The 55,728-nt window shown below is 72.0% G+C and carries 55 protein-coding genes and 2 tRNA genes (2 of these 57 running past the window's edge); 22 read left to right on the forward strand and 35 right to left on the reverse strand.

The genetic code is table 11. The annotated features are described in order from the left end of the window. The 3 genes in view from ACYVGN_RS04295 to ACYVGN_RS04305 are tightly spaced (at most 1 nt apart) and all read right to left on the reverse strand, a layout consistent with a single transcriptional unit that may run on beyond the window. Positions 1–986, reverse strand: partial view of an acetyl-CoA C-acetyltransferase gene (locus ACYVGN_RS04295; protein WP_460788980.1) — the 5' portion only. Its footprint begins 199 nt before the window's first position; the window shows 986 of its 1,185 coding nt (coding positions 1–986); the start codon lies at positions 984–986; its stop codon lies beyond the left edge, outside the window. Further along, positions 983–1,633, reverse strand: coding sequence for a CoA transferase subunit B (locus ACYVGN_RS04300; protein ID WP_200941090.1), 651 nt, complete (start codon positions 1,631–1,633; stop codon positions 983–985). The genes ACYVGN_RS04295 and ACYVGN_RS04300 overlap by 4 nt, the downstream gene beginning before the upstream one ends. A 1-nt stretch (position 1,634) precedes the next feature. Continuing rightward, positions 1,635–2,411, reverse strand: a complete 777-nt coding sequence (locus tag ACYVGN_RS04305) for a CoA transferase subunit A (RefSeq protein WP_460788982.1) — start codon at positions 2,409–2,411, stop codon at positions 1,635–1,637. Between the two features lie 115 nt (positions 2,412–2,526). On the opposite strand from ACYVGN_RS04305, the gene ACYVGN_RS04310 reads away from it, so the two are divergent. Continuing rightward, positions 2,527–3,336, forward strand: coding sequence for an IclR family transcriptional regulator (locus ACYVGN_RS04310; protein WP_460788984.1), 810 nt, complete (start codon positions 2,527–2,529; stop codon positions 3,334–3,336). A gap of 170 nt (positions 3,337–3,506) precedes the next feature. Continuing rightward, positions 3,507–3,926 (forward strand): hypothetical protein, encoded by a 420-nt coding sequence (locus tag ACYVGN_RS04315; RefSeq protein WP_460788986.1) that lies wholly within the window; start codon positions 3,507–3,509, stop codon positions 3,924–3,926. Positions 3,927–4,015: 89 nt separating this feature from the next. On the opposite strand, the gene ACYVGN_RS04320 is transcribed toward ACYVGN_RS04315, so the two are convergent. Then, entirely contained in the window at positions 4,016–4,342 is a 327-nt protein-coding gene (locus ACYVGN_RS04320) for a hypothetical protein (RefSeq protein WP_460788987.1), read from the reverse strand. 377 nt (positions 4,343–4,719) lie between these two features. On the opposite strand from ACYVGN_RS04320, the gene ACYVGN_RS04325 reads away from it, so the two are divergent. Further along, positions 4,720–5,862, forward strand: coding sequence for an endo-1,4-beta-xylanase (locus tag ACYVGN_RS04325; RefSeq protein WP_460788989.1), 1,143 nt, complete (start codon positions 4,720–4,722; stop codon positions 5,860–5,862). A 63-nt stretch (positions 5,863–5,925) separates the two neighbouring features. Here ACYVGN_RS04325 and ACYVGN_RS04330 read toward each other — a convergent pair. From ACYVGN_RS04330 to ACYVGN_RS04360, 7 genes are all read right to left on the reverse strand, one after another. Further along, positions 5,926–5,997 (reverse strand) — tRNA-Gln (locus ACYVGN_RS04330). Positions 5,998–6,086: 89 nt separating this feature from the next. Continuing rightward, positions 6,087–7,601, reverse strand: coding sequence for a glutamate--tRNA ligase (gene gltX, locus ACYVGN_RS04335; protein ID WP_460788990.1), 1,515 nt, complete (start codon positions 7,599–7,601; stop codon positions 6,087–6,089). Positions 7,602–7,656: 55 nt separating this feature from the next. After that, entirely contained in the window at positions 7,657–8,916 is a 1,260-nt protein-coding gene (locus ACYVGN_RS04340; protein WP_460788991.1) for an MFS transporter, read from the reverse strand. Positions 8,917–8,918: 2 nt separating this feature from the next. Then, positions 8,919–9,692 carry a fumarylacetoacetate hydrolase family protein gene (locus ACYVGN_RS04345; RefSeq protein WP_460788992.1) on the reverse strand — a complete coding sequence of 258 codons (774 nt, stop codon included), beginning with the start codon at positions 9,690–9,692 and terminating at the stop codon, positions 8,919–8,921. 22 nt (positions 9,693–9,714) lie between these two features. Further along, entirely contained in the window at positions 9,715–10,830 is a 1,116-nt protein-coding gene (locus tag ACYVGN_RS04350; protein WP_460788994.1) for a branched-chain amino acid aminotransferase, read from the reverse strand. Between the two features lie 32 nt (positions 10,831–10,862). Continuing rightward, complete coding sequence (locus ACYVGN_RS04355) at positions 10,863–11,915, reverse strand: 3-isopropylmalate dehydrogenase (protein WP_460788996.1); 1,053 nt, start codon at positions 11,913–11,915, stop codon at positions 10,863–10,865. Positions 11,916–11,949: 34 nt separating this feature from the next. Beyond that, positions 11,950–13,479, reverse strand: a complete 1,530-nt coding sequence (locus tag ACYVGN_RS04360; RefSeq protein WP_460788998.1) for an MFS transporter — start codon at positions 13,477–13,479, stop codon at positions 11,950–11,952. Between the two features lie 89 nt (positions 13,480–13,568). Between ACYVGN_RS04360 and ACYVGN_RS04365 the strand changes: the two genes are divergently transcribed. After that, positions 13,569–14,111: a TetR/AcrR family transcriptional regulator gene (locus ACYVGN_RS04365; RefSeq protein ID WP_055991945.1), complete on the forward strand. Its 543-nt coding sequence runs from the start codon at positions 13,569–13,571 to the stop codon at positions 14,109–14,111. A gap of 22 nt (positions 14,112–14,133) precedes the next feature. Here ACYVGN_RS04365 and serA read toward each other — a convergent pair whose 3' ends face one another. From serA to ACYVGN_RS04385, 4 genes are all read right to left on the reverse strand, one after another. Further along, positions 14,134–15,723 carry a phosphoglycerate dehydrogenase gene (gene serA, locus ACYVGN_RS04370; RefSeq protein ID WP_460789000.1) on the reverse strand — a complete coding sequence of 530 codons (1,590 nt, stop codon included), beginning with the start codon at positions 15,721–15,723 and terminating at the stop codon, positions 14,134–14,136. Between the two features lie 177 nt (positions 15,724–15,900). After that, positions 15,901–16,245, reverse strand: a complete 345-nt coding sequence (locus ACYVGN_RS04375; RefSeq protein WP_055991939.1) for a hypothetical protein — start codon at positions 16,243–16,245, stop codon at positions 15,901–15,903. Continuing rightward, entirely contained in the window at positions 16,242–16,712 is a 471-nt protein-coding gene (locus ACYVGN_RS04380; protein WP_460789002.1) for a DNA polymerase III subunit gamma/tau, read from the reverse strand. The genes ACYVGN_RS04375 and ACYVGN_RS04380 overlap by 4 nt, the downstream gene beginning before the upstream one ends. Before the next feature lie 9 nt (positions 16,713–16,721). After that, the gene (locus ACYVGN_RS04385; RefSeq protein WP_460789004.1) at positions 16,722–17,651 is read right to left on the reverse strand and encodes a LysR family transcriptional regulator; all 930 of its coding nucleotides are present in this window, start codon (positions 17,649–17,651) and stop codon (positions 16,722–16,724) included. A gap of 99 nt (positions 17,652–17,750) precedes the next feature. On the opposite strand from ACYVGN_RS04385, the gene ACYVGN_RS04390 reads away from it, so the two are divergent. After that, positions 17,751–21,218: a bifunctional proline dehydrogenase/L-glutamate gamma-semialdehyde dehydrogenase gene (locus tag ACYVGN_RS04390; protein WP_460789006.1), complete on the forward strand. Its 3,468-nt coding sequence runs from the start codon at positions 17,751–17,753 to the stop codon at positions 21,216–21,218. Positions 21,219–21,481: 263 nt separating this feature from the next. Here ACYVGN_RS04390 and prfB read toward each other — a convergent pair whose 3' ends face one another. Further along, positions 21,482–22,591, reverse strand: coding sequence for a peptide chain release factor 2 (gene prfB, locus ACYVGN_RS04395; protein WP_460789007.1), 1,110 nt, complete (start codon positions 22,589–22,591; stop codon positions 21,482–21,484). A gap of 90 nt (positions 22,592–22,681) precedes the next feature. Here prfB and ACYVGN_RS04400 point away from each other — a divergent pair, with 90 nt between their 5' ends. Further along, the gene (locus tag ACYVGN_RS04400; RefSeq protein ID WP_460789009.1) at positions 22,682–24,001 is read left to right on the forward strand and encodes an MFS transporter; all 1,320 of its coding nucleotides are present in this window, start codon (positions 22,682–22,684) and stop codon (positions 23,999–24,001) included. 53 nt (positions 24,002–24,054) lie between these two features. Here ACYVGN_RS04400 and ACYVGN_RS04405 read toward each other — a convergent pair whose 3' ends face one another. The 9 genes from ACYVGN_RS04405 to ACYVGN_RS04445 form a co-directional block, all read right to left on the reverse strand. Further along, a complete protein-coding gene (locus tag ACYVGN_RS04405) occupies positions 24,055–24,360 on the reverse strand; it encodes a hypothetical protein (RefSeq protein ID WP_460789010.1) in 306 nt (101 codons plus the stop codon). Further along, positions 24,357–25,529 carry a PHP domain-containing protein gene (locus tag ACYVGN_RS04410; protein WP_460789012.1) on the reverse strand — a complete coding sequence of 391 codons (1,173 nt, stop codon included), beginning with the start codon at positions 25,527–25,529 and terminating at the stop codon, positions 24,357–24,359. The genes ACYVGN_RS04405 and ACYVGN_RS04410 overlap by 4 nt, the downstream gene beginning before the upstream one ends. A gap of 155 nt (positions 25,530–25,684) precedes the next feature. Next, entirely contained in the window at positions 25,685–26,113 is a 429-nt protein-coding gene (locus tag ACYVGN_RS04415) for a pilus assembly protein TadG-related protein (protein WP_134745885.1), read from the reverse strand. Beyond that, positions 26,110–26,574 carry a TadE family protein gene (locus tag ACYVGN_RS04420; RefSeq protein ID WP_460789014.1) on the reverse strand — a complete coding sequence of 155 codons (465 nt, stop codon included), beginning with the start codon at positions 26,572–26,574 and terminating at the stop codon, positions 26,110–26,112. Before ACYVGN_RS04420 ends, ACYVGN_RS04415 begins: the two co-directional genes overlap by 4 nt. Beyond that, entirely contained in the window at positions 26,549–26,977 is a 429-nt protein-coding gene (locus ACYVGN_RS04425) for a TadE/TadG family type IV pilus assembly protein (protein ID WP_460789226.1), read from the reverse strand. Before ACYVGN_RS04425 ends, ACYVGN_RS04420 begins: the two co-directional genes overlap by 26 nt. Then, on the reverse strand, positions 26,977–27,165 hold the full coding sequence (locus ACYVGN_RS04430; protein ID WP_055992022.1) for a hypothetical protein: 189 nt from the start codon (positions 27,163–27,165) through the stop codon (positions 26,977–26,979). The genes ACYVGN_RS04425 and ACYVGN_RS04430 overlap by 1 nt, the downstream gene beginning before the upstream one ends. 45 nt (positions 27,166–27,210) lie before the next feature. After that, positions 27,211–28,149 carry a type II secretion system F family protein gene (locus ACYVGN_RS04435; protein ID WP_460789016.1) on the reverse strand — a complete coding sequence of 313 codons (939 nt, stop codon included), beginning with the start codon at positions 28,147–28,149 and terminating at the stop codon, positions 27,211–27,213. Then, the gene (locus tag ACYVGN_RS04440) at positions 28,146–29,006 is read right to left on the reverse strand and encodes a type II secretion system F family protein (RefSeq protein ID WP_134745888.1); all 861 of its coding nucleotides are present in this window, start codon (positions 29,004–29,006) and stop codon (positions 28,146–28,148) included. The genes ACYVGN_RS04435 and ACYVGN_RS04440 overlap by 4 nt, the downstream gene beginning before the upstream one ends. Beyond that, entirely contained in the window at positions 29,003–30,148 is a 1,146-nt protein-coding gene (locus ACYVGN_RS04445) for a CpaF family protein (RefSeq protein ID WP_230667749.1), read from the reverse strand. The genes ACYVGN_RS04440 and ACYVGN_RS04445 overlap by 4 nt, the downstream gene beginning before the upstream one ends. Positions 30,149–30,257: 109 nt before the next feature. Between ACYVGN_RS04445 and ACYVGN_RS04450 the strand changes: the two genes are divergently transcribed. Next, positions 30,258–30,339, forward strand: a tRNA-Leu gene (locus ACYVGN_RS04450). 40 nt (positions 30,340–30,379) lie between these two features. Continuing rightward, positions 30,380–31,126, forward strand: a complete 747-nt coding sequence (locus ACYVGN_RS04455) for a DedA family protein (protein ID WP_460789018.1) — start codon at positions 30,380–30,382, stop codon at positions 31,124–31,126. Between the two features lie 12 nt (positions 31,127–31,138). On the opposite strand, the gene ku is transcribed toward ACYVGN_RS04455, so the two are convergent. After that, positions 31,139–32,023, reverse strand: coding sequence for a non-homologous end joining protein Ku (ku, locus tag ACYVGN_RS04460; RefSeq protein WP_460789020.1), 885 nt, complete (start codon positions 32,021–32,023; stop codon positions 31,139–31,141). Between the two features lie 78 nt (positions 32,024–32,101). On the opposite strand from ku, the gene ACYVGN_RS04465 reads away from it, so the two are divergent. Then, the gene (locus tag ACYVGN_RS04465) at positions 32,102–34,495 is read left to right on the forward strand and encodes an ATP-dependent DNA ligase (RefSeq protein ID WP_460789022.1); all 2,394 of its coding nucleotides are present in this window, start codon (positions 32,102–32,104) and stop codon (positions 34,493–34,495) included. Between the two features lie 29 nt (positions 34,496–34,524). Here the strand turns inward: ACYVGN_RS04465 and ACYVGN_RS04470 are convergent, their stop codons facing one another. Then, entirely contained in the window at positions 34,525–35,436 is a 912-nt protein-coding gene (locus ACYVGN_RS04470; protein ID WP_460789023.1) for a cation diffusion facilitator family transporter, read from the reverse strand. 122 nt (positions 35,437–35,558) lie between these two features. On the opposite strand from ACYVGN_RS04470, the gene ACYVGN_RS04475 reads away from it, so the two are divergent. Beyond that, on the forward strand, positions 35,559–36,188 hold the full coding sequence (locus ACYVGN_RS04475; RefSeq protein ID WP_460789025.1) for a LysE family transporter: 630 nt from the start codon (positions 35,559–35,561) through the stop codon (positions 36,186–36,188). Positions 36,189–36,264: 76 nt separating this feature from the next. Continuing rightward, positions 36,265–37,164, forward strand: a complete 900-nt coding sequence (locus ACYVGN_RS04480) for an SGNH/GDSL hydrolase family protein (protein ID WP_460789027.1) — start codon at positions 36,265–36,267, stop codon at positions 37,162–37,164. Here the strand turns inward: ACYVGN_RS04480 and rdgB are convergent. Genes rdgB through murI form a run of 3 tightly spaced genes read right to left on the reverse strand, consistent with a single transcriptional unit; the run spans position 37,085 to position 39,265 of the window. Continuing rightward, the gene (rdgB, locus tag ACYVGN_RS04485; RefSeq protein ID WP_055991866.1) at positions 37,085–37,672 is read right to left on the reverse strand and encodes an RdgB/HAM1 family non-canonical purine NTP pyrophosphatase; all 588 of its coding nucleotides are present in this window, start codon (positions 37,670–37,672) and stop codon (positions 37,085–37,087) included. The genes ACYVGN_RS04480 and rdgB overlap by 80 nt on opposite strands. Before the next feature lie 2 nt (positions 37,673–37,674). Further along, positions 37,675–38,409, reverse strand: a complete 735-nt coding sequence (rph, locus tag ACYVGN_RS04490; RefSeq protein ID WP_460789030.1) for a ribonuclease PH — start codon at positions 38,407–38,409, stop codon at positions 37,675–37,677. A 34-nt stretch (positions 38,410–38,443) separates the two neighbouring features. Beyond that, complete coding sequence (gene murI / locus ACYVGN_RS04495) at positions 38,444–39,265, reverse strand: glutamate racemase (RefSeq protein WP_134745895.1); 822 nt, start codon at positions 39,263–39,265, stop codon at positions 38,444–38,446. Between the two features lie 60 nt (positions 39,266–39,325). Between murI and ACYVGN_RS04500 the strand changes: the two genes are divergently transcribed. Next, a complete protein-coding gene (locus tag ACYVGN_RS04500; protein WP_460789031.1) occupies positions 39,326–40,657 on the forward strand; it encodes a nicotinate phosphoribosyltransferase in 1,332 nt (443 codons plus the stop codon). A 4-nt stretch (positions 40,658–40,661) separates the two neighbouring features. On the opposite strand, the gene ACYVGN_RS04505 is transcribed toward ACYVGN_RS04500, so the two are convergent. The 3 genes from ACYVGN_RS04505 to ACYVGN_RS04515 form a co-directional block, all read right to left on the reverse strand. Continuing rightward, positions 40,662–40,928 carry a DUF3039 domain-containing protein gene (locus ACYVGN_RS04505; RefSeq protein ID WP_460789033.1) on the reverse strand — a complete coding sequence of 89 codons (267 nt, stop codon included), beginning with the start codon at positions 40,926–40,928 and terminating at the stop codon, positions 40,662–40,664. A gap of 74 nt (positions 40,929–41,002) precedes the next feature. Next, positions 41,003–42,538, reverse strand: a complete 1,536-nt coding sequence (locus tag ACYVGN_RS04510; protein ID WP_460789035.1) for a hypothetical protein — start codon at positions 42,536–42,538, stop codon at positions 41,003–41,005. An 11-nt stretch (positions 42,539–42,549) separates the two neighbouring features. Further along, complete coding sequence (locus ACYVGN_RS04515; protein WP_460789037.1) at positions 42,550–44,004, reverse strand: ABC transporter ATP-binding protein; 1,455 nt, start codon at positions 44,002–44,004, stop codon at positions 42,550–42,552. A gap of 193 nt (positions 44,005–44,197) precedes the next feature. On the opposite strand from ACYVGN_RS04515, the gene ACYVGN_RS04520 reads away from it, so the two are divergent. From ACYVGN_RS04520 to ACYVGN_RS04540, 5 genes are all read left to right on the forward strand, one after another. Next, the gene (locus tag ACYVGN_RS04520) at positions 44,198–44,890 is read left to right on the forward strand and encodes a phosphocholine cytidylyltransferase family protein (RefSeq protein ID WP_055991848.1); all 693 of its coding nucleotides are present in this window, start codon (positions 44,198–44,200) and stop codon (positions 44,888–44,890) included. 48 nt (positions 44,891–44,938) lie between these two features. Further along, a complete protein-coding gene (locus ACYVGN_RS04525; RefSeq protein ID WP_460789039.1) occupies positions 44,939–45,883 on the forward strand; it encodes a hypothetical protein in 945 nt (314 codons plus the stop codon). A 39-nt stretch (positions 45,884–45,922) separates the two neighbouring features. Continuing rightward, positions 45,923–46,228, forward strand: coding sequence for a hypothetical protein (locus ACYVGN_RS04530; protein WP_460789041.1), 306 nt, complete (start codon positions 45,923–45,925; stop codon positions 46,226–46,228). Positions 46,229–46,327: 99 nt separating this feature from the next. Beyond that, positions 46,328–46,837, forward strand: coding sequence for a VanZ family protein (locus ACYVGN_RS04535; RefSeq protein ID WP_460789043.1), 510 nt, complete (start codon positions 46,328–46,330; stop codon positions 46,835–46,837). Between the two features lie 62 nt (positions 46,838–46,899). After that, positions 46,900–48,279 (forward strand): HNH endonuclease signature motif containing protein, encoded by a 1,380-nt coding sequence (locus tag ACYVGN_RS04540; protein WP_460789044.1) that lies wholly within the window; start codon positions 46,900–46,902, stop codon positions 48,277–48,279. Here the strand turns inward: ACYVGN_RS04540 and ACYVGN_RS04545 are convergent. After that, the gene (locus tag ACYVGN_RS04545; protein ID WP_460789046.1) at positions 48,276–48,593 is read right to left on the reverse strand and encodes a helix-turn-helix domain-containing protein; all 318 of its coding nucleotides are present in this window, start codon (positions 48,591–48,593) and stop codon (positions 48,276–48,278) included. The genes ACYVGN_RS04540 and ACYVGN_RS04545 overlap by 4 nt on opposite strands. A 94-nt stretch (positions 48,594–48,687) precedes the next feature. Between ACYVGN_RS04545 and ACYVGN_RS04550 the strand changes: the two genes are divergently transcribed. The 3 genes from ACYVGN_RS04550 to ACYVGN_RS04560 are packed head-to-tail and all read left to right on the forward strand — an operon-like array spanning position 48,688 to position 54,742. Continuing rightward, on the forward strand, positions 48,688–50,433 hold the full coding sequence (locus ACYVGN_RS04550) for a type I restriction-modification system subunit M (protein WP_460789048.1): 1,746 nt from the start codon (positions 48,688–48,690) through the stop codon (positions 50,431–50,433). 20 nt (positions 50,434–50,453) lie between these two features. Beyond that, positions 50,454–51,593: a restriction endonuclease subunit S gene (locus tag ACYVGN_RS04555; protein WP_460789050.1), complete on the forward strand. Its 1,140-nt coding sequence runs from the start codon at positions 50,454–50,456 to the stop codon at positions 51,591–51,593. A gap of 8 nt (positions 51,594–51,601) precedes the next feature. Then, positions 51,602–54,742: a type I restriction endonuclease subunit R gene (locus tag ACYVGN_RS04560; RefSeq protein ID WP_460789051.1), complete on the forward strand. Its 3,141-nt coding sequence runs from the start codon at positions 51,602–51,604 to the stop codon at positions 54,740–54,742. A 4-nt stretch (positions 54,743–54,746) separates the two neighbouring features. Here the strand turns inward: ACYVGN_RS04560 and ACYVGN_RS04565 are convergent, their stop codons facing one another. After that, positions 54,747–55,100, reverse strand: a complete 354-nt coding sequence (locus tag ACYVGN_RS04565; RefSeq protein ID WP_460789053.1) for a helix-turn-helix domain-containing protein — start codon at positions 55,098–55,100, stop codon at positions 54,747–54,749. 74 nt (positions 55,101–55,174) lie between these two features. Here ACYVGN_RS04565 and ACYVGN_RS04570 point away from each other — a divergent pair, with 74 nt between their 5' ends. Together ACYVGN_RS04570 and ACYVGN_RS04575 are read left to right on the forward strand one after the other, a co-directional pair. Continuing rightward, complete coding sequence (locus ACYVGN_RS04570; protein WP_055991824.1) at positions 55,175–55,393, forward strand: SCO4848 family membrane protein; 219 nt, start codon at positions 55,175–55,177, stop codon at positions 55,391–55,393. A 114-nt stretch (positions 55,394–55,507) separates the two neighbouring features. Then, positions 55,508–55,728 carry the beginning of a hypothetical protein gene (locus ACYVGN_RS04575; RefSeq protein ID WP_460789055.1) on the forward strand. Its footprint extends 586 nt past the window's final position, so the window shows 221 of its 807 coding nt (coding positions 1–221); the start codon lies at positions 55,508–55,510; the stop codon falls past the right edge of the window.

Below are 55,728 nucleotides of genomic sequence, written 5' to 3' on the forward strand. Positions count from 1 at the left end.
GAGTGCGCCACCACCGCGCCGAACGCCTCGTTGATCTCGACGATGTCCAGGTCGGCGACCGCGATGCCCTGGCGATCGCAGGCGCGGCGGAGGGCCTGCGCCGGCTGCGCCTGCAGCGAGTTGTCCGGCCCGGCGGTCTGCGCCCACGCGCCCAGGGCGGCGAGCACCGGCCACCCGCGCTCGGCGGCATGCGCCCGCGTGGTGAGCACCACCGCCGCCGCGCCATCCGAGATCTGCGACGAGTTGCCCGCGGTGATCGCGCCATCCGGCGCGAAGGCGGGGCGCAGGGCGGCGAGCGACTCGACGGTCGTGTCGGGGCGGACGCCCTCGTCCCGCGTGAGCATGACCGGGTCGCCCTTGCGCTGCGGCACCTCGACCGGCACGATCTCGGCGTCGAACAGGCCCGCCTCCTGGGCCGCCGCGACGCGCTGGTGCGAGAGCGCCGCCACCTCGTCCTGCTGCGCGCGCGTCAGACCGAACCGCGCGTTGTGACGCTCGGTGGACGCGCCCATGCTCTCGCCGTCGTACGCGTCGGTGAGCCCGTCGTAGGCCATGTGGTCGAGCAGCTCGATCGATCCGTAGGCATGGCCGACCCGCGATCCGGGAAGCAGGTGCGGCGCCTGCGTCATGGACTCCATGCCGCCGGCGACCACGACCGTGGCGTCGCCCAGGGTGATCATGCGCGCGGCGTCGATCACGGCGGTCAGCCCGGACAGGCAGACCTTGTTGACCGCCTGGGCGGGCACATCCCATCCGATGCCGGCCCCGATCGCGGCCTGGCGGGCTGGGTTCTGCCCGGATCCGGCGGGCAGGACCTGACCGAGGATGACCGCGTCGATCTCCTCGGCCGCGATGCCCGCGCGCTCGAGCGCGCCGCGGAGCGCGAGGGCCCCCAGCTGGGGCGCCGAGAACGAGGCGAGCTGCCCGCGCAGGCGACCCTGCGGCGTGCGCGCCGCAGCGACGATGACGATGTCGGATCCGTTCATGCGACGTCCTCCTCGACGGCGACGATCAGCGCGGGCTCCGTCGCCGCGATGACCTCTTCCACGGTAACCCCGGGCGCCGTCTCGATCAGCACGAGCCCCTCCGCCGTGACGTCGATCACGGCGAGGTCGGTGACGATCCGGTCGACGACGCCGCGCCCGGTCAGCGGCAGCGAGCACTCGTTCACGATCTTCGGCGATCCGTCCCTCGCGACGTGCTCCATCAGGACGATCACGCGTCCCGCGCCGTGCACGAGGTCCATGGCGCCGCCCGGGCCCTTGACCATCTTGCCGGGGATCATCCAGTTCGCGAGGTCCCCGCGGGCGGAGACCTGCATGGCGCCGAGGATGGCGGCGTCGATCTTGCCGCCGCGGATCATGCCGAAGCTCGTCGCCGAGTCGAAGAACGCGGCCCCGGGAAGGACCGTGACCGTCTCCTTGCCCGCGTTGATCAGGTCCGGGTCGACCGCGTCCTCGGCCGGGTACGGCCCGACGCCGAGGATGCCGTTCTCCGACTGGAGCACCAGCGTCATGCCCTCGGGCACGAAGTTCGGCACGAGCGTCGGCAGGCCGATGCCCAGGTTCACGTACTGCCCGTCCGCGAGCTCGCGCGCCGCGCGGGCCGCCATCTGGTCGCGTGTCAGCGCCATGTCAGTTCTCCTCGCTCGCGCGCACGGTGCGCTTCTCGATGCGCTTCTCGATGTCGCCGCCGACCTCGACGATCCGGTGCACGAACACGCCCGGCAGGTGGATCTCGTCGGGGTCGAGCTCGCCCGGCTCCACGAGCCGCTCCACCTGGGCGACGCACACCCGCCCCGCCATGGCGGCGATCGGGTTGAAGTTGCGCGCGGCCTTGTTGAACACGAGGTTGCCGTGCCGGTCGCCCTTCAGTGCGTGCACGAGCGCGAAGTCGGTGACGATCGCCTCCTCGAGCGCGTACTCGCGCTCGACGCCGTTCACCGCGAACGTGCGGGTGTCCTTGCGCGGGCTCGCGATCGCCACCCCGCCCGAGCCGTCGTACTTCCGGGGCAGCCCGCCCTCGGCGACCTGCGTCCCGACGCCCGTCGGCGTGTAGAACGCGGCGATGCCGGACCCGCCCGCACGGAGCTTCTCGGCGAGCGTGCCCTGCGGGGTCAGCTCGACCTCGAGCTCGCCGGAGAGGAACTGTCGCTCGAACTCCTTGTTCTCGCCGACGTACGACGCGGTGATCCGGCGGATCCGGTGAGCGGCCAGCAGCACCCCGAGGCCCCAGTCGTCCACGCCGCAGTTGTTCGACACGATCTCGAGGTCCGTCGTCCCCTGCTCGAGCAGCGCCTGGATGAGCTGCGTCGGATTGCCCGAGAGGCCGAACCCGCCCACCGCGAGGCTCGCGCCGTCGGGGATGTCGGCGACCGCGTCGGCGGCGGACGCGATGGTCTTGTCGATCACCCATGACTCCTTCGTCGTGTCCCTGATCGGGTATCGATCCGACACTGCCCCGTCCTCCGGCGGGAGGCAACCGGCGTCTTGCGATGTGGGCCAACCCGGCGATAGCGTCCACATCGTGGACACCCGCCGCAGCGAACAGGCCGAGGCTCGCGGCGCCGTCATCCCCGGCACCCAGGCCGTGACCCGCGCGACCGATCTGCTGCGGCTCGTCACCGCGGCGGGCGTGGAGGGGCGCACCTCGCACGAGCTCGCTCGCGACGCCGGCCTGTCCCGCGCCACCGCGCACCGGCTGCTCGGCGCACTGCGCGCGGCCGGCATGGTCGACCGCGACGACGAGACCGGGCGCTGGCTGCCGGGCCCCGAGCTGTACGTCATGGGCACCGTCGCCGCCGCGCGGTACGACGTGACGGCAGTCGCGCGCGACATCGTGCGCTCGCTCGCCACCCGCACCGAGGAGAGCGCGTTCCTGTCGGTGCGACGCGGCGACGAGACGGTGTGCCTGCTGCGCGAGGAGGGTGCGTTCCCCATCCGCTCGTTCGTGCTGAGCGAGGGCGTGCGCTTCCCCCTGGGTGTGGCCTCCGCCGGAACCGCGATCCTCGCCTACCTGCCGGACGCCGAGGCGGAGGCGTACCTCGCACGCCACCCGGAGCTCGGCGATCAGTGGGGGCCCGCCCACGATGTGGAACACCTCCGGGAGCGACGCGCCGCCACCCGGGACCAGGGATACGCGGTCAACCCCGGCCTGATCGTCGAGGGCAGCTGGGGCATGGGTGCCGCCGTGTTCGACCGCCAGGGCCGGCCGGAGTACGCCCTCAGCCTGACGGGTGTCGAGTTCCGCTTCTCCCGCGAGCGCATCCCCGCCCTCGGCCGCATCCTGCTCGCGCACGCGCACGAGCTCTCCGGGCGGCTGGGCGCGACCCGCTGAGCCGCCCTCCTCGGGAACGTCGCTCGGCGGCCCGGCGATGTCCGCCGGATCCGGATGTATCTGTCCGCACGGAGGCCGCTCCTCCACCCCGGGCCGCCGTCGCGGCCCGGGCCCGACGGCGGCGACCGCCGCCCGTCGGCATCACCTTCGATGAAGCAGGAGCACCACCCATGATCCGCAAGTCCCTCGTCACGACCACGGCCACGGCCGCGCTGGCACTCGGTCTCGTCTTCGCCGGCACCGGGGCCGCCTCGGCCCACGAGTGCTACGTCGTCAAGCGCTCCGATCAGGGCAGCGTCGGCGCCGCGCACTCGGGCAACTGGTTCTACGTTCAGCTGTCGGAGCTCTTCCTCTCGGCGCCCGGCGAGATCGGCGTGCCGCCCCTGACGGACTCCCAGCTGGCCTGGGCGCTGGCCGAGGCCGACGCGCGCGGCGTGCCGGACAGCTTCGCGCTCTTCGGCCGCTTCACGATCCCGAAGGGAGACGTGCCGGAGTACCTGCTGTCCGACGCCAAGGGCATCGACCGGTTCTTCGACGCGCACATCGAGACGGTCATCGCGATCTACATGGAGGCGCTCACGATGCGGTGAGCATCGCAGGGACGCAGCGGAGCCCCCGGTCGGATCGAGGTCCGGCCGGGGGCTCCGCTCTGATCAGCCGAGTCGGCGCGTCCCGCGGATCACTCCGCGTGGCCGCCGCCGCGGCATGCCATGCCGGGGTTCACGCCCAGATCGATGCCGGCGCTCGCGTAGATGCCGAAGCTCTGCACGCCGTGGTACCGGTCCTTGCCGCCCGGGCTCTGGTTGCCCCGCATCGCCAGCATGTCGTCGTCGAAGCCGGGAGGGTTGCCTTCCACGGCGTCCGCCGTGTCCAGGCCGGAGTACACGCACTCCGACGCGGCGTGCCCGGGCCCTTCGTTCGGGTCGCCGTTGCCGTTCACCTCGCCCGCGTGCGCGGCACCCGCGCCCGCCAGCATCAGCATGAGCGCGACGGCACAGCCCGTCATCGTCCTCTTCATAGTCCCTGCTCTCTCCGTGGGGCCGAGGGGGACGGCCCGCGTCATCTGCACAGATGCGGGAGCCGCCGTGCTGATACGGCACGACCTATGCCGTCGACGATGACGACCGGCGGCCGCTGCTCTCGCGGCGGCTCCGCACGAGCTCAGCCAAGTCGCCTCACCGGCCGCGCGCCGGACGGACGCCGGATCTCACCCGCCCCATCACCCGATCCCGCGCACGACTCGCGCGCTCCCCCGCATCGGCGCCACCGCGGACCGAGTTGTGACGAATTTGTTGACATCGCCCACTTATCGGTGCCTACCATACGACAGTCGCCGGATCGGCAACGCGTCCCGGCGACCACCCCCGATGCAAAGGAGCATTCATGCGCACCACCCGCCCCCTGCTCGTCGGCGCCGCCCTGGCGCTGGCCTCAGTGGCACTGGCCCCGAGCGCGGCCCTCGCCGCACCGGCCCCGCCCGCCGACCCGAACGCCTCCGAGCACTCGGCGGCGATCGGCGAGAACACCCTGCGCGCACTCGCCGAGGCCGCCGGAATCGAGATCGGCGTGGCCGTGAACACCGACCTGCTCGCAAGCGACGTCAAGTACCGCAACATCGTGAACACCCAGTACTCGAGCGTGACGGCCGAGAACGTCATGAAGTGGGAGGCCCTGAACCCGCAGCCCGGCGTCTACGACTGGGAGGCCGCGGAGGCGCTCATCGCCAACGCCGAGGCCAACGGCCAGGTCGTGCGTGGGCACACGCTCGTGTGGCACAACCAGCTGCCGGCGTGGCTGACCACCGGCGACTACAGCGCCGAGGAGCTGCGCGCCATCCTCGAGGAGCACGTCAAGACGGTCGCGGCGCACTTCGCCGGCGACATCCAGCAGTGGGATGTCGTCAACGAGGTCATCGACGACAACGGCACCTTCCGCGAGACGATCTGGTACCAGGCGTACGAGGAGCTCGGCCTGCCCGGCGAGCAGTACGTCGCCGACGTGTTCCGCTGGGCCAAGGAGGCCGACCCCGAGGCGGTGCTGTTCTACAACGACTACAACCTCGAGTTCACCGGCCCCAAGAGCAACCTCGCCTACACGTTCGTGCAGGACATGCTGGCCGACGGAGTGCCCATCGAGGGCGTCGGCTTCCAGGGTCACCTGGACACGCAGTACGGCTACCCCGACCTGCGGAACAACCTGGAGCGGTTCGCCGCCCTGGGCCTCGAGGTCGCGATGACCGAGGTGGACGTGCGCACGTTCGTCACGCAGAAGCCGAACGGGACCTACACGAACACCCCGGCGGACCCGGCCGAGGAGGCCCAGCAGATCGACTGGTGGGCGCAGACCCTCGAGGACTGCCTCGCGGTCGAGGCGTGCAACTCGTACACGGTCTGGGGCGTCTCGGACGCCAACTCGTGGATCCCCGGCTGGTTCACCGGCCAGGGCGCGGGCCTGCTGTACGACATGCACGACAACCCCAAGGCGCAGTACGAGGCGCTGCGCGAGGTCCTGCGCGACGCTTCCTGAACCAGCGCGGGTAACGCGGAAACTCCCGGTCAGAGTTCCATCTGACCGGGAGTTTCTCTAAAGCTGGGGTACCTGGACTCGAACCAAGAACAACTGAACCAGAATCAGCCGTGTTGCCAATTACACCATACCCCAAGGGCGTCCGGCCGAAGCCGTACCGAGGGTCTAGCTTACCCGACAGCTCGGGAGCGGCCAAACCGGACGCCGCACCATGGCGTGTCGCGTCAGGAGAGCTCCTCCACGAGCGCCACGAGGCGGCGGATGGACTCGGCCTTGCCGAGCAGCTCCATCGACTCGAACAGGGGCGGCGAGACGCGGCGGCCGGAGATCGCGACGCGCGGCGGACCGTACGCGATACGCGGCTTGAGACCCAGACCGTCGATCAGGGCGGCGGACAGGGCCGCCTGGATCGCCTCGGCCCGGAAGCCGTCCTCGGGCACCTCCTCGAGCGCCGACGCACAGGCCTTCAGCACCTCGACGGCGTTCTCGGGCAGCCCGGCGCGCGCGTCCTCGTCATAGGTGACGTACTCGGCGAACAGGAACCCGAGCAGACCCGGGGCGTCGCCGAGGAGCGGCAGGCGCTCCTGGATCAGCGGGGCCGCCTTGGAGATCAGCTCGCGCTCCGCGTCGGTGGGCGTCTCCCCCACCACGCCCGCCTTCACGAGGTAGGGCGTGATGCGCTCGGCGAAGTCCGCCGGCTCGAGCATCCTGATGTGGTCGCCGTTGATCGACTCGGCCTTCTTCTGGTCGAAGCGGGCCGGGTTCGGGTTGACGTCGGCGATGTCGAACGCGGCGACGAACTCGTCGAGCGAGAACACGTCGCGGTCGGGGCCGATCGACCAGCCCAGCAGCGCCAGGTAGTTCAGCAGGCCCTCGTGGATGAAGCCCTTCTCGCGCTGCAGGAACAGGTCGGCGCGCGGGTCGCGCTTCGACAGCTTCTTGGTGCCGTCGCCGAGCACGAGCGGCATGTGCCCGAAGCGCGGGATGAAGCTGGTCACGCCCGCGTCGATCAGCGCGCGGTAGAGCACGAGCTGGCGGGCGGTCGAGGGCATCAGGTCCTCGCCGCGCAGCACGTGCGTGATGCCCATGAGCGCGTCGTCCACGGGGTTCACGAACGTGTACAGCGGCACGCCGTTGGGACGGACGATCACGAAGTCCGGGAACGACCCGGCCGGGAACGTGATCTCGCCGCGGATCAGGTCGACGAACGTGAGGTCCTCGTCGTCCGGCACGCGCAGGCGCAGCGCGGGCTGGCGGCCCTCCGCGCGGAAGGCGGCCTTCTGCTCCTCGGTGAGGTCGCGGTCGAAGTTGTCGTAGCCGAGCTGCTTCGCGCGGCCGTTGGCCTCGTTGCGCGCGTCGATCTCCTCGGCGGTCGAGAAGCTCTCGTACACGGCGCCGCTCGCGATCAGCTTGTCGAGCACCTCGCGGTAGACGTCGTGCCGCTGCGACTGGCGGTACGGCGCGTGCGGGCCGCCGACCTCGACGCCCTCGTCCCAGTCGATGTGCAGCCAGCGGAGCGCGTCGAGCAGCTGCTGGTAGCTCTCCTCGCTGTCGCGCGCGGCATCCGTGTCCTCGATGCGGAACACGAGCTTGCCGCCGTGGTGGCGCGCGTAGGCCCAGTTGAACAGGGCGGTGCGGATCAGGCCGACGTGCGGCAGTCCCGTGGGCGAGGGGCAGAAGCGCACGCGGACGTCGGCGCCGGTGGCCGTCGTGGTGCGGGGATCGGGTGCAGAAGACATCGCCCACCAGTCTAGTTCCGGCGCGCCGCCCCGCCCGCGCGGCCGCGGACCCGGGTCAGCGCCGCCCGAGCGGCGACAGCAGTGTGGTCGCGGCGACCACCCCGAGCGCGAACAGCGCCAGCGCGCCGTAGCCGAGCCAGCCGAGCACGAGCCCCGCGAGCACGGCGCCCACGGCGGCCGACGCGGTCATCGCGGTGTCGCTGACCCCCTGCCGCTTCGGGCGCAGGGCGACGGGCGTGCTCTCGGTGAGGAGGGACGATCCGGCGACGGTCGAGGCGCTCCATCCGAGCCCGAGCAGGACGAGCGCCACGACGACCGCCGCCTGCACGTCGGACCACACGGCGGCGGTGAGCAGCGACGCGGCGAACAGCCCCTGCCCGATCAGCACGGTCTGCACGCGGCCGAGTCGGTCGGCGAGCGCGCCGAACAGCGGCGAGGCCCCGTACATCCCGAGCACGTGCAGCGCGATCGTCGTGCCGACGAGCAACGTGACGTCCGTGGTCGCCGCGCCGTGGCCGATGTGCGCGAGGTGCGACAGGTGCACGGGGGTCATGGCCATGACCGAGGCCATGACGACGTGCGAGGCCGCGGTCGCGAACACCGCGTACCGCGCCGCGATCGGGCGGTCGACCTCGGCCGCCACCGGCCCGGCCGAGACGGCGGCCCGCGCGATGCGCTGCGCGACGCGCAGCGGATCGGGCCGCAGGGCCACCAGGTACAGGATGAGCGCCGCGAGCTGCGCGACGATCGAGAACAGGTACGCCCCGGTGAGCCGCGGCATGCCCACCACCTCGCCGAGCATCTCCCCCGGCGTCAGCATCAGCGGCCCGAGGACGCCGCCGACCGTCGTGGCCCACACGACCGTGCCGAGGTCCCGGCCGCGACGGGCCGGCGCGGCGAGGTCGGTGGCGGCGAACCGCGACTGGAGGTTGCCGGCGTTGCCCGCGCCGATCAGGACCACGCCGACCAGCAGCAGCGGGAAGATCCGCATCGCCGCGGCCGCGATCACGGTCGCGATGCCGATCAGGGCGAACACGTTGCCGAGCGTCAGGGCGAAGCGGCGACCGCGCGCGCCCGCGAGCCGGGCGAGCGGGATGGCGCACAGCGCCGCGCCGAGCGTGACCGACGCGGTCGCGAAGCCCGAGAACGACTCGTCGCCGGACAGGTCGGCCGCGAGCAGCGCGCCCAGCGAGATCGTGGCGCCGAACGCGACGCCGCCGAGCACCTGCCCGGCGGCGAGGACGCGCACGGTGCGCGCCTGGATCCCGGCGACCTCGTCGGTCGTCAGCTCCTCGGTGTCGGCGCGCTCGACCACCGTCAGGAGGCCAGGGCGTCGCGGGCGGTGTTGCGGAGCACGCCGAGGCCGGGGATCTCGACCTCGATCGTGTCGCCCGACTGGAACGGCCCGACGCCCGCCGGCGTGCCGGTCAGCAGCACGTCGCCGGGCAGCAGCGTGAACGCCGCCGACGCGTACTCGATCAGGAACGGGATGTCGAAGATCATGTCGGTGAACGGCGCGCGCTGCCTCTCCTCGCCGTTGAGGCGCGTGATGACCTCGCCCTGCGTGTAGTCGAAGTCGGTCTCGATCGCCGGCCCGAGCGGGCAGAACGTGTCGAAGCCCTTGGCGCGCGCCCACTGCCCGTCCGGCTTCTGCAGGTCGCGGGCCGTGACGTCGTTGGCGATCGTGTACCCGAACACATAGTCGAGCGCGTCCGCGGCCTTGACGTTCTTGGCGATCCGGCCGATCACGACGGCGAGCTCGCCCTCCCACTGCGTGTCCTGCGTCTGCACCGGGCGCACGATCGCGTCGCCCGGGCCGATCACCGAGGTGTTCGGCTTGAAGAACAGCATCGGCTGCTTCGGCACCTCGTTGCCGAGCTCGGCGGCGTGGTCGCGGTAGTTGCGGCCGACGCACACGACCTTCGAGCGCGGGATGACCGGCGCGAGCAGTGCGGCGTCGCCCAGCGGCACGCGCTCGCCGGTCGTCTCGTACCCCGCGAACATCGGATCGCCCGCCAGGACGACGAGCTCGGTGCCGTCCAGGATGCCGAAGCGGATGGTGTCGTTGTGGCTGAACCGCGCGATCTTCACCGCTTCAGCCTAGCCACGGGTCTCAGGCGTCGAGGCGGTAGAGCCAGCCCTTCGTGTCCTCGCGGCGGCCGTACTGGATGTCCGTGAGCTCCTGGCGCAGCGACAGCGCGAGCTCGCCGACCGGCTGCTCGTCCTCGAAGCCCTCGCCCTTCAGCAGGCCGATCGGGGTGATGACGGCCGCCGTGCCGCACGCGAACACCTCGGTGATGTCGCCCGAGGCCACGCCGTCGCGCCACTCGGCGAGCGACACGGGGCGCTGCTCGACCGTCAGGCCGCGGTCACGCGCCAGCTCGAGGATCGAATTGCGGGTGATGCCGTCGAGGATGCTGTCCGAGGCGGGCGTCACGAGCGTGCCGTCCTTCTTCACGAACAGGATGTTCATGCCGCCGAGCTCCTCGATGTTGCCGTCGGAGTCGAGGAACACCACCTGGTCGCAGCCCTGACCGTAGGCCTCGGCCTGCGGCAGCAGGCTGGCGGCGTAGTTGCCGCCCGTCTTGGCCGCGCCGGTGCCGCCCTTGGCGGCGCGCTGGTACTTCTCCGACAGCCAGATCTTCACGGGCTTCACGCCACCCGGGAAGTACGAGCCCGCCGGGCTGGCGATCACGTAGTACGCGACCTTGTGCGCCGGGCGCACGCCCAGGAACGCCTCCTTCGCGAACATGAAGGGCCGCAGGTACAGGCTCTGGTCCTCGCCCGACGGCACCCACGCGCCGTCGACCGCGATCAGCTCGCGAAGCGACTGCAGGAAGTGCTCGACCGGCAGCTCGGGCAGCGCCAGGCGGCGCGCGCTGCGCTGCAGCCGGAGCGCGTTCTGGTCGGGCCGGAAGGTGTAGATGCCGCCGTCGGCGTGGCGGTACGCCTTGATGCCCTCGAAGATCTCCTGCCCGTAGTGCAGGACGGCCGCGGCCGGATCCAGGCTGATGGGCCCGTACGGCTGCACGCGCGGGCGGTGCCACCCGCCCTTGGCCGACCAGCAGATGTCGACCATGTGATCCGTGAAGTGCGTGCCGAAGCCGGGATCCTTCAGGATCTCCTCGCGCTGGGCCGAGGACTTCGCGGCCAGGTTCTTCGTGACCGCGAACTCGAGCGGCGCGACGCCGGCGTCGGTCTGAGCGGTGGTCGTGGTGGTGTCGGTCATCACTGGTCCTGTCTCCGGGGCTCGGCCCCAGGTTACGCCCGCAGCCGGGCGGCGATGGCGTCGCCGATCTGCGTCGTCGTGCGTGGCGAGCCGTCTCGCTCGCTGATGTCGTCTTCGATCGCGCGCGTGACGCGATCCGCCTCGTCGCGAAGCCCGAGGTGGTCGAGCAGCAGGGCGATGGATCCGATGGCGGCCGTGGGGTCCGCCTTGCCCGTGCCGGCGATGTCCGGCGCCGAGCCGTGGACGGGCTCGAACATCGACGGGAACGCGCCGCTCGGGTTGATGTTCCCCGACGCGGCGAGGCCGATTCCGCCGGTGACGGCGCCGGCCAGGTCGGTGAGGATGTCGCCGAAGAGGTTGTCGGTGACGATGACGTCGAAGCGCCCGGGGTTCGTGACCAGGAAGATGGTGGCCGCGTCGACGTGCAGATAGTCTACGGCGACCTCGGGATGGCCAATCGCCACCTCCTGGACCGTGCGCTGCCACAGCGAGCCGGCGTTCACGAGCACGTTCGTCTTGTGCACGAGCGTCAGCCTCTTGGAGCGGCGCTCCGCGAGCTCGAACGCGTAGCGCACCACGCGCTCGACGCCGTACGCCGTGTTGACGCTGGTCTCGTTCGCGACCTCGTGCGGGGTGCCCTTGCGGATCGACCCGCCGTTGCCGACGTAGGGTCCCTCCGTGCCCTCGCGCACCACGACGAAGTCGATGTCGCCGGGGTCGGCGAGGGGCCCCGGCTGACCGGGGTAGAGCTTCGAGGGGCGCAGGTTCACGTAGTGGTCGAGCTCGAAGCGAAGCTTCAGCAGCAGCCCCCGCTCGATGTTCGCGTCCTTCAGGCGCGGGTCGCCGGGGACGCCGCCCACCGCGCCGAGCAGGATGGCGTCGTGGGCCTTGATCGCGTCGAGGTCCTCGTCGGTCAGGGTGTCGCCGGTCTCGAGGTACCGGCCGGCGCCGAGCGAGAACCGGGTCTTCTCGAACGAGACGCCGGATCCGGCGGTGACGGCGTCGAGCGCCTTCTCGGCCTCGGCGACGACCTCGGGACCGATCCCGTCGCCGGGGATGACGGCCAGCTTCACGACACGCGACATTGCTCTCCTTCTGGATCCGCCGCGGCCGGCGCGGTCAGGGTCGCGCGGCTCCTCGGCGTCCTCCCAGCGTAATGGCGGCGATGACCCCGCTCAGCACGACCAGGGCCGCGCCGATCAGCGACGTCACCGCGACGCCGCCGTCGAACGCGTCCGCCGCGGCCGCCCGCAGCGCGCCGCCGACCTCTCCCCCGAGCTCGTCGGCGGCGTTCATCGCTCCGGCGAGCGTCTCGCGCGCGTGCGCGGCGAGCCCATCCGGGACCCCGGCGGGCACGACGAGGCTCGACCGGTACCCGGCGGTGAGGATGCCGCCCAGGATCGAGGTGCCGAGCACGGCGCCCAGCTCGTACGCCGTCTCGGACACGGCGCTGGCCGCCCCGGCCTTCGCGGCGGGCGCGTTGGCGAGGATGAGCTCGCCCGACACGGTCTCGGTGGCGCCGATGCCCGCGCCGAGCAGCGCGAACGCGACCACGATGAGCCACAGGTCGTGCGCGCCCGCGAGCGCGACGATCAGGTACCCGGCCAGTGCGAGCATCAGGCTCGCGGGCACGACGATCGACGCCGGATGCCGGCGCGCGATCGGCGTCACCGCGAGACCGCCCAGGATCGACAGCGCCATGCCCGGCACGAGCGCGAAGCCGGCGGCCATGGGACTCAGGCCCACGATCAGCTGCAGGTGCTGCGACGCGAAGTACAGGAAGCCGACCAGCGCGATCACGCTGCACAGGTTGACCAGCAGCGAGCCCGAGAACGCCGGGCGGTGGAACAGGGTCAGGTCGAGCATGGGCGCGTCCATCGCCCGCTGGCGCCGCACGAACAGCCACGCGAACAGCGCGCCGACCGCGATGGGCGCGGCGCCGATCGCGCCGTGGACCGCGACCTCCTTGATGCCGTACGCGATGGGCGCGAGCGCGAGCATCGACAGCACGATGCTCGCGCCGTCGACGGGGCCCGGATGCGGATCGCGGCTCTCGCGCACGAACACCGGCGCGAGCACCAGGAGCAGGACGAGCACGGGGACGGCGAGCAGGAACACGCTCTGCCACGGCAGGTGCTCGATCAGGAAGCCGCCGACGATCGGGCCGAGCGCGGCCCCGGCCGAGAACATGCCCGCCCAGATCGCGACGGCGATCCGGCGCTGGTCGCGGTCGGGGAAGATGTCGCGCAGCAGCGACATGGTCGACGGCATGAGCGACGCGCCGAACAGGCCCATGGCGGCGCGCGCGGCGATCAGCCATCCGGCGGTCGGCGCGAACACGGCGAGGACCGACACGACCGTGAAGCCCACCGCGCCGAACAGCAGCATGCGCCGCCGTCCGAGCCGGTCGCCGAGCGATCCCATCGTGACCAGGAGGCCCGCGAGCACCAGCGAGTAGGCGTCGATGATCCAGAGCTGCTCGGCGCTGGACGGCTCGAGATCGCGCGCCATCGCGGGCAGCGCGAAGTTCAGGATCGTGTTGTCGACCGACACCAGCAGCACGGGGAGCATGAGCACCGCCAGCGCGACCCACCCGCGCCAGTCCGCTCGCTGAGCCGTGCCTGTCGACGTCGTCGCCGTGATGGTCATGCGATCCGCTCCTCGCGCTTTCTATACCGTCCAGATGGTACAGTAATGGCGCACGCTGAGCACCGACTGGGCATGAGAGGGTGGACCGCATGAGCCGTCCCCCGCACGCCCGCGAGAAGGTGCTCGACGCCTTCGAGCGCCTGCTGATCACCGAGGGCGAGCGCGCGGCGACGCTCGAGAGCGTGGCGCGCGAGGCCGGGGTCTCGAAGGGCGGCCTGCTCTACCACTTCGGGTCGCGAGAGGCGCTCGAGGAGGGCATGTACGCGCGGCTCCGCATGCTCGCGGCCGAGGACGTCGAGGCGGTGCGCACGGCGCCCGAGGGACCGATCTCGTACTTCCTGTCGACGTCGGGCGACGTGGGGCTGCCCCTCGACCGCGCGATCACGGCGGTCGGCCGCCTCGCGCACGGCGGCAACGCCGCCGCGGCCGCCGAGCTGGCGGCCGTGCGCGCGAGCTGGGGCGAGGCGCTGCGCCCGCACGTGCGCGACGACGCGGCACTCGACCTCGTGATGCTCGTGAGCGACGGGATCTACGTCAACTCGGCGCTCATGAACGACCTGCCGGGCCCCGTGCCGCGCGGCGAGGCGCTCGCGGCGCTCATCCGGCTCGTCGAGACCGCCGCGCGCGACTGACGCGCGCGGCGGCCCGCGGAGGTCAGTCCTCCGTGATCTCGATCTGCGTGATCAGCGTCGCCTCGATGTCGCGGCCGATCTCGTCGAGCACCTCGTCGGGCACGCGCTGGTCGACCGTCACGATGCTGAGCGCGAGGCCGGCCTGCTCGCGGGCGACCTGCATGCCCTCGATGTTGATGCCGGCGGCGCCGAACTTCTCGCCGTAGATCGCGACGATGCCCGGGCGGTCGCGGTAGATCAGCACCACGTGGTGCTTCTCGATCGGCACCTCGATCTCGTAGTTGTTGATCGCGACGATCTTCTGCACCATGCGGGTGCCGGCGAGCGTGCCCGCGACGCTGAGGAGCGTGCCGTCCGAGAGCGTGCCGCGCAGGATCGTGACGTTGCGGTACTCGGGGCTCTCCTCCTCGACGATCATCCGGGTCTCGATCCCGCGCTGCTCGGCGAACAGGGGTGCGTTGACGTACGAGACGGTCTCGCTGACGACGTTGGTCAGGATGCCCTTGAGCGCCGCCAGGCGGTAGACGCTCACGTCGTAGGCGGCGAGCTCGCCGCGCACCTCGATGTCGAGGCTCGTGAGGGCCGACTTGGCGAGGCCCGCGAACACCTGTCCGAGCTTCTCGACGAGCGCGATGCCGGGGCGCACGAAGGGGTCGATCACGCCGCCCGCGACGTTGACCGCGTCGGGCACGAGGTCGCCCTCGAGCGCGAGCTTGACCGACTTGGCGACCGAGACGCCGGCCTTCTCCTGCGCCTCGTCGGTCGAGGCGCCGAGGTGCGGCGTCGCGACGACGTTCGGCAGGCCGGTGAGGCGGGTGTCCGCGGGCGGCTCGCTCGAGAACACATCGAGGCCGGCACCGGCGATCTCGCCGTCCTTCAGCGCCTGCTCGAGCGCGGCCTCGTCGATCAGGCCGCCGCGCGCGACGTTGATCACGTACGCGGTCGGCTTCATCTTCTTCAGCTGCGCCGTGGAGATCATGCCCGTCGTCTCGGGCGTCTTCGGCATGTGGATCGTGAGGAAGTCCGACTGCTCGAGCACCTCGTCGAGCGAGCCGAGCTCGACGCCCAGCTGCTGCGCGCGCTGCGGCGTGACGTAGGGGTCGTAGGCCATGACGCGCATCCCGAACGCCTGCATGCGCGCCGCGACGAGCGCGCCGATGCGGCCGAGGCCCACCACGCCGAGGGTCTTCTCGTACAGCTCGGTGCCGGTGTACTTGCTGCGCTTCCACTCGCCGCCCGCGAGCGCCGTCGCCGCCGGCGGGATGTGACGCGCGAGGCTCAGGATGTGGCCGCACGTCAGCTCGGCGGCCGAGATGATGTTGGAGGTCGGCGCGTTGACGACCATCACGCCCGCCGTCGTCGCGGCCTTGATGTCGACGTTGTCGAGGCCCACGCCCGCGCGGGCGATCACCTTGAGCTGCGGGGCGCGGCCGATCGCCTCCTCGTCCATCTTCGTGGCCGAGCGGATCAGCACCGCGTTCGCCTCGGCGAGCGCCTCGAACAGCGCCGGCCGGTCGGTGCCGTCCACCGTGCGGATGTCGAAGTCGGGACCGAGCGCCTCGATCGTTGCGGGAGAGAGTTCTTCGGCGATGAGGACGACGGGCTTCGGCACGGGGTCTGGATCCTTCGGTGCGTGCGCGTGGGGCCGCGCGAGTGGGGATGGGCGGTTCGGGTCGGTCCGTTCACACCACGCCGCGGCCGGCCTGCGGGCCCGCCGGGGGCGCGATCGTGCCCCACAACTCTATCGGAGCGGCGCGCGGGCCCAGGACGGCGCCGGGCCCGCCCGCGGTCAGCCGACCGGCAGGACGACCGTCGTGTACGCGATCACGTCGAGCCAGAACACCGCCACCAGCGCGAGCCCCGCGAGCAGCAGGAGCGCGAGCACGGTGAGGCCGCGGCGCCGGCCCAGGCCGAGGGCGAGGCCGAACAGCAGGATCGGCAGGACGATCGCCAGGATCCACACGGTCCAGCCCATCGGCGTGAGCGAGAGACCGGCGACCTCGGCGGCCTGGATCCAGCCGACCAGGTAGCTGACGGCGCTCCACACGGCATACGCGAACAGGAGCGCGAACGCCCCGGCGATCGCGGCGACGGCCCACGTGGGAGCCGTGCGGGCGGCGGTCGTGCGGCTCATCGTCCCATCGCTCCCATCATCACGAACGGCCACGGCACGAGCACCAGCACGCCGACCGCGAGCGCCGCGAACCGGCGCCACTGCGGGCCTCCTCGGGTGAGGACCACGGCCGCGACGAACCAGATGGCCGGGGCGAGCATGCCGAGCCACATGGCGCCCTGCAGCATCACGTCGGCCACCGCGCCGGTGTCGGCCTGCACGCGGTCGCGCAGCCGGAAGCCGCCGAGGGCCCAGCCGACCATGTAGAGCGCGAAGACGCCGCCCAGCACGCCGTATGCCACGAGCGCGGCGCTGCCGAGGGACGGCGCTTCGTCCGACGGGGTGGCCTTCGGCGCGGCGGCGGCCGCGGGCTCGGCTGTCGCCCGCGGCACATCCGGTGCAGAACGGGCGGCGCGGTCCGCGCGCGCGTCGAGCGTGGGGTCGTCGTCGCCCTCCCAGGAGAGCGCGTCGTCGTCGCCGGACGTCATGCCGCCAGACTATCGATCGGCGTCGGCGGCCTCGTCATCGCGATGACGGGCGTCCGCGAACGCGGCCGCGAGCGCCGCGCGCACGGCGCTCACCGCGGGCACGTCGCGCGAGGACGAGCGGAAGGCCAGGAATACCTCGCGGTGCGCCGCGGAGGGCAGGGAGATCCGCCGCACGGGTGCGTCGTCCCCGTCGAACGCGAGCCCGGGCACGAACCCCACGGCGCGTCCCGAAGCGATGAGCCGCACGTGCGCCACGAGGTCGGCGGCCTCGAACCGCACGTCCGGCTCGAAGCCCGCGGCGCGGCACTGCTCCAGCACCCAGGCCCGCGCCTGCGTGCCCTCGGGCTCGACCACCCACGCGGACTCGCGCGCGTCCGCGAGCGAGCGGATGGCGCTGTCCTGCGCGACGACGAGGTCGATCGGATCGCGCCCCAGCAGCGTGCGCTCCAGCCCCGGGCGGTGCGGGCGCGTGCGGCCGACGTACTGCTCGGCCACCACGACGTCCAGCGAGCCGGCCTCGAGCTCGAACAGCCCCTGCTCGGGCGGCAGCAGGACCATCTCGACGCGCACGTGCGGATGCTCGGCCTCGATCCGCGCGAGCGCGGGCGGCACGAGCGCCATCGCCGCGGTCTGCATCGCCGCGACCCGGACCGTGCTCGGCCCCGGTGCCGTGAGCTCGAGCGCACCCCGGGCCTCCTCCTCCAGGGCCAGCACCCGGGCGGCGTGCGCGGCCACGGTCTCCCCCGCCGGCGTGAGGCGGACGCGCCGGCCGTCGGCGCGCAGAAGCGGCGTCCCGATCTCGCTCTCGAGCTTCGCCAGCTGCTGCGAGACGGTCGACGCGCTGTAGTTCAGCGCCGAGGCGACGGCGGCGATCGTGCCGCGCAGCTGCAGCTCCCGCAGCAGTCGCAGGCGGTGGCTGCTCCAGGTCCCGATCACCATTCGATGCTATCGAACGGAATCCGTCGCATCCATCCGCTTTTCCCGAACGGTCCTCGCGCCGCACACTGAAGGGATCCATACCCCCGAAAGGCAGTTCAGATGAGCTCCTCCCTCGCCTCGCCGCCCGTCTACAGCGGCGGCGACATCGACGGCGCACTCGCCGAGCAGGCCGTCGCGCAGGTCCGCACCTGGCTCGCCGCCGCCCGCGACGAGAAGACCGACGCGGCCGCCCGCAACCTGGCCGGCGTCCTGCGCGACCCGCACGGCCTCGAGTTCGCCGTCGGCTTCGTCGACGGCGTCGTCCGCCCCGAGGACCTCAAGGTCGCGGCGCGCAACCTGCAGCGCCTCACGCCCGTCATCCCGACCTTCCTTCCCGCTCCGCTGCGGGGCCTGATCGCGCTCGGCGGGTTCGCGGCGCCCATCGCGCCCGGCATCGTGGTGCCGATCGCCCGCACCGTGCTGCGCCGGATGGTGCGCCACCTGATCGTGGACGCGCGCGACGAGCGCCTCGGGTCGGCGCTCAGGGCCATCCGCACCGAGGGCGTGCGGCTCAACGTGAACCTGCTCGGCGAGGCCATCCTGGGCGCGCGCGAGGCCGAGAAGCGCCTCGCCGGCACGCGTCGCCTGATCGAGCGCGACGACGTCGACTACGTGTCGATCAAGGTCTCCTCGACGGTCGCGCCGCACAGCCCGTGGGCCTTCGACGACGCCGTCGCCCATGCCGTCGACGCGCTCCTGCCGCTGTACGAGACGGCCCAGCGCAACGGCACGTTCATCAACCTCGACATGGAGGAGTACAAGGACCTCGACCTCACGATCGCGGTCTTCAAGACGATCCTCGAGCGCGAGCGGTTCCGCGGCGTCGAGGCCGGCATCGTGCTGCAGGCCTACCTGCCCGACGCCCTCGCCGCCATGATCGACCTGCAGGAGTGGGCCGCCGCACGCGTGTCCGCCGGCGGTGCGCCGATCAAGGTGCGCGTCGTGAAGGGCGCCAACCTGCCCATGGAGCAGGTGGACGCCGAGACGCACGGCTGGCCGCTCGCGACGTGGCAGAGCAAGGCCCACTCCGACGCGTCGTACAAGGCCGTGCTGGACTACGCGCTGACTCCCGAGCGCACGCGCAACGTGCGCCTCGGCATCGCGGGCCACAACCTGTTCGACGTGGCGCTCGCCAAGCTGCTCGCCGAGCAGCGGGGCGTCGACCTGCGCGACGGGTCGATCGAGATCGAGATGCTGCTGGGCATGGCGACCGCGCAGGCGGCGGTGGTCCGCCGCGACGTGGGCTCGCTGCTGCTCTACACGCCGGTCGTGCACCCCGACGAGTTCGACGTCGCGATCGCGTACCTGATCCGCCGGCTCGAGGAGGGCGCGAGCTCCGACAACTTCATGTCGGCCGTGTTCGACCTCGACAGCGACCCCGCGCTGTTCGAGCGCGAGCGCAACCGCTTCCTGCTCTCGATCGCGATGATGCCCGACGAAGTGCCGGGACCGAACCGCGTGCAGGACCGCACGGCCCCGGTCGTCCCGGCCGAAGGCCCGGGCCAGGGCTTCGTCAACGCGCCGGACAGCGACCCCGCGATCGCGGCCAACCGCGCGTGGGCGGACGGCATCCGCTCGCGCATGGCCTCGTCGACGCTCGGTGTCGACACGCTGAAGGCCCACACCCTCGCGACCGAGGACGAGCTCGAGGCGACCGTCGCGGGCGCGGCGTCTGCGGCCGAGGGCTGGAGCGCCCTGGGCGCCCGGGCCCGCGCCGAGATCCTCTACCGCGTGGGCGACGCGCTCGAGGCCCATCGCGCCGAGCTGCTCGAGGTCATGGGCTCGGAGGCCGGCAAGGTCATCGAGCAGGGCGACCCGGAGGTCTCGGAGGCGATCGACTTCGCGCGCTACTACGCCGAGCAGGCACTCGCCCTCGACGAGGTCGACGGCGCCCGCTTCGAGCCGGTGCGCCTGACCGTCGTGACGCCGCCGTGGAACTTCCCGGTCGCGATCCCCGCCGGCTCGACGCTCGCCGCCCTGGCGGCCGGCTCGGCGGTCATCCTGAAGCCGGCGCCGCAGGCCGCCCGCTCGGGCGCCGTCCTGGCGGACATCCTGTGGGAGGCCGGCGTCCCGCGCGACGTGCTGCGCCTGGCGCAGGTCGAGGAAGGCTCGCTGGGCCGCCGCCTCGTGGCCCACCCGCGAGTCGACCGGGTCATCCTGACCGGCGCGTACGAGACGGCCGAGCTGTTCCGCTCGTTCCGCCCCGACCTGCCGCTGCTCGCCGAGACGAGCGGCAAGAACGCGATCATCGTGACGCCCAGCGCCGATCTGGACCTCGCCGCCAAGGACGTCGCGTACTCGGCATTCGGACACGCCGGTCAGAAGTGCTCGGCCGCGTCGCTGGTCGTGCTGGTCGGCTCGGTCGCGAAGTCCGAGCGCTTCCGCCGTCAGCTGCTGGACGCGGTCGACGGCTACGACGTGGGCCTGCCGTGGCAGGCACCGTCGCGCATCGGCCCGCTCATCTCGCCTGCCGAGGGCAAGCTGCACCGCGCCCTGACCCGCCTCGAGCCGGGCCAGCGCTGGGTCGTCGAGCCCGAGCAGCTGGACGACGAGGGCCGGCTGTGGCGCCCGGGCATCCGCGAGGGCGTGAAGCCCGGCAGCGAGTTCCACATGACCGAGTACTTCGGCCCCGTGCTCGGGATCATGACCGCCGAGACGCTGGACGAGGCGATCGACATCGTGAACGCGGTCGACTACGGGCTCACGTCGGGCCTGCACTCGCTCGACGCCGAGGAGGTCGGGCGCTGGCTCGAGCGCATCCAGGCCGGCAACGTGTACGTCAACCGCGCCACGACCGGCGCCATCGTCGAGCGTCAGCCGTTCGGCGGGTGGAAGCGCTCGGCGATCGGCGCGGGCACCAAGGCCGGCGGCCCGAGCTACCTGTTCGGCCTCGGCACGTTCTCGGACGCGCCGGTGCGCGCGGGCGGCGAGCTGGACGCCGACGGCCGCGGCGTGATCGCGGCGGTTGGCGGCGCCCTCGCCGAGGACGAGCGGGCCTGGCTGACCGACGCCCTGCGCACGGACGCCGTCGCGTGGCGCGAGGAGTTCGGCGCGGCGGTCGACGTGCAGGGCCTGCAGTTCGAGCAGAACGTGCTGCGCTACGCGCCGGTCCCGGTGACCGTGCGCGTCGAGGGCGGCCGCGCGGCCGAGCTCGTGCGCGTCGTCGCGGGCGGCATCCGCACGGGCGCCGCGATCACGGTGAGCACGTCTGAGCCGCTCCCCCGCGCGGTGTCGTCGTGGCTCGCGGCCGAGGGCGTCGACGTGTCGGTGGAGGCCGCCGCGTCCTGGGCGGCGCGCGCCGCCGAGCTCGCCGTCACCGGCGGACGCATCCGCCTGATCGGCGGCTCGACCGCCGCGGTGATCGAGGCCACGAACGGCGCGCCTGGCGTGGCGGTCTACGACGGCCCGGTCGTGTCGGCCGGTCGCGTGGAGCTGCTGCCGTTCCTGCACGAGCAGGCGGTCTCGATCTCGGCGCACCGCTTCGGCAACCCGCGCCGCTACGAGGTGCCGGTGCTCGCGGGCCGCTGATCCGACGCACCCCGAGGGGCCGGCCGCCGCAGGGCGCCGGCCCCTCGGTCGTACGGGTCGACGCTCGTTCCGAAAACCGGACGGGTGTGACTGCTGGGGCGCGCGTGACCGCATCCGGCACACCGGCCCCATCCATCCGGCATCCGGGACGGACGACGCCGCTCACGGGCCGGATGTGACGGACGTCACCCCCTGAGACGGATGAGGCCGCCCGCGGCTGGACCAGCCTGTGGGCGGCCCCGACGAGTCCGGATGAGGACGGATCAGTCCTCGACCTTGCGCTTGCGCCAGCGGATGCCCGCGTTGATGAGACCGTCCAGGTCGCCGTCGAAGACGGCCGCCGGGTTGCCGACCTCGAAGCCGGTGCGCAGGTCCTTGACGAGCTGCTGGCCGTAGAGGAAGTACGAGCGCATCTGGTCGCCCCAGCTCGCCGTGATGGTGCCCGCGAGCTCCTTCTTCTTCGCGGCCTCCTCCTCCTTCTGCAGCAGCAGGAGTCGCGTCTGCAGGACGCGCATGGCGGCCGCGCGGTTCTGGATCTGCGACTTCTCGTTCTGCATCGACACGACGATGCCGGTCGGGAGGTGCGTCAGTCGCACGGCCGAGTCGGTGGTGTTGACCGACTGGCCGCCCGGGCCGGACGAGCGGAAGACGTCGACGCGCAGGTCGCTCTCGGGGATCTCGACCTCCTGCGCCTCCTCCATCACGGGGATGACCTCGACCGCGGCGAAGCTGGTCTGGCGCTTGTCGGCCGAGCCGAACGGGCTGATGCGCGCGAGGCGGTGCGTGCCCGCCTCGACCGACAGGATGCCGTAGGCGTACGGGGCGTCGACCTCGAACGTGGTCGACTTGATGCCGGCGCCCTCGGCGTAGGAGGTGTCGAGCACCTTCACGGGGTACTTGTGGCGCTCGGCCCAGCGCAGGTACATGCGCATGAGCATCTCGGCGAAGTCGGTCGCGTCGTCGCCGCCCGCGCCGGACCGGATCGTCACGACCGCGCCGCGGTCGTCGTACTCGCCGTCGAGCAGCGTCTGGACCTCGAGGTCGCCGATGACCTTCTCGAGATCCGTGATCTCCTTCTTCGCCTCGGCGACCGAGTCCTCGTCGCCCATCTCGTTCGCGAGCTCGACGAGCACCTCGAGGTCGTCGAGGCGGCGTCCGACGCTCTCGACGCGCGCGAGGGCGGACTGGGCGTGGCTGAGGGCGCTTGTCACCTTCTGGGCGTTGGCGGTGTCGTCCCACAGGCCGGGGGCCGCCGCCTCCTCCTCGAGCCGCGCGATCTGGGCGCGCAGCCCGTCGACGTCGACCACCTCTCGGATGTTCGCGAACGTGGTGCGCAGCGCCTGGATCTCGGCGGAAGGATCGTAATCAAGCATGACGCCCCAGCCTATCGCGGCGCGGCCGTGTGCCGCGCGGGACCGGGGCGCTGGCCGGCCCCGTGCGAGACGGGAGTAGCGTGGCAGGAGATGACCAGCGCACCCGATCCCCGGCGCGGCGCGGCCGCGGAGGCCATCCGCCGCTACGCCCCGATGATCTACGGGCCCACGGCGCTGTACTCGGTCGGCCAGGGCGCCATCCTGCCTCTGCTGCCGATCATCGCGAGGGAGCTGGGCGCCGACCTCGCGACCGCGGCGCTCGTGACCGCGATGCTCGTGGTCGGGCAGCTGGTCGGGAACCTTCCCGCGGGCTGGCTCGTGTCGCGCATCGGCGAGCGGCACACCATGACCCTGGCTGCGGCGGTGTCGCTGATCGGGATCGCCGGCATGCTGCTGTCTGGTCACCTCGGCGTGCTGATGCTGTCGGTGCTGCTCATCGGCGTCTGCGCCTCGGCGTTCGCGCTCGCGCGGCACACGTTCATGACCACGCGCGTGCCGCTCGCCTACCGCGCCCGCTCCCTGTCGCTGCTCGGCGGCTCGTTCCGCCTGGGCGCGTTCACCGGGCCGTTCGTGGCGGCCGGCCTGCTCGGCATCTTCGAGAACGAGGAGGCGAGCATCTGGTTCTTCGGCGCCTGCCTGGTCGTGGTGGGTCTGCTGGTGACGTTCGGGCCGGATCCGGAGCAGGCGGCGGATCGCGCGGCGCGCGCCGCCGAGACGCGGCCGAGCGAGGAGGAGGACCCCGAGGCGCTGGAGGCCGAGGACACCGGCGAGGCCGTGACCGGCTCCATCCCGACGGCCGAGCGGATCGGCGTGTTCCGCACGATGGCGCGCCACCGGCGGGTCCTCTCGCGCCTGGGCCTCGCGGCCGCGTCGCTGTCGGCCGTGCGGGCCTCCCGTCCCGCCGTGCTGCCGCTGTGGGGCGTGTCGATCGGGCTGGACTCGTCGACCATCGCGCTGGTCGTCGGCATCTCGGGCGCGCTCGACTTCGCGCTGTTCTACGCCAGCGGCCAGGTGATGGACCGCTTCGGCCGGCTCTGGGCGGCCGTGCCCGCGCTGATCCTGATGGGCGGGGCCCTGTTCGCGCTGTCGTTCACGCACGAGCTCGACGCCGCGACGATGTGGTTCGGCGTCTTCGCGACGGTGATCGGCGTCGGCAACGGCCTGTCGAGCGGCATCCTGCTGACCCTCGGCTCCGACATCGCGCCGAAGACCGATCCGGCGCCGTTCCTCGGCGCGTGGCGCACGATCACCGACGCGGGCGGCGCGCTCAGCCCGCTGCTGGTGTCGGGCCTGACCGCCGTCGCCTCGATCTCGGTGGCCGCCGGCGGCATCGGCGCGATCGGCCTGCTGGGCGCCCTCGCGTTCATCCGCTGGGTGCCGCGCTTCGTGCCCACGCCCGGGCGCGACTGACGGTCCGCAGCCGCCCCTCCGCCGCCGGCGGTGCGACGGCGGAGGACACCGGCTCAGCGGACGTCGACGAAGACGGGGTTCGTGTAGAGCCAGGTGTCGGCCCAGGGGTCGCCCTCGTTGTCCGGGTGCGTGATCGGACCGGCGGGGTCGATCGCCGCGCCGAGGTAGCCAGTCCCCTGTCGCCGGCCGTCGCTGCCGCGCAGCCGGATGTAGAACGGCTCGGCGGCGCGTCCGAGCGGAAGGCGGAGCTCGAAGGTGCCGCGGCGTCCGCTGGTGTCGATCCGCTCGACGACCTTGGTGTCCGGCGCGCGCCAGGAGTCGCGGTCGGCGACCGCGCCCGTCACCGCGCCGCGGATCACGTCGAGGTGCCCGAGCTGCGGCAGGACGCCCTTTGGGTTCGGTCGGCTGGCGGTGCGGACGGTGATGCGGAGCTCGATCCGCTCGCCCCGCGCGGCGGCGAGGCGCCCGCCCAGCGTGACCCCGGGTCCGCGGTCGCCCTCGGCGACGACGCGGACGTCGAGCGCGTCCACGAGGTGGCCGTGATCGTCCCAGACGCGCCCGCGACGCAGTGCGTCCATGACCTCGAGGTACCCGTGGCGCGCGACGCCGACGTGCGTCCGGCTGAACTCGCCCGGCCAGAAGTCGCTGCCGGGCTGCGGAACGCCGGTGTCGGTCGGGCTCGGCTTCCAGCCGAGGGAGTCGAAGCTCTCGCCGGCGGGCATGTCGCCGTCGCGCCACGTGTCCCAGATCGTGCGGTGGTTGTCGGAGCTGGAGGTGATCGAGAGGCGCCGGGCGCGCCCTCCATTCCGACGCAGATGCCGTCGGCGGCGTCGCGCCAGGCGCGGATCTCGTGCGGCGAGTCGATGCCGAGGCGGGAGGGGTGGTTGGCGAGGACCAGCACGTCGTCGACGAACGACGCGGCCCGCTGCTCGCCGAGCCACTGCAGCGCCGCGACGGCGCGCGCCTCGTTCTCGGGCAGGTCGGCGGCCCAGCCGTTGAGCTTTCCGTCCCAGCGACGCTGGAACTCGCGCAGCAGCTCGACCTCGTTGCGGCCCGGAGCCACCAGGACCGTGCCGTGCTCGGCGGCCGGGATGTACCACTCCAGGCCCTGGAAGATCAGCTGCCGCGGGTTGCGGGCGCGGGCCGCCATGATCTCGGCGTGCTCGGCGGCGGCGCCCTTGGAGGCGTGGCCGTGGTTGCTGTGCTCGGTGAACGCCATCCAGTCCAGGCCGTGCGCGGCGCCCTTCCGGGCGAGCTGGTCGAAGTCGTACTTGGCGTCGTGGCTGTACCGCGAGTGCACGTGGTGATCTCCCACGAGCCAGGCGAGCTCGGGATCGCCGCGGCGGGCGCTCGCGGCGGCCGCGGGCGCGGCCAGAGGCAGGACGGTGCTCGCGAGCGCGAGGCCGGCGGCCATGCCGACTCCGCGGAGGAACGAGCGGCGGGAGGCGCCCTGCGCGTCGAGGGACGCCTCGGGGATCGCCGGGTCGGCCCAGCGAGGAAGGTGGGTGGGCAGGATGGGGTCGGGCATGGGGGAACTCTCCGGGAGGGTGACGGGCGGAAGGCGCCGGCCGGGGGGGGCGGCCTTGCGACCTTCGCCGATGGGCGTGGCCGCCCGCTGAACGGGCGGGGAACGCGGGGCTTCCTCCGGGCCACGATCACCCGCGACGGCGCCGCTGACCCGCCTCAGTCGAGCGCGTTGCGGCTGGTCGCGGTCGCCTCCAGCGGCACGCCGCCCGGAACGAACGGCGAGAACACCGGCGGATGCCACGCGCCGGCGACCGTGACGCGTGCCGAGGCGCCGTCCGCGGTCCACGCGCCGACCAGCACCGCGTCGCCCGGCGCGACGTCGATCACGGACTGCGCCTGGGTGCGCATCCGGTCGGCGTCCAGCTCGGCGCGCGGCACGCCGCCTTCGAGCGTGAGCGAGAACCCGTCCGCCGCGGCGAGCGCGGCCGCATCGGCGAGCGCGTCGAGCCGCTTCTGCGCGAGATACAGGGACGTGGCGTTCACGCACACCAGGATCAGCGCGATCGCGAGCACGGCGTACCCGAGCGTGAGGGGCAGGATGCTGCCGCTCTCGTCGCCGCGGACGTCGAAGCGCGCCGCCGTCATCCGGCCTCCCAGAAGCGCGACACCTTCTGCACCGCGGTGGCTTCGACCGGGACGACGGCCAGGCGGTCCAGGCCCAGCAGCGGCGGAACCAGCGGCAGCTTGACGGACGCGGTCACCGTGACGAGCACGGTGCCGCCCTGGGCCGGACACGGCCCGGCAGGGCGGCAGCTCACGTCGGCGTCGAAGCTCTGGATGCCGTACTCGCGCGTGACGGATGCGAGCACGGCATCCGGGTCGCCCGCCGCGGGACCGGACGCGATCACGCGGGCGGTGAATCGCGCGGCCGACTCCACTCCCAGCGTCTGGGACTGGATCTGCCCCAGCGCGAGCACGAGGTAGGTCAGCGGCACGAGCATCAGCACGCCGACCGTCAGGAACTCCAGCGCCGCCGAGCCCGCATCGTCCGCGATCAGCCTGCGCAGCCGCCGTGCGGCGTCACGGCAGCGATTCGAGCGGCGCACTGGCCGTCACCTCCATCCCGGCGGGGACTCCGAGGAGTCCGATCAGCGGCAGCGTCGTGCGCACCGTGATCGCGAGCGACGGCACACCCCCGGTCGTGGTGCGCGAGGCCGCGATGTCCTCCGCATACTGCGCGCCGACCGCCCGCTCGATCACGAGCCTCGCCCGCTCGACGCCGTCGCCCGGCATCGCGTCCGCGAGCGCCGCGTGGTGGGCGCCCTCCACCGCGGCATCGTGGACGACGTTGCGCACGTAGATCGCCAGCCCCAGCTGCATCACCCCGAGCGTGAGCAGCGTCAGCAGCCCGCCGACCAGCACGAACTCGGCGGGGCCCGAGCCGCGCTCGGCCTCCCCCGCCACCGCGGAGCCGAGGCCCCGCGCGTGCCGGGTGGCGGGCCGCGCGATCACAGTCCGGACACGCGCGAGATCGCCTGCTCGAACAGCCCCGACAGCGCGGGCCCCGCGAGCGCCCAGATCACCACGACCAAGCCGGCCGTCATGAGGGTGATGAGAACCCAGCCGGGGACGTCGCCGCGCTCGTCGTCGCAGAGGTCTCCCCACGCCGTCCGGGCCCGCACGAGCGCCCGCTCCATCAGTCTCTCCATGTCCGTCTCCTTCATCTCGAACGGCGGCCCGGGTCATCCGATCCCGAGCCGCAGCATGAACACGCCGGGGAACACCGCGAACACGACGCTCAGCGGCAGCAGGCCGAACACCAGAGGCAGGAGCATGAGGATCTCCTTGCGCCCCGCGGTCTCGATCAGCGAGCGCTTGGCGTCCTCGCGGGCGTCCGACGCCTGCGCCTGCAGCGCCTGCGCGAGCGGCGCGCCGCGGTCGAGCGCGGCCACGATGTGCTCCACCGCGCGAGAGAGCGCCGGCACCTGGAGGCGGCGCGACATCGCGGCGAGCGCGTCGGGAAGGCTCGATCCCGTTCCGACGTCGAGCACGACGGCGCGCAGCTCGGCGGTGAGCTCCCCGGAGCCGACGGCTCCGACGCGGCGCAGGCTGTCGAGGATGCCCTCGCCCGCGGCGAGGCACAGCGCCAGGAACTCGAGCACGGTCGGAAGCTCGTCGGCGATGCGGGCGGTGCGCGCCCTCGCCTGGCTCGTGAGCAGCAGGTCGCACAGCAGCACGCCCGCCGCGCCGCCCACGAGCGGCAGCAGGAGGCTCGGACCGCTGAACGACCCGGCGAGCGCGAGCCCGACGACGGCCATGGCGCCGACGGCGAGCCCAGCGACTCCCCAGGCGAGCTGGCGGGCGCGGAACGCGGCCGGATCGACGGGACGCCCCGCCTGCGCCAGCCGGATCATGAGCGTGTCCGATGTGCCCAGGAGCCGCACGGCCCACCGTGCGACGCGATCCGCCACCGCCCGCCAGTCGAAGGCCGCCGTGCCGGGCGCGAGCAGGTTCCACGCCGTGGTTCCCGCCGGATCCGTCACGTCGCGGATGTACGGCGCGATCCGGCGAGAGAGCGAGGGCGCGCCGATGCGCGGGATCAGCACGAGCAGCAGGCAGATGCCCGCTCCCAGAGCGCCGCCGAGGAGCACCGCGAGCGCGGCATCCGTCGCCCACGTCACGCGAACCACCGCCTCGGCTCGGGGAGGCGGCCGATGCGGATCATCACGCGGTACGCGACGAAGGACACCACGGCCCCGCCGACGATCAGCACGACGCCGGCCGGGCTCGAGTACGCCTCGGCGCCCTCGGGACGCAGCGCGAGCAGCGCCAGGATCACCCACGGCGCGACGACGCCGAGCACGGCGGCGCCCTTGGTCCACGACTGACGGGACTCCACCTCGGCCCGCAGCGCGGCATCGGCCCGGACGGAGGCCGACAGCGCCCGGAGCACCGGCACCAGCTCGGTTCCTCCCACCTGCCGCGCCATCCGGACCGTCTCCACGATCCGGTCGGCCATCGGGTCGGCGAGCGCAGCCTTCAGGCGGTCCGCGCTGGAGTCGAAGTGCCCGGAGGCGGTCATGTCGCGCTCGAAGCGCCCGAACGCCGCCCGCAGCGTCGGCGGCGCGGAGACCGCCAGGCTCGAGATCGCATCGGGCAGCGACATCCCCGCCCGCACCGACGCGATGAGGAGATCGCACACGTCCGGCCACAGCGCCCGCCGGGCCCGGATGAGCCGCGAGCGCCGGGCCCGCAGCCACGCGATCGGCGCGGCGGCGCCCGCGGCGAGCGCGAGCAGGGCGAGCGCGGGGACGGCCGTGGCCAGCCAGGCCACCGCCGCGGACAGCAGGGCGCATCCGGCGCACGCCAGCACCACGACCTTCTCGGGCACATGCGAGAGGCCTGCGCCGGCGAGCAGCCGCCCGATCGCACCGGTCCTCGGCGTTCGCCCCTCCGCACGCTCCCGGACGGGCCAGAGCCACGGCGAGACCGTCAGCAGCAGCCCGCCTCCCAGCAGGACGCCCCACAGCACGGTCATCCCCGCACCTCCGCCGGAGCCCGCACCGCCCGCACCTCCGGGACCTCGCCCAGGATGCGGCCGGTCGGCTCGACGATCTCCGCCACCCTGCGCGAGCCGTCGGCGAGCCGCTCGCAGTGCACGACCAGGTCGACGCTCGTCGCCACGGCGTGGAGCACGAACCCGCGGTCGATGTTGCGGCCGGCGAGGAGCGGCAGCGCGGCGAGCCGCCCCAGAGCGTCCACCGCCGAGTTCGCGTGGATGGTCGCCGCGCCGGGCACGCCGGTGTTGAGCGCGAGCAGCAGATCGAGCGCCTCGGCGTCGCGCACCTCGCCGACCACCAGCCGGTCGGGCCGCATGCGCAGCGCCTCCTTCACGAGCCGCCGCAGCGTGATCTCGCCCGTGCCCTCGAGGCTCGGCTGCCGTCCCTGCAGGGCCACGAGGTCGGGGGCGTCGACGCCAAGCTCGAACGTCTCCTCCACCGTGATGATGCGGTGCCCCTCCGGGCTCGCGCCGACGAGGGCACCCAGCAGCGTCGTCTTGCCCGCGTGCGTCGCGCCCGAGACCAGCACGCTGCGGCCGTCGCGCATCGCCTCGCGGAGCAGCTGCGCCGCATCCGGTGTGAGCGATCCGAGCGCGACGAGGCGGTCGAGCGATCGGTGCCCCGCGAGGAACTTCCGGATGTTGACGGCCCAGTGCTTCCGGGCGATCCCGCCGATCACGACGTGCAGGCGGGATCCGTCCGGCAGCGACGCGTCGACGAACGGCTGGCTCAGGTCGACTCGCCGCCCGGTCGCGTGCAGCATCCGCTCCACCAGGTCGCGCACCGACGCGTCCGTCAGCTGCACCGGGACGCGCTCCGACACCCCGCCTCGCGCCACGAAGACCTTGTCGGGCGCGTTGATCCAGAGCTCCTCCACGCCCGGGTCGTCGAGGTACGGCTGCAGCGGCCCGTAGCCGGTGACGGCGGCCAGCACCTCTCGCACCCGCGCGGCCTCGTCGTCGATCGGCGCGGTGCCGCGCGCGAGCGCGACGTCGTTGTGCCGCCGCACCTCCGCCTGCGCGATCCGGGCCACCAGCTCAGGGGAGCGCGCCGGATCGGCCTGCTCGGCCCGGAGCCGGTCGCGCACCCTCTCCACGAGGGCTGACGTGCTGGGGGTCACACGGCCATGATGGCCGCGTGACGCGGATCGGCCGGGAAGTTATCCACAGCGAACCCGAGGGCTGTCCCCCACCGGACCGGACGGGGCCGTCAGTAGACTGGACGGGCTCGCGGGAGTGGTGAAACTGGCAGACACGCAGGATTTAGGTTCCTGTGCCTCCGGGCGTGTGGGTTCAAGTCCCACCTTCCGCACGAACGTCGTTCACAGCACGCTCTTTGAGACAGGACAACGGTGCTTCCTCTCGCTCTCATCCCCTGGCTGGATCCGCAGACGATCATCGACGCGGCCGGCCCCTGGGCCCTGCTGGTCGTGTGCCTCATCGTGTTCTCCGAGACGGGCCTGCTCGTGGGCTTCCTGCTGCCCGGAGACACGCTCCTGATCATCTCGGGCCTGCTCACGCACACGGTCGACGTGTTCGGCGTGAACATCTGGATCACGAGCGGCCTGATCGCTCTCGCCGCCTTCGCGGGCGGAGAGGTCGGCTACCTCATCGGCCACAAGGGCGGCCCGGCGGTGTTCGAGCGCAAGCAGTCGGGCCTGTTCAGCGTCAAGAACGTCGAGCGCACGAACGCGTTCTTCGAGCGGTTCGGCGGCATCACGATCATCCTCGCCCGCTTCGTCCCCATCGTGCGCACGTTCGCGCCGGTGGCCGCCGGCGTCGGGCACATGCCGTGGAAGCGGTACTCGCTCTACAACCTGATCGGCGCGGTGCTGTGGGGCTTCGGCCTCACGATGCTCGGCTACCTGATCGCGTTCATCCCGTTCGTGGGCGAGTTCGTGACCGAGTACATCGACCTGATCCTGATCGTCGCCGTGCTCGGCACCGTGATCGTCACGGCCTGGCACTACTTCGCCGAGCGCCGCAAGGCCCGTCTGGTCGAGTCGGCGCCGCCGGTCGAGGAGCTCGTGCTCGAGCCCGAGGTGTTCCAGCGCGGCGCCGACATCGACGGCGACGGCACGCCGGACATCAAGCTGTAGGCGGCCCGCCCGCTACGACGCCTTCTTCGCGCGCTTGCGCTTGGGCTTCTCCTCGGCGGGCTCGTCGGCCTCGTCCTTCGCCGCGGGCTTCTTCTCGTCGCCCTTTCCTCCGCGCGACGCCCGGGAGCGCTCGACGCTCGCGCGCAGAGCCTCCATCAGGTCGATGACCTCGCCGCCCTCCTCCTCGGCCTCGCCGAAGGTCGCGTCGGTGTCCATCGCGTCGCCCTTCTCGAGCTTGGCCTGGATGAGGGTGCGCAGCTCCTTCTGGTACTCGTCGACGTACTCGTCCGGATCGAAGTCGCTCGAGAAGCTCTCGACGAGGCTGGACGACAGCTCGAGCTCCTTGTCGGAGATCCGCACCGACTCCTCGAGCGACGGGAACGACACCTCGCGCACCTCGTCGGACCACAGCAGCGTCTGCAGCATGAGCACGTCGCCGCGCACCCGCAGCGCGGCGAGGCGCGTCTTCTGGCGCAGCGAGAACCGCACGATCGCCGTGCGGTCGGTCTGCTCGAGCGTGCGCCGCAGCAGCACGTACGCCTTGGGCGACGCGGAGTCGGGCTCGAGGTAGTACGACTTGTCGTACGTGATGGGGTCGACCTGCTCGCTCGGCACGAACTCCACCACGTCGATCTCGCGGCTCCGCTCGGCCGGCAGCGACTTGAGGTCCTCCTCGGTCAGCACCACGGTGCGGTCGCCGTCGTCGTACGCCCGGTCGATGTCGGCGTACGCCACCACCTGCCCGCACACCTCGCACTTGCGCTGATACCGGATGCGCCCGCCGTCGGCGTTGTGCACCTGGTGCAGGCTCACGTCGTGGTCCTCGGTCGCGGCGTACACCTTGACCGGCACGTTGACGAGCCCGAACGTGAGCGCGCCCTTCCAGATGGATCGCATGACACCAGTGAACACCCGTCACACGCGTCACGGCCAGGGGCTTGATATCCGCCCGGATCGCGCACCTACGCTGAGTCCATGGCAGGCGAGCAGACGGTCCGGATCGGCGGCCGCCGCCTGCGCGTCACCAACCTGGACAAGGTGCTGTACCCCGAGACCGGCACCACGAAGGGCGAGGTGATCGAGTACGTCACGCGCATCGCGCCCGTGCTCCTCCCCCACGTCGCGGGGCGTCCCGTCACGCGCAAGCGCTGGGTCGAGGGCGTCGGCACGGCAGAGGATCCGCTGCCGTCGTTCTTCGCGAAGGACCTCGAGCGCGGCGCGCCGGATTGGGTCCCGCGTCAGGCGATCGAGCACTCCACGGGCGCGAAGCACTACCCGCTGATCGACGAGGTCGCCACGCTCGTGTACCTCGCGCAGGTCGCGAGCCTGGAGCTGCACGTGCCGCAGTGGCGCTTCGCGGCCGACGGCTCGCCCGGCCTGCCCGACCGGCTCGTCCTCGATCTCGACCCCGGGCCCGGCGTCGGACTGCCCGAGTGCGCCGAGGTCGCGCGGCTCGCGCGGGCCATCCTGACCGGCATGGGCCTGGATCCGCTCCCCGTCACGAGCGGCAGCAAGGGCATCCACCTGTATGCGCGACTGCCCGGCACGCAGACCAGCGCCCAGGTGTCGGCGGTCGCCAAGGCGCTCGCGCAGGCGCTGGAGGCGGATCATCCGGATCTCGTCGTCAGCTCGATGAGCAAGGCGGTGCGCCCCGGACGCGTGCTGGTCGACTGGAGCCAGAACAACGGCAAGAAGACCACGATCGCCCCGTACTCGCTGCGCGGCCGCGCCCAGCCGTGGGTCGCGGCTCCCCGCACCTGGGAGGAGCTCGACGACCCCGGCCTGCGGCACCTGCTCTTCGACGAGGTGCTCGAGCGCGTCGAGCGGATGGGCGATCCGCTCGCGCCGCTGGACGCGCCGGATCCGCAGGGTGCGCTCGCGCGCTACGTCGCCAAGCGAAACGCGTCGCGCACTCCCGAGCCCATGCCGGGTGACGTCGCGCCGACGACGGCGGGCCTGCCGCGGTTCGTGATCCAGCGGCACGAGGCGCGCCGCCTCCACTTCGACCTGCGGCTCGAGCGCGACGGCGTGCTGGCGAGCTGGGCCGTGCCGAAGGGCGTCCCCGAGAGCACCCAGGGCAACCACCTCGCGGTGCAGACCGAGGACCACCCGCTCGCGTACGCGACCTTCGAGGGCGACATCCCGAAGGGCGAGTACGGCGCCGGGCACATGGACATCTGGGACACCGGGACGTACGAGCTCGAGAAGTGGCGCGACGACGAGGTGATCTTCACGCTCCACGGCCGCCGCGAGTCCGTGCGCCTGGCGCTGATCCGCACGAGCGGCCAGGGCGAGAAGTCCCAGTGGCTGCTGCACCGGATGAAGGACGAGCATCACCCCGTGCTGGTTGAGCGAGCCGAAGGCGAGTCGAAACCCTCCAAGCCTCCCGTGGCGCCACCCCCCACGACCTCGCCCCCGAAGCCGATGCTCGCCGTCAACGGCACGGCGGCGCTCGCCCACGACATGGGCGCGGGCGAGTGGGCCGAGATGAAGTGGGACGGCGTCCGCGCGCTGGGCGTGTGGGACGGCGGCCGTCTGCGCCTGTTCGCGCGCAGCGGCGCCGACATCACCGACCGCTACCCCGAGCTGACCGCACCGGGCGCCGCATCCCTCCACGCGGCGAGCGCCGTGGTCGACGGCGAGATCGTGGCCCTGGACCCGGGTGGCCGCCCGAGCTTCTCGCTGCTGCAGAACCGGATGCACCTCACGAAGGCGGCCGACATCCAGGCCGAGATGCGGCGGACGCCCGCGCGCCTCTACCTGTTCGACGTCCTCGCCGCCGACGGCGAGGACCTCACGCCGCGCCCGCTGCGCGAGCGCCGCGAGGTGCTCGAGCGCATCGCGGCCGGCGCCGGGGCGTCCGTGGACGTGCCTCCGGTCTTCGACGACCTCGACGACGCCCTGGCCATCGCGCGCGAGCACGACCTCGAGGGCGTCGTCGCGAAGGACCCGCGCTCGCCGTACCGGCCCGGCCGGTCCGAGCGCTGGGTCAAGCTGAAGCTGACGCGCACGCAGGAGGTCGTGATCGCCGGCATCCGCCCAGGGAAGGGCGGCCGCGCGGGCGGGATCGGCTCGCTGCTGCTGGGCGTGCCGGATGGCGCCGGCCTGCGCTATGTCGGCAAGGTCGGCACGGGCTTCAGCGAGCGCGCCCTCCGCCAGCTCGGCGCCGCGCTCGAGCCGCTGCGCACCGACGAGAACCCGCTGCACGGCGTCCCGGCCCCGGACGCCCGGGACGCGCTGTGGGTGCGGCCGGAGCTGGTCGGCGAGGTCGAGTTCGGCGAGTGGACCCCCGGCGGCAGCATGCGCCACCCGCGCTGGCGCGGCCTGCGCGCCGACAAGGCCCCGTCGGACGTGGTCCTCGAGTCCTGAGACCGCGTCCCCGCGGCGGCCCGACGGGCTCAGTGGTGGGCGCCGTCACGGTCCTCGTGCCCGACGGCCTCGAGCTGGAAGGTCGAGTGCGCGACGTCGAAGTGGTCGGCGAGGCACCCCTGCAGCGAGGTCAGCAGCGCCGCGGATCCGCCGCGCTCGAGCACCTCCTGCTCGACGACGACGTGGGCCGTGAACACGGGAGCGCCGCGCGTGAGCTGCCACACGTGGACGTCGTGCACGTCGCGGACGCCCGGCGCGCGCAGCAGGTGCGCACGGATCTCGGCCACCTTCGTCCCCTGGGGCGCCGACTCCGCCAGCACCGAGAACACCTCGCGCAGCAGACCGATCGCGCGCGGCACGATGAACGCCGCGATCAGCAGGGACGCGATCGCGTCGGCTCGCGTCCATCCGGTGAGGAGGATGACCAGGGCCGCCGCGATCACCGCGACCGAGCCCGCCATGTCCCCCAGCACCTCGAGGTACGCGCCGCGCACGTTGATGCTGCGCCGCTGCGCGCGGTGCAGCAGCCACGCGGCCGCCGCGTTGGCCGCGAGGCCCACGAGGGCGACCGCGAGCATCCATCCGCCGGCCACGCCGGGCTCCTCGGGCGCGAGCAGCCGCTGCACCGCCTCGATGGCGATCCACACGCACAGGGCGATCAGCACGACGCCGTTGAGCAGCGCGCCGAGCACCTCGGCGCGCTGGTAGCCGTAGGTGCGCCGATCGTCCGCGGGGCGCGCGGCGACGACGCTCGCGAGCAGCGCGATCAGCAGCGCCCCCGCGTCGGCGAGCATGTGCGCGGCGTCCGCGAACAGCGCGAGCGACCCGCTGATCCACGCGCCGGCCACCTGCACCACGAAGACGCTCGCGGTGATCCCCAGCGACACGGCGAGCAGCCGCCGGTTGTCGCCGCCGCGGATGCCGTGGTCGCGGTCGTGCACGATCCCAGGCTACGGCGACGGGTCCGCGTCACGGCGGCGCGGGCCCTACTCGGGAATGATGCCGATTCTCATGCTCGACGGCCTTCGCACGGCGGGCCTGTGGCGTCCTAGGATCGGGAGTCGTGTCGCTCTCGCTCTGGTTCACGCTGCTCGGCGCGGGCGTGATCATCTCGCTCACCCCCGGCGCGGGCGCGGTGAACACCATGGCCAACGCGATCGCGTCGGGATGGCGCCGGGCCATCTGGGGCATCCTCGGCCAGCAGGCGGCGCTGGTCGTCCACGTCGCGATCGTCGCCGCGGGCCTGGGGGCGATCGTCGCCGCGTCCCCGGTCGTGTTCGAGGTGATCCGCTACACGGGAGCGGCCTATCTCATCTACCTCGGCGTGCGGCAGATCCTCGCGCGGCCCACGGTGGTCGAGGAGGACGGCGTGGTCGCGGTGCCGATGCGCGAGGGCGCGTGGTCCATGTTCCGCCGCGGGCTGCTGGTGAACCTCACGAACCCGAAGGCGATCGTGTTCTTCGTGGCGTTCGTGCCCTCGTTCATCCGTCCCGAGCAGCCGCTGCTGCCGCAGTACGCGGTGCTCACCGCCACGGTCGTGGCTATCGACATCGTCGTGATGTGGGGCTTCTTCGCCACCGCGGCGCGCGGTCTCGCCCGTCTCACGGCGCGCCCCTCGGGGCAGCGCCTGCTGAACCGCATCTTCGGCGTGCTGTTCATCGGCGTGGGGGTGCTGCTCGCCGTCGTGCACTGACCGGGCACGGGCGACTCCGGCTCCCTTCACGCGCGCGACAGCGGATGTTCACCCGCATGCGGTCGGATGCGGTCCTGTGACACGTGTGAGGGCGGCGATCATCGGCGCGACGGCCGTCGGCGCCGGCGCCGTGTTCGGCACCGGGGCGCTGCTGCGCCGCCAGGCGGCGATCGCGCGCCGGCGGATCGGCAAGCCGCTCGGCGAGATCGCGCCCGACGCCGACCGGGTCTGGCGCCGGCGATTCGACGCGCCGCCGCTGGACCTGCTGATGCTCGGCGACTCGATCGCCGCGGGGCTCGGCGCCCACCGGCGCAAGGACACGCTCGGCGCGCGCGTCGCGAAGGGGCTCGCGTCCCGCCTGGAGCGCCCCGTGCGGCTGCGCACGGCGGCGGTCGTCGGATCGGAGTCGTCGGCGCTCTCGCGGCAGCTCGACGGGCTGGATCCGGACTACCGCGCCGACGTCGCCGTGATCGTCGTCGGCGGCAACGACGTGACGCACCGCGTGCCGCATCAGGTCGCGGTCGCGCACCTCACCGACGCGATTCGCCGCCTGCGGGCCCGCGGGACGGCGGTCGTCGTGGGGACGTGCCCCGACCTCGGCGCGCTGCGCCCCGTCCCGCAGCCGCTGCGGAGCCTGAGCTCGCGGATCTCGCGCCGGCTCGCGCGCGCACAGGCCGCGGCCGCCGCGGCGGCGGGCGCGCGCCCGGTGTCGCTGCGGCGGGCGGTCGGCGCCGAGTTCCTCGCGGACCCGCACGGCATGTTCAGCCTCGACCGGTTCCACCCGAGCGCGCTGGGCTACCGTCGCACGGCCGCGGCGCTCGTCCCGGCGATCCTCGCCCAGCTCGAGGCCGACGCCGGATCGCCCGCAGGGGCGCCCGAGAGCGTGCGAGACGCTTCTAGAGAGAACTCAGCAGCGGCTGCAGCGCAACGAAGGCGCGCGCGCGGTGGGAGGCTGCGTTCTTCTCCTCGGCCGTGAGCTCGGCGGCGGTGCGCCCGTCCTGGTCGTCCGGGAGGAACACGGGGTCGTAGCCGAAGCCGCCCTGTCCGCGCGGGACGTCCGCGAGGCGGCCGGGCCAGATCCCCTCGACCGTGTGCTCCTCGCCCGCCGGCGTCACCAGCGCGATCGTGGAGTTGTAGTGCGCGCCGCGGTGCGGATCCCGGATGTCCGAGAGCTGGTCGAGCAGCAGGCGCAGGTTCGCGCCGTCGTCCTTGGCGTGCCCGGCCCAGTAGGCGGAGAACACGCCCGGCGATCCCCCCAGCACGTCGACGCAGATGCCGGAGTCGTCGGCGAGCGCGGGCAGCCCCGTGTGCGCGGCCGCGGTGCGGGCCTTGATCAGCGCGTTCTCGGCGAACGTCGTGCCGTCCTCGACGGGCTCGGGACCGTCGTACGCGATGACCTCGAGATCGGGTCGCACGCGCGCCACGATCGACTGGAATTCCGCGACCTTGTGCGCGTTGTGGGTGGCCAGGACGATCTGCGGCACGTTCAGGACTCCCGGCCCAGCGCGGCGAGCTGGTGGGTGCGCAGCTCGGCGCAGCCGTTCACGCCCAGCTCGAGCAGGAGGTCGAGCTCGGCCTTGTCGAACGGCGCGCCCTCGGCCGTGCCCTGCACCTCGACGAACAGGCCCCTGCCCGTCACCACCACGTTCATGTCGGTCTCGGCGCGCACGTCCTCGACGTAGGCGAGGTCCAGCATGAGCTCGCCGTCGATGATCCCGACCGAGACCGCCGCGACCGAGTCGCTCAGCACCTGCGCCTTCTGCGCGATGAACTTGCGCTCGCGGCCCCACTCGATCGCGTCGGCGAGGGCGACGTACGCGCCCGTGATCGCGGCCGTGCGCGTGCCGCCGTCGGCCTGCAGCACGTCGCAGTCGATCACGATCGTGTTCTCGCCGAGCGCCTTGGTGTCGACGACGGCGCGCAGCGCGCGGCCGATCAGGCGCGAGATCTCGTGCGTGCGCCCGCCGATGCGGCCCTTGACGCTCTCGCGGTCGCTGCGGTCGTGCGTGGCGCGGGGCAGCATGGCGTACTCCGCCGTGACCCAGCCCTTGCCCTTGCCGGTCAGCCAGCGCGGCACGCCGTTGGTGAAGGACGCCGTGCACAGCACCTTCGTGCCGCCGAAGCTGATGAGGGCCGAGCCCTCGGCGTGGCCGCTCCAGCCGCGCTCGATCGTGATGGGTCGCAGCTGGTCGGGGGTGCGACCGTCGGCACGCGTGGTCATGGGGCTCCTCGTTCGGTGTCGGATGTCGCGCGGATCAGAGCGCGGAGAGATCGATCGCGCCCGTGCGGACGAGGCGCACATCGCGCACCTCGCGCCCGAGCAGGCGGTTGGCGAGCGCGATGAAGTCCTGGGTCGCGGCTCCCGTCGCCTCGTACTCGTGGCGGGGCGTCGCGTCGGGGCCGGCGAGCAGGTCGCGGCTGACGAGCTGCCGGTACACGTCCTTCGCGGTCTCGGTGTCGCTCGAGACGAGCGAGACGTCCGCGCCCATGACGTAGCTGATCGCGCCCTTCAGGAAGGGGTAGTGCGTGCAGCCGAGCACGACCGTGTCGACCCCGGCCTCGCGCAGCGGCGCCAGGTACTCCTCGGCGGCCGCGAGTACCTCGGGCGAGTCGGTGTCGCCCGCCTCCACGAACTCCACGAACCGGGGGCACGCGGCGGTCGACACCTGGACGCCGGGATTGACCTCGAGCATGTCCTGGTACGCGCCCGACCCGATCGTGCCCACGGTGCCGATCACGCCGATCCGGCCGTTGCGCGTGGTGGACAGCGCGGTCCGCACGGCGGGCCCGATCACCTCCACGACCGGCACCGAGTAGCGCTCGCGCGCATCGCGCAGCATGGCGGCCGACGCGGTGTTGCACGCGATCACGAGCATCTTCACGCCCTGATCGACCAGCGTGTCCAGCACCTCGAGCGCGTACCGTCGCACGTCCGCGATGGGCTTCGGACCGTACGGCGAGTGCGCCGTGTCGCCGATGTAGAGCATGGACTCGCGCGGCAGCTGGTCGCCGATCGCCCGCGCCACCGTGAGCCCGCCGACGCCGGAGTCGAAGATGCCGATGGGCGCGTCGTTCATGATGTCCCAGCGTACCCGGGGCATCCGGACGGCCGGATCGGCACCACTAAGGTTGCTGACATGAGCGCCTCCACGGCCCTGATGACCGACCGCTACGAGCTCACGATGCTCGACGCCGCCCTGCGCGACGGCACGGCACAGCGACGCTGCGTCTTCGAGCTGTTCGCCCGCCGCCTCTCGGGCGGCCGCCGCTTCGGCGTCGTGGGCGGCACCGGGCGCCTGCTCGCGCTGCTGCGCGACTTCCGCTTCGGCGACGACGAGCTGCGCTTCCTGCGCGACGAGCACGTGGTCAGCCCGGAGGCGGTCGCCTACCTCGAGGGCTACCGGTTCTCGGGATCCATCACGGGCTACCGCGAGGGCGAGCTGTACTTCCCCGGCTCCCCCATCCTCACGGTCGAGGGCAGCTTCGCCGACGCCGTGATCCTCGAGACGATCGCCCTCAGCGTGCTGAACCACGACTCGGCCGTCGCGACCGCCGCCTCCCGCATGAGCGTCGCCGCGGGCGACCGTCCCCTCGCCGAGATGGGATCCCGTCGCGCCGGCGAGGCGTCCGCGATCGCCGCCGCGCGCGCCGCGTACATCGCCGGCTTCGGCTCGACGAGCAATCTGGAGGCCGGGCGGCGCTGGGGCATCCCCACCATGGGCACGGCCGCGCACTCCTGGACGCTGCTGCACGACAGCGAGGAGGACGCCTTCCGCGCCCAGGTCGAGGCGCTCGGCACCGGGACGACGCTGCTCGTCGACACGTACGACATCGAGAAGGGCGTCGAGACCGCCATCCGCGTCGCGGGCACCGGGCTGGGCGGCGTGCGCCTCGACTCGGGCGACCTGCCCACCGTCGCGGCCACGGTGCGCGCGCAGCTCGACGCGCTCGGCGCGACCGGCACGCGGATCACCGTCACGAGCGACCTCGACGAGTACGCGATCGCCGCGCTGGCCGCCTCGCCCGTCGACGCGTACGGCGTGGGCACGTCGGTCGTGACGGGTTCCGGCCACCCGACCGCGGGCATGGTCTACAAGCTGGTCGCGCGACAGGCGACGGACGGCAGCTGGGTGTCGGTGGCCAAGACCGCCGAGGGCAAGGGCTCGCAGGGCGGCCGCAAGACCGCGTTCCGGGTGCTGGAGAACGGCGTGGCGACGCAGGAGCTGGTCGAGGTCGCCGACGGATTCGAGCGCCTGGCCGAGGCGTCGGAGCACCCGGATGCGCGTCCGCTGCAGGTCGACCTCGTGATCGACGGCGAGCCCGTCGCGGAGTTCGAGGGTCCCGCCGGCGTGGAGGCCGCGCGCGAGCACCACCTCCGGGTGCGCGAGGAGCTGCCGATCCGCGCGCTCGCGCTCAGCCGCTCGGATCCGGCGATCCCGACCGTCTACCTCGACGCGGGCGACGCCTGAGCGGTCACGAGTTCAGCGACTCGTAGATCTCCTTGCAGGTGGGGCACACCGGGAACTTCTCGGGGTCGCGGCCCGGGGTCCACTTCTTGCCGCACAGCGCGCGCACGGGCTTGCCCGTGAGCGCCGACTCGAGGATCTTCTCCTTCTTGACGTAGTGCGAGAAGCGCTCGTGGTCGCCCGGCTCGATTTTCTCCTCTTCGAGGAGCTTCTCGAGCTCACGATCGAGGAGGGCCGTGCCGCCGTCGCCCGGCGTATCGAGGGGGGTGCTCATAGCGGCCCAGTGTAGTCGCGGGCGTGCCGGAGCGCTCCGGTCCGGGCGCCCCGACGGGCCGTCCGAGGGGCGCCTCAGGTCGTGCCCGCGAACTCCATGATCCGCGCCCCGCGGCGCTCGAAGAGCCACGAGCCGAAGCCCAGCCCGAGCGCCAGCACCGCGAATCCGATGCCCAGCCCGGTCCACATGGCGGGCACGGCGTTCTCGACGTCCTGGGTGATCGTGAGCCAGCCGAGCCAGAGGGTGGGAGCGCTGAGGACGATCGCCCCCATCATCACGACGGCCTGCGCCGTGACGCCGCTCGAGTCGGAGCGCTGCGGCTGCTGGAACGGGCTGTCGCCGGGCCGGGACACCGCATACGGGCCGACCACCGACGAGATGCTCGACAGGCCGAGCCCGGTCAGGAACAGGCTCGCGGCGACGCCGGTGATCGCGGGCAGGACGGCCCACCGCCCGTAGGTCGCCGTCGCGATCGGGATGGCGATCGCGAGCACCGGCACGGCGATGAGCAGCACCGGGACGAGCCGGCCGACCCGGTCCGAGATGCCGCGCACCGCGCTCGCGATGTGCATCCAGACCGCGCTGGAGTCGTACGCGACGTCGTTGTGCGGAAGCCAGCCGAAGAAGAGCGCCATGATCGGGACGGGCACGAGGGCGACGATCTCGGGGGGCACGCCGGCGATCAGAAGCGGCACGCACGGCAGCAGGCCGGCGACCGGGATGATCACGACGTTCACCAGGTAGCGGCTGTCGCGCAGCCAGTACACGAGCCCGCGCGCGGCGATGACTCCGGCCGGGGTGCCGGGCACCACCGCGAACCAGCCCAGTCCCCCGCGGCCGCGCGCCTCGACCGGGTTGTCGATCGTGGTCAGGATGCGCTCGACCGCGAACAGCCAGGCCGCCGCCGCGAGCGCGAGCGTCGCCACGGCGACGGCGGCCGCGAGCCACGCGCCGCGGCCGTCGTCGAGCGCGAGGGCTCCCGGCAGCGCGGAGGCCGCGCCGATCGGGGTGGCGCCGAGGATCTCGGCCGCGGTCGCGAGGGCGCTGGGCACCCTGCCGCGCCATTCCAGCGACGAGAGGAACACGATCACAGGCACCAGCACCACGACGATCCCGAGCACGAACAGGCCCGAGAGCTCGCGCGTGCGCCGCGGACGCAGCACGGCCGATCCGAAGGCCATGCTCAGCCGCGCCAGGAGGACGCAGGTCGCGACGTGCAGGATCGCGGTGAGCGCGCTGACGAGACCGGGCACGCCCTGCGCGGTCCAGACGATCGCGGCGCAGACGTCGAACGCGAGCACAGCGAGGATCGGCACGCTCACGAACCCGACGGCGGCGAGCACGCCGGCGAGCGGACGCGGCGCGAGGCCGAGCACCGCGAACCGGCGGGGGTCGAGCGGGTCGACCGCGCCGGCCACGATCGGCCCGACGGCGAACGACAGAGCGATGGCGGATCCGGCCAGCACGAGCAGCGCGAACGCGACCGGCGCCGGCGCGTCGACGAGCGTCAGCGTGCCCTGGCAGACGAGGACCACGACCACCGCGAGGATCGCGAGTCCGATCAGGCGCCACACCGTGCGCGGCGCGGGCCCGCGCAGCGCGCCGGCCATCAGGGCGAGCCTCAGTCGGAGAACGTGTGCAGCCACTCCAGGCCCTCCATGCTGCTGACCTCGCCGGAGAGCTCGACGAAGCGCTGCTCGAGCGTGAGCTCGCCCTTGACGTCGTCGACCGTGCCCTCGGCGAGCAGCTGCCCGGCGACGATCACCGCGACCCGCGTGCACACGCGCTCGATGAGGTCCATGCCGTGGCTCGACAGCAGGACGGTGCCGCCGTGCGACACGTAGGTCGTGAGGATGTCGAGGATGCTCGCCGACGACACCGGGTCGACCGCCTCGAACGGCTCGTCGAGGACGAGCAGGCGCGGCGAGTGGATCATCGCGCCCGCGAGCATCACCTTCTTGGTCATGCCCGCCGAGTAGTCCGACACGACGCGTCCGAGCGCGTCGGTGAGGTCGAACGCGCGTGCCAGGTCGGCCGTGCGCTTGGCGACCACGTCGGGCTTGAGGCCCCGCAGCACGCCGAAGTAGTAGAGCAGCTGGCGCCCCGTGAGCCGATCGAAGGTGCGCAGGCGGTCCGGCAGCACGCCCATGAGCGCCTTGGCGGCGCGGGGATTCTTCGCCAGGTCGATGCCCGCGACCTCGATCTGGCCCCGGTCCGGGCGCAGCAGGCCCGCGATCATCGACAGGGTCGTGGTCTTGCCGGCGCCGTTCGGGCCGACGAGCCCGTAGAACGAGCCTGCGGGGACCGTCAGGTCGATGCCCGCGACGGCGGTCGTGCCGCCGTACGAGCGCGATACCCCACGCAGCTTCAGGGCCGCCGGCGGGGCGGGGCGCGGCGGGATCACGAGGTTCGGAGGCATGACCGGCTCGGGCAGCGGCGGCCTGCCGTCTCGGGGCTCCGCGGCGGCCAGGACCTCGGTCGCCTCGTCCGCGGCGGGCTCGGTGTCGGGCTCCGCAGGCTCCGCGACCTGGGACTCTACCGCGGCCTCGGGCTCGGCGGGCGCGGGCTCGGCGGGCGCGGGCTCGCCCTCGACTGCCACCTCGGGCTCCGCGGCCTCAGACTCAACCGACACAGGATCGACGGGCGCCGGCTCGAGGGCCGCCTCGGGCTCGGCGGTCGGTACCGGCTCCACGACGTCGACCGGCGCCGACTCGGCTGTCACCGGCTCGGGAACCGCCGTGCGCCCGGCCGCGTTCCGCGCGGCGGAGGTCTTGGTGCCCGCGCGCGGCGCCCCCTGCGCGGGTCGCTTCGCCGCGGGCTTGCGCGGAGCGGCGGGCTTGCGCGGGGCCGCGGGCTTCCGCGGCGCCGGGCGCGCGGGGCCCGCGTCATCCTGCGACGCGCCGGCGTCGATCGCGTCGGCGGAGCTCGTCGCACGGGGCGCCGGGCGCTTCGCGGCGGGCCGCTTGGCCGCCGGACGCTTGGCGGCGGGACGCTTCGCGCTCTCGGCCCCCTGGGCCGCGGGGCTCCCCTGCGAGGCGGGGGTCCCGGGGTCTTCTTCCAGAGGCGAGGAGGTCACCGCTTCACCGTAGCAACCGCTTCCGACGTCGGCCTGGGTCCGTCGCGCCTTGTTCCGGATCCGTGACTCTCGCGCACAGAAATGCCGGTCAGGTGGCATCTCTGCCGGTTTCCAGGGGCGCCCCGGTAACATGGGGGTGCACATCCTGTGTCCGTTCCGTGAACGGCGCGGGAACAAGGCTCAAGGGGGCAACATGTCTTTCCGGATCGTCATCCTCGCCGCGGGCATGGGCTCGCGTCTCGGCCGCGCGCTGCCCAAGCCGCTCACCGAGCTCAACGACGGCCGCTCGATCATGCAGCAGCAGCGTGACAACATCCACGCCGCGTTCGGCCCCGACGCACGCATCACGACGGTGGTCGGCTACCGCGCCGAGACCATCGTCGACGCGTTCCCCGACTCGAAGTACGTCTACAACGAGCGCTACGACCAGACCAACACGTCCAAGAGCCTGCTGCGCGCCCTCCAGGCGACCGGCAAGAAGGGCGTGCTCTGGATGAACGGCGACGTCGTGTTCGACCCGCGCGTGCTCGGCCGCGCCATCTCGCTGATCGAGGCCGATCAGTCGTTCGTCACGGTCAACACCGCCAAGGTCAGCGACGAGGAGGTCAAGTACACCCTCGACGCGAACGGCCACATCGCCGAGCTGTCGAAGACCGTCGTGGGCGGCATCGGCGAGGCCGTGGGCATCAACTACATCTCGCGCGCCGACAAGCCCGCGTTCATGCGCCACCTCGCGCGCGTGGACGACCAGGACTACTTCGAGCGCGGTCTCGAGCTGGCCATCCAGCACGACGGGGTGAAGCTCGTGCCGATGGACATCTCCGACCTGTACGCGGTCGAGATCGACACGGCGTCGGACCTCGAGCACGCGAACGAGTACGTCTGACCGGGAGCCCTCAGGCTCTCGTCGCGCTGACGACCTAGGATCACGCGCGTGTCCGCCAAGGTCCACCGCATCCACTCGCTGCCGCCCGACGCGCCGTGGCAGGGCGGCCTCCCGCCCGCCGGCCACGAGGAGCATCCGTTCCTCGTGCGCGTGCTCGACCGGGTCATCCGCGTGCAGCGCCCCGTCGTGGTCGCGCACCTCCGTTCGATCCGGCTGCGCCATCCCGACGCGACTCCCGAGGAGCTCGTGCGGATCCTCGAGAACCGCTACCTCGCGGCCGTCACGACCGGCGGCGCGGCCGTCGGCGCCACCGCCGTGGTGCCCGGGTTCGGCACCGCGGTCACGCTCGGCCTCTCGGGCGCCGAGACGGTCGGCTTCCTGGAGGCGACCGCGCTGTTCGCGCAGTCGCTCGCCGAGGTGCACGGCATCGCGATCGAGTCGCCGGATCGGGCCCGCGCGCTCGTCCTGACGCTCATGCTCGGCGACGAGGGCATCAACCTCGTGCGCCAGCTCGCCGCCCAGGCCGCGGGCAAGAGCACCCGTTCGGGGTACTGGGGCGAGGTCGTCACCAAGACGCTCCCCCGCGCCGCCGTGGGGCCGCTGCTCGACCGGCTCAAGACGTCGTTCATCCACCACTTCGCCACGCGCGGCGGCGCATCGCTGCTCGGCAAGGCCCTGCCGTTCGGCGTGGGGGCGGCCATCGGCGGCGCGGGCAACCACATCCTCGGGCGCAAGGTCGTCAAGGCGTCCCGCAAGGCGTTCGGCATCGCGCCCGCGGTGCTTCCGGCGGAGCTCGAGCCCCAGCCGGGCGCCGAGCGCCTCGAGCGCAGCGCGCTGCGCGGCGTCAAGCGCCTCGGCTCGGCCGTGGCGTCGGGCGCCGGCGCCGTGGGACGCAGGGCCGGCGAGATCGCGGGGCGTGCGGTGCCGCGGCGGTCGTCCACAGAGACCGGATCGATCGAGCCGTCCACAGAGACGGATCACGGGGCCTCCTGAGACCCTCGCGGGTCGCCGCCCGCTCGTAGCGTCACGGGCATGCTGCGAGCCCTCGATCCCGCCGAGTCCCCCGCCCCCGATGCCCATCGCGTGCCCTGGCACGTCGACCGCGACGATCCCGCGCACCCGCTGATCGTCAACGAGAGCCCGGATGCCCTCACGTACGTGCGCATCCACGTCGCCGACGGCGACCACGCCCCGGATCGCGAGAGCTGGCGGCGGATGGGGCCCGGCGAGTCCCGCGAGCTGTGCCTGTGCGGATGCGACCTCGACGACACCACGGTCACGATCACCTGGTTCCGCGCGGACGACGAGCTGGAGTGGGCGTGGGCGTTCGTGCTGTGACGCCCCGGTGCGATGGGCTCAGCCGACTCTGGGAGACGCCTCGGCCCAGCCATAGCGCGCCGTCAGCCGGAGCGCGGCTCGGGTCTGCAGGATGTGCCCATGCGCACCCCCGCCCTGCTCCTTCTCGCCATGATCGCCGGAGCGCTGCTCGTCGTGCTCATCGTCCTCGCCCTCGCCGACTCGGCCGCGGCGAGGCGCGCGACGCGCGTGACCCTCGCGGCGACCATCGGCGTCGTGCTGCTCCTGACGCTGATGAGCGGCTCCCCGGGATCGGGCGTGCCGCAGCTGATTCCGGGATTCACGATCCTGGATCAGCTCACGGATCCCTACGAGCCCCTCGGCCTCGTGAACGTCGTGGGCAACATCGCGGTCTTCCTGCCGATCGGGTGGCTCGTGGCGCTGCTCGCCGACCGCCATCCGGTGGCGACCGCGACCCTCGCGGGCGTCGGGCTGTCGATCGCGATCGAGGTGGCGCAGTACTTCATCGGCCGCGTCGTCGACATCGACGACGTGATCCTCAACGGCGTCGGCGCGACGCTCGGAGCGTGCGCCGCGGTGGCCGTCATGGCCGCGCGCGCCACGCCGCACCGGGTGCCGGCGGCCGGCTGACGACCTCTCCACATCGCGACCTGATTCGAACGAATGTCCGAAGGTCGCAGTAGAATGGGGGCATGGTCAGGCAGTCGTTCGGCACCCGGTGGGATCTGGATCCCGCACGCCGTGACGCGGTGGCGACCCTCATCGAGGCGGTCGCGACCGCGGACCGGATGATCGCGGAGATCGAGGCGGTGAAGGCGGGGCTGCTGGCGGCGGCGCAGGGCATCGCGGTGGAGGTGATGGCGGAGCTCGACGCGCCGTCGACCTACCAGCTGCCGGTGCGGGCGATCGCGGCCGACATCGCCGCGGCGACGAACGTCGCGGACGGCACGATCCGGGCGCGGATGGATGACGCGGTCCGGCTGATCGAGAAGTTCCCCGCGACGTACGCGGCGCTGTGCGAGGGGCGGCTGTCACGCGCACACGCGTCGGTGATCGCGGCGGAGGGCGCGCGCCTGGAGGACGAGGAGACCCGGTCCCGGTACGAGCGGGTGGTGCTGAAGCGGGCGATGGAGACGACCGCGGGCCGGCTGCGGCCGATCGCGCAGGCGGTCGCGGAGCGGCTCGAGCCGACGACGTTCGCGGAGCGGCATGCGACGGCGCGCGAGGCGCGGCGCACCTGGGTGGATGACCTGGGCGACGGGATGAGCGCGTTCCACGCCGTGGTCGAGACCGTGGTGGCGCACGCGGCGCAGGATCGGCTCACGCAGATGGCGATGTCGGTGCGGGATTCGGCCCGCCGGGAGGGTCGCGCCGTGTTCGGCGCGATGATCGACGAGCTCGACCCGACCGATCCACTGCCCACCGACGAGCGCACGATGGCGCAGGTCCGGGCGGACGTATTCGCCGACCTGGTCCTCACCGGCCACCCCACAGTGCTGTCGGCGAACGCCGACGGCGACACCGCAGCGGCGATCCGGGCGCGCGTGCAGATCACGATCCCCGCCGAGACCCTGGCGGGCCTGGGCGATGAGCCGGCGTTCCTCGCCGGGCACGGCCCGGTCGACCCGGACACCGCACGCCGCCTCGCGGGCGGGGTGCACACCTGGACGCGGCTGTTCGTCGACCCGGGAACCGGATGCCTGCGCACGGTCGACGCGTACACGCCCACGGCGGATCAGAAGCGGTTCCTCGCCGCGCGCGACGAGCACTGCCGGTTCCCCGGCTGCCGCCAGCCCGTCCACCGCTGCGACCTCGACCACACGATCGCGCACAGCGAGGGCGGCCAGACCGGGGTCTGCAACCTCGCGGCGCTCTGTCGGACCCACCACGTCCTCAAGCACAACTCCCCCTGGGGCGTGGAGCACGGGCCGGACGGCACGATGACCTGGATCAGCCCCACCGGCCACCGCATCACCGACACTCCCGCCCCGACGGTCCGGTTCGTCGCGGCGCTCGAGGCCGCCGACCTCGATCCCCCACCGTCCGATCCGGACGACCCGGCGCCGTTCTAGTCGGCGTCGCCGGTGCCGCGCCGCGACTGGCGTCGGCGATAGAGATGGTGCTGCGAATACGGGTACGGCCGGCGCGTGTCCGGCAGGCTCTCAGGCCCGAGTCCCTTGATGAGCTCGCCCGGGTCGACCTCGAACGCGATCGCGAGCTGGATCAGCATCTGGGCCGTGGGATTGCCCGTGCCGTTCTCGATGCGCGAGTAGTGCGAGATGTCCATGTCGGCGGCTTCGGCCATCGCCTTCTTGGACTGCCCGGTCTTGTGCCGCAGCGCCGAGATCCGGCGCCCGATCTCCTCGGCGGCCGGGTTCGAAGTCATTCCCCAAGGCTTCAATGCCGACGCGTTCGTGAGGTATGCATTCGTGCATTAGCATTCATGCCATGCTCAATTGCGCCTCCACTTCGTCGCGCGCATGAGCAGCCTCGGAACATTCGTCTGGGGCATCGCGGATCAGCTCCGCGGCGTCTACAAGCCGCATCAGTACGGCGACGTCATCCTGCCGATGACGATCCTGCGGCGGCTCGACTGCCTGCTCGACGAGACCCGCGACGTCGTGCGCGAGATCGTCGAGAGCACCGACAGCGACGAGCTGCGCGAGGCGCTGATCCGCAAGCGCGCGGGGCTGAGCTTCTACAATGCCAGCCCCTGGACCTTCGCGCGCCTGCTCGGAGACCCCGAAGGGCTCGAGTCCAACCTGATCGACTTCATCGCGGGCTTCTCCAAGAACATCGACGTGTTCGACCGGTTCCGGTTCGAGAACGAGATCCACGCGATGGCCGAGAAGAACAGACTGCTGCTCGTCGTGCAGCAGTTCGCGGCGATCGACCTGCACCCCGACACGCTCGACAACGCGGCGATGGGCGACCTGTTCGAGGAACTCATCCGCAAGTTCGCGGAGGCCTCCAACGAGACCGCCGGTGAGCACTTCACGCCGCGCGATGCCATCCGCCTCATGGTCGATCTGCTGTTCGCGACCGACGGCGAGGCGCTCAGCGAGCCCGGCGTCGTGCGCACGGTCTACGACCCCACGGCGGGCACCGGCGGCATGCTCTCGGTCGCCGAGGAGCATCTGAAGACCCGCAACCCCGACGCCCGCCTGGTGCTGTTCGGTCAGGAGATCAACGATCAGTCCTACGCGATCTGCAAGTCCGACATGATCGCCAAGGCGCAGGACGCCACCAACATCCAGCTCGGAGACACCCTCGCCGACGATCGCTTCGCGGGCCGCACGTTCGACTACGTCTTGTCGAACCCGCCGTACGGCGTCGACTGGAAGGCGTCGCAGGAGGCGATCAAGCGCCACGTCCAGGACGCCGGCGAGCGCAGCCGGTTCCCCGGCGGCCTGCCGCCGATCAGCGACGGGCAGATGCTGTTCCTGCAGCACGTGGCGACGAAGATGCGCCCCGTCGGCAAGGATGCGACGGGCGGCCGCGCCGCGATCGTCCTCAACGGCTCTCCCCTCTTCACAGGCGCCGCCGAGTCAGGGCCGTCGAATATCCGCCGCTGGCTGCTCGAGAACGACTACGTCGATGCGATCGTCGCACTGCCGACGAGCATGTTCTACAACACGAGCATCGCAACCTACGTGTGGCTGCTCGACAACGCCAAGCCTGCCGACCGGATCGGCACCGTGCAGCTGATCGACGGGTCGGGCTTCTTCACGAAGATGCGCAAGAACCTCGGGCAGAAGAGCCGGGAGCTCTCGGCCGCCGATCGCGACCGGATCCTCGAGCTCTACGGCGCGCATGAGACCAATGCGCACTCGAAGGTGCTCCCGACGGCCGAGTTCGGCTACTGGACCATCACGGTCGAGCGCTCGCTGCGCGATGAGAACGGCGAGATCGTCACCGACCGCAAGGGCCACCCGAAGCCCGACAGCAAGCTGCGCGACACCGAGAACGTACCCTTCACGTACGGCGGCAACGACCGCGGCGCCGAGGCCCGCGACGCGGTGATCGAGGCCTACTTCGAGGCCGAGGTCAAGCCGCACGTCCCGGATGCCTGGGTCGACAAGGCCAAGACCAAGGTCGGCTACGAGATCCCCTTCACGCGCCACTTCTACGTCTACGAGCCACCCCGCCCGCTCGAGGAGATCGACCGCGACCTCGAGCAGCTCGTGGGCGAGATCATGGACCTGCTCCGCGAGGTGGAGCAGTGATGACACGCCTCGGTCGGGTCGTGGATCTCATCACCGAGAAGGGTGACGACGCGGATCTACGGCTCGGACTCGAAGCAATCGAAGGCGGCACCGGCAGGCGACTCGTGACCACCACTGAGTACGCAGGCGAGGGCGTCTCCTTCACCGAGGGCGACATCCTCTTCGGGAAGCTTCGTCCATATCTCGCGAAATCATGGTTGGCGGATCAACCAGGTGTCGCGGTCGGCGACTTCCACGTGTACCGACCTCGGAGAGACCGAGTCGACCCCAGGTACCTGCTCTACGTCACGCTGTCGAGTGCCTTCCTGGATCCGGTCGTGTCATCCGTACAGGGCGCGAAGATGCCTCGCGCCTCGTGGGAATTCGTCCGCAATGTGGAGATCGTCCTACCGAGCATCGCGCGGCAGCGGGCGATCGCCGACTACCTCGACCGCGAGACCGCGCAGATCGACACGCTCATCGCGAAGCAGGAGTCCCTTGTTGGAGCACTGCGGTTGAGGGCTTCGGTGTTGACCGAACGGGCGGTGACTCGAGGGATCCAGCCGGCCGTCGCCACGCGCGAGACCTCTATCAGTTGGCTCCAGGGAGCACACGTCCCGCGCCATTGGGGGACGAGTCGTGTGAAGTATCTCGTCACCTCGATGCGCGCCGGCGAGACGATCACCAGCGACGTCATCGAGCCGACGGGCGAGTTTAGCGTGTACGGCGGCAATGGCCTTCGTGGCTACACGACCACTTACACACATGCCGGAACCCATGTCCTGATCGGCCGGCAAGGTGCGCTCTGCGGCAATGTGCATCTCGTTCGAGGGCGGTTCTGGGCATCTGAGCATGCCATCGTCTGCACCCCGAGAGACGACATCGACGCTCTGTGGCTCGCCCACGTCCTTCGCGTGATGAACCTGGGTCAGTACTCGATGACATCTGCGCAGCCGGGCATCGGAGTCAGTCAGATTGCACCGCTAGAAGTCCCGTACCCGCCCCTCGAGGAACAGCGCGCTATCGCCGCGTACCTCGACGAGCAGTCCGCGAAGATCGATGCCCTCATCGCTAAGGCGCAGCAGTTCATCGCGCTCGCGAAGGAGCGGCGGGCGGCGCTGATCACGGCCGCGGTGACGGGTCAGATCGACGTGACCACGGGCAAGACGCGGGCTGCATAGGAGCATCCATGGGCATCGAGCACGAGCGTGCTTTCGAGGACGAGATCTGCGCGCACCTCGAGGCGAACGGATGGCTGTACTCACCCAGCGGCACGGGGTATGACAAGGCTCGCGCCCTGTTCCCTGACGATGTGTTCGCGTGGCTCGAGCAGACTCAGCCCGACGAGTGGGCGAAGGTCGTCAAGCCTTCGATGACCGAGGCCGAGCACGCCAAGGCGAAGCAGCAGCTGCTCGATCGCCTCGTGAAGGCGCTCGACCTCCCTCTCGACGCGGGCGGCGGCACGCTCAACGTGCTCCGCAAGGGGTTCAAGAAGACCCCGGCCTCGTTCAAGATGTGCGAATTCAAGCCCGCCACCTCGCTCAACGCCGCGGCGAGCGCGCGCTACGAGGCCGTGCGCCTGCGGGTGATGCGTCAGGTGTACTACTCGTCGAAGAACACGCAGTCGATCGACCTGGTCCTGTTCGTCAACGGACTGCCGGTCGCGACGATCGAGCTCAAGACCGACAACACCCAGTCGATCGAGGACGCCAAGCAGCAGTATCGCGCCCACCGCGATCCGAAGGGCGAGCCGCTGCTCGGGTTCGCCAACCGCTGCCTCGTCCACTTCGCCGTATCGAACGACGAGGTCGCCATGACGACCCGCCTCGCGGGGGCGAAGACGCATTTCCTGCCGTTCAACCTCGGCGACGGCGGCGCGGCCGGAAACCCCGTGAATCCGCACGGCGCGGCGTCCTCGTACCTGTGGGAGCAGATCCTTCAGCGCGACGCGTGGCTGCACATCCTGGGTCGCCTGCTGCACCTCGAGAAGCGCACGTCCACCGATCCGATCACGGGTGATGTCACCACCTCGACGACGCTGCTGTTCCCGCGCCTGCACCAGTGGCAGCTGGTCACGACCCTGCTCGACACGGTGCGCGCCGAGGGCACCGGCAAGCGCTACCTGGTGCAGCACTCCGCCGGATCCGGCAAGACCAACTCGATCGCGTGGCTCGCGCACGGGCTGTCGAACCTGCACGACGCCGAGGACCGCAAGATCTTCGACACCGTCATCGTCGTCACCGACCGCACGGTGCTCGACGACCAGCTGCAGAAGGCCATCAAGCAGATCGAGGGCGTCGACGGCACGGTCGCCATGATCAACGCCGACGAGGTGCGCAAGTCCGGATCCGACGACGTCACGTCGAAGTCGAGCCTGCTCGCGAAGGAGCTGCTTGCGGGCCGCCTGATCGTGATCGTGACCATGCAGACGTTCCCGTTCGCGCTGCAGGCGATCCGCGAGAACAAGGGCCTGGCCGACCGCCGCTTCGCGATCATCGCCGACGAGGCTCATTCCTCACAGACCGGACGCGTGTCGCAGAAGCTGCGCGAGGTGCTCACGGCCGAGGAGCAGAGCGACCTCGAGGACGGCGGCGAGATCGACACCGAGGCCATCCTCGCGGCCGAGATGGCTGCCCGCGCGGACTCCCCGAACCTGTCGTTCTTCGCGTTCACGGCGACGCCCAAGGCGAAGACGCTCGAGCTGTTCGGCCGCACTGACGGCGACGGCAAGCCGCGGCCGTTCCACGTGTACACGATGCAGCAGGCGATCGAGGAGGGCTACATCCTCGACGTCCTCAAGAACTACACCACCTACAAGACCGCGTTCCAGATCGCCGAGAATTCGCAACGGCACCTCAAGGCGGTCGAGCAGGTGGACGAGGCCGAGGCCACCAAGGGCCTGATGCGCTGGGTGTCGCTGCACCCGACGAACATCGCGCAGAAGGTGCAGATCATCGTCGAGCATTACCGCACCAACGTGCGGCATCTGCTCGACGGACACGCGAAGGCCATGGTCGTCACCGCATCGCGCGAGCACGCCGTGCGGTACAAGGAGGCCATCGACGCGTACATCGCCAAGAAGGGCTACGGCCTCGCCACACTCGTCGCATTCTCGGGAACCCTCACGGATGAGCAGGTGCCCGGCGTCGGATTCGCCGGCGTCGAACCTCCCTACAGCGAGGCGAACCTCAACAAGGGGCTGCGCGGGCGCACGTTGCCGAACGCGTTCGCGACCGACGACTTCCAGGTCCTGATCGTCGCCAACAAATACCAGACGGGCTTCGACCAGCCGCTGCTGTGCGCGATGTACGTCGACAAGCGGCTGTCCGGCGTCACCGCCGTGCAGACGCTGTCGCGCCTCAACCGCACCTACCCGTCGGCGGGCAAGGACGTCACCTACGTGCTCGACTTCGTGAACGACCCGGAGGAGATCCTCGACTCCTTCAAGCCGTACTACCGCGACGCGCAGCTGACTGACACGACGGATCCCGACGTCGTGCACGACCTGCAGTCCAAGCTCGACGCCGCCGGCATCTACACCGACGCCGAGGTCGAGGCGTTCACCTCTGCGTACCTGGCGGGCTCGCTCGGCACGGGCGCCAAGCACAGTGCACACACGGCGCCCCTGAAGTCGGCCGCCGACCGGTTCAACGGCCGGTACACCGCGGCGCTGTCGGGCGACGACCGCACTGAGATCGAGGAGCTCGATCTGTTCCGCAAGGACGTGGGCACCTTCATCCGGCTCTACGACTTCCTGTCGCAGATCATCGACTACGGCGACACCGACCTCGAGAAGCGCTCGCTCTATCTGCGCCTGCTGCTGCCCCGGCTCACCGGACGCGCGACCACCGAGACGATCGACTTCTCCGCCGTCGAGCTCACGCACATCAAACACGCGCGCTCGGGTGATCATCACCTCGTCCTCGGCGAGCGGGCCGAGCTGAGGCCGCTCGGTGCGGGAGGAAGCGGCGCCGCGCGGGACCCTCGCATGGTGCTGCTGACCGAGGTGCTGCAGCGCATCAACGAGATGTTCGAGGGCGAGGACTTCACCGTGCCCGAGGAGCAGTCCTGGGTCGAGGGGCTGGTGACGGTGATGGTCGCCGACCAGAAGCTGCGCACGCAGGCCATCGCGAACTCGCGCTCCCAGTTCGTCGAATCCCCCGATCTGGACGCCGCGCTCGTCGACGCGATGCTGGGCATGCAGTCGAGCCACAACCGGATGGTCGAGGTGTTCTTCTCACGCGCGGATCAGCGCCCCAAGCTGCTCAAGGCCATCGGCGAGCTCGTGCACGAGACCGTGCGGTCCGAGCTCGCGGATCCGGCGACCTGACGCGTCAGTACTCCAGCGCGCCGTTGCCGGCGTAGTAGCGGCGGCGGGTCTGGGTGTCGCGTGTGCTGTGCCCGTAGGGACGGCGGGTCTCGGGGAGGTCCTCCGGCTCCACGTCCTCGACGAGATGCGACAGCGGCACCTCGAGCGCCACCGCGATCTGCATGAGGCTCAGCAGCGTGGGATTGCCGTGTCCGCGCTCGATGCGCTGCAGATGCCGCACATCGAGGTCGGCGCAGTCGGCCAACGTGGGGCGGCTCAGCTGTGCGCGGCGCCGGAGTTCGCCGATGCGCTCTCCCACCTTCGCGGCGACGGCGGAATGGGGATCGACGAGACGCGCCGCGGGGATCGGTTCGTCCATGCGCTTCATGGTGCGCGATATCCCAGATGACGGCGTGGGGAGATCTGCCCACTGACCGGGATTAGGCTCGACGGATGACCGTCCTCCTGGCGACCCTGCTGCTCGCGAACGCCGTCTTCAACGTGCTGGTCTGGCCCACGTTCCTGCGCCGCGTCGCACGCGATCCGCGCGCTCGCGACACCGCGGGCCGCCCGACGCGCTTCCTCAAGGTGCACGTCGTGCTGATCGGGATCGCGCTGCTGCTGGCGGCGGCCTCGGCGGTCGCGGGGATCGTCGCGCTCGTCCAGAGCTGACCGCGCGCCGCCCTTCTCCCACCCTCCGGCGCTCCCGACGGTGATGTCGGAGGTGCGAACTAGTGTTCGATGACGAAGATCGACTTCTTCGAACATCGGTTCTAGTATTGAGGGATGGGGATGGCACGCTACGAGACCGCCTCCCGCTGGGAGGCGACGACTCCCGGGCCGACGAGCCCGGTCGGCGCCGCGGCACCGCAGACCGCGGCCGAGATCCAGCGCCTGCGCGCGCAGATCACCCGGATGCAGCGCCGCAGCGCCCAGGTCGACGCCATCCCGGTGCATCCCGAACTCGCCCCGCTCTTCCCCGAAGGAGGCCTGCGCCCCGGCGCGGT

The organism is Microbacterium lacusdiani, assembly GCF_054779895.1.

Excerpts from the sequence above, each read along its gene's own strand:
- ACYVGN_RS04550 (WP_460789048.1), top strand. The coding sequence starts at position 48,688 with ATGAGCAGCCTCGGAACATTCGTCTGGGGCATCGCGGATCAGCTCCGC.
- ACYVGN_RS04380 (WP_460789002.1), bottom strand. The coding sequence starts at position 16,712 with ATGACGTCCGGCGACGACGACGCGCTCTCCTGGGAGGGCGACGACGAC.
- ACYVGN_RS04505 (WP_460789033.1), bottom strand. The coding sequence starts at position 40,928 with ATGAGCACCCCCCTCGATACGCCGGGCGACGGCGGCACGGCCCTCCTC.
- ACYVGN_RS04350 (WP_460788994.1), bottom strand. The coding sequence starts at position 10,830 with ATGACCGACACCACCACGACCACCGCTCAGACCGACGCCGGCGTCGCG.
- ACYVGN_RS04440 (WP_134745888.1), bottom strand. The coding sequence starts at position 29,006 with ATGACCGTGCTGTGGGGCGTCCTGCTGGGAGGCGGGCTGCTGCTGACG.
- ku (WP_460789020.1), bottom strand. The coding sequence starts at position 32,023 with ATGCGATCCATCTGGAAGGGCGCGCTCACGTTCGGGCTCGTCAACGTG.
- ACYVGN_RS04415 (WP_134745885.1), bottom strand. The coding sequence starts at position 26,113 with ATGACGGCGGCGCGCTTCGACGTCCGCGGCGACGAGAGCGGCAGCATC.
- ACYVGN_RS04520 (WP_055991848.1), top strand. The coding sequence starts at position 44,198 with ATGTCTTTCCGGATCGTCATCCTCGCCGCGGGCATGGGCTCGCGTCTC.
- ACYVGN_RS04535 (WP_460789043.1), top strand. The coding sequence starts at position 46,328 with ATGCGCACCCCCGCCCTGCTCCTTCTCGCCATGATCGCCGGAGCGCTG.
- ACYVGN_RS04325 (WP_460788989.1), top strand. The coding sequence starts at position 4,720 with ATGCGCACCACCCGCCCCCTGCTCGTCGGCGCCGCCCTGGCGCTGGCC.
- ACYVGN_RS04355 (WP_460788996.1), bottom strand. The coding sequence starts at position 11,915 with ATGTCGCGTGTCGTGAAGCTGGCCGTCATCCCCGGCGACGGGATCGGT.
- ACYVGN_RS04540 (WP_460789044.1), top strand. The coding sequence starts at position 46,900 with ATGGTCAGGCAGTCGTTCGGCACCCGGTGGGATCTGGATCCCGCACGC.
- ACYVGN_RS04410 (WP_460789012.1), bottom strand. The coding sequence starts at position 25,529 with ATGCCCGACCCCATCCTGCCCACCCACCTTCCTCGCTGGGCCGACCCG.
- ACYVGN_RS04400 (WP_460789009.1), top strand. The coding sequence starts at position 22,682 with ATGACCAGCGCACCCGATCCCCGGCGCGGCGCGGCCGCGGAGGCCATC.
- ACYVGN_RS04465 (WP_460789022.1), top strand. The coding sequence starts at position 32,102 with ATGGCAGGCGAGCAGACGGTCCGGATCGGCGGCCGCCGCCTGCGCGTC.
- ACYVGN_RS04320 (WP_460788987.1), bottom strand. The coding sequence starts at position 4,342 with ATGACGGGCTGTGCCGTCGCGCTCATGCTGATGCTGGCGGGCGCGGGT.
- rph (WP_460789030.1), bottom strand. The coding sequence starts at position 38,409 with ATGACCACGCGTGCCGACGGTCGCACCCCCGACCAGCTGCGACCCATC.
- ACYVGN_RS04565 (WP_460789053.1), bottom strand. The coding sequence starts at position 55,100 with ATGGACGAACCGATCCCCGCGGCGCGTCTCGTCGATCCCCATTCCGCC.
- ACYVGN_RS04300 (WP_200941090.1), bottom strand. The coding sequence starts at position 1,633 with ATGGCGCTGACACGCGACCAGATGGCGGCCCGCGCGGCGCGCGAGCTC.
- ACYVGN_RS04365 (WP_055991945.1), top strand. The coding sequence starts at position 13,569 with ATGAGCCGTCCCCCGCACGCCCGCGAGAAGGTGCTCGACGCCTTCGAG.
- ACYVGN_RS04510 (WP_460789035.1), bottom strand. The coding sequence starts at position 42,538 with ATGGCCGGCGCGCTGCGCGGGCCCGCGCCGCGCACGGTGTGGCGCCTG.
- ACYVGN_RS04375 (WP_055991939.1), bottom strand. The coding sequence starts at position 16,245 with ATGAGCCGCACGACCGCCGCCCGCACGGCTCCCACGTGGGCCGTCGCC.
- ACYVGN_RS04530 (WP_460789041.1), top strand. The coding sequence starts at position 45,923 with ATGCTGCGAGCCCTCGATCCCGCCGAGTCCCCCGCCCCCGATGCCCAT.
- ACYVGN_RS04390 (WP_460789006.1), top strand. The coding sequence starts at position 17,751 with ATGAGCTCCTCCCTCGCCTCGCCGCCCGTCTACAGCGGCGGCGACATC.
- ACYVGN_RS04560 (WP_460789051.1), top strand. The coding sequence starts at position 51,602 with ATGGGCATCGAGCACGAGCGTGCTTTCGAGGACGAGATCTGCGCGCAC.
- ACYVGN_RS04430 (WP_055992022.1), bottom strand. The coding sequence starts at position 27,165 with ATGGAGCGGGCGCTCGTGCGGGCCCGGACGGCGTGGGGAGACCTCTGC.
- ACYVGN_RS04360 (WP_460788998.1), bottom strand. The coding sequence starts at position 13,479 with ATGACCATCACGGCGACGACGTCGACAGGCACGGCTCAGCGAGCGGAC.
- ACYVGN_RS04315 (WP_460788986.1), top strand. The coding sequence starts at position 3,507 with ATGATCCGCAAGTCCCTCGTCACGACCACGGCCACGGCCGCGCTGGCA.
- ACYVGN_RS04385 (WP_460789004.1), bottom strand. The coding sequence starts at position 17,651 with ATGGTGATCGGGACCTGGAGCAGCCACCGCCTGCGACTGCTGCGGGAG.
- murI (WP_134745895.1), bottom strand. The coding sequence starts at position 39,265 with ATGAACGACGCGCCCATCGGCATCTTCGACTCCGGCGTCGGCGGGCTC.
- ACYVGN_RS04500 (WP_460789031.1), top strand. The coding sequence starts at position 39,326 with ATGAGCGCCTCCACGGCCCTGATGACCGACCGCTACGAGCTCACGATG.
- prfB (WP_460789007.1), bottom strand. The coding sequence starts at position 22,591 with ATGCTTGATTACGATCCTTCCGCCGAGATCCAGGCGCTGCGCACCACG.
- ACYVGN_RS04570 (WP_055991824.1), top strand. The coding sequence starts at position 55,175 with ATGACCGTCCTCCTGGCGACCCTGCTGCTCGCGAACGCCGTCTTCAAC.
- ACYVGN_RS04545 (WP_460789046.1), bottom strand. The coding sequence starts at position 48,593 with ATGACTTCGAACCCGGCCGCCGAGGAGATCGGGCGCCGGATCTCGGCG.
- gltX (WP_460788990.1), bottom strand. The coding sequence starts at position 7,601 with ATGTCTTCTGCACCCGATCCCCGCACCACGACGGCCACCGGCGCCGAC.